Source organism: Arthrobacter sp. P1_A5, from assembly GCF_056406825.1.
Genome location: NZ_JBFTZL010000010.1, coordinates 1 through 57671, shown reverse-complemented (window position 1 = coordinate 57671; position 57671 = coordinate 1). Strand labels below are relative to the sequence as shown.

At 65.5% G+C, this 57671-nt stretch carries 51 protein-coding genes and 1 pseudogene (1 of these 52 running past the window's edge); 17 read left to right on the top strand and 35 right to left on the bottom strand.

Annotated features, from left to right (window positions below; all coding sequences use genetic code 11):
• From AC1D1S_RS04165 to AC1D1S_RS04140, 6 genes are all read right to left on the bottom strand, one after another.
• On the bottom strand, nt 1-768 hold the 5' portion of the coding sequence (locus AC1D1S_RS04165) for an SDR family NAD(P)-dependent oxidoreductase (RefSeq protein WP_476993793.1). It extends 15 nt beyond the left edge of the window; only the first 768 of its 783 coding nucleotides appear in the window; it begins with the start codon at nt 766-768; the stop codon falls past the left edge of the window.
• A 72-nt stretch (nt 769-840) separates the two neighbouring features.
• The gene (locus AC1D1S_RS04160) at nt 841-1803 is read right to left on the bottom strand and encodes a LysR family transcriptional regulator (protein ID WP_243180843.1); all 963 of its coding nucleotides are present in this window, start codon (nt 1801-1803) and stop codon (nt 841-843) included.
• Nucleotides 1804-1878: 75 nt separating this feature from the next.
• Nucleotides 1879-3456 carry a GMC oxidoreductase gene (locus AC1D1S_RS04155; RefSeq protein ID WP_243180841.1) on the bottom strand — a complete coding sequence of 526 codons (1578 nt, stop codon included), beginning with the start codon at nt 3454-3456 and terminating at the stop codon, nt 1879-1881.
• A 16-nt stretch (nt 3457-3472) separates the two neighbouring features.
• The gene (locus AC1D1S_RS04150) at nt 3473-4969 is read right to left on the bottom strand and encodes an MFS transporter (RefSeq protein ID WP_476993792.1); all 1497 of its coding nucleotides are present in this window, start codon (nt 4967-4969) and stop codon (nt 3473-3475) included.
• A gap of 171 nt (nt 4970-5140) precedes the next feature.
• Entirely contained in the window at nt 5141-5938 is a 798-nt protein-coding gene (locus AC1D1S_RS04145; RefSeq protein WP_476993791.1) for a hypothetical protein, read from the bottom strand.
• Complete coding sequence (locus AC1D1S_RS04140) at nt 5935-6975, bottom strand: Gfo/Idh/MocA family protein (RefSeq protein ID WP_476993790.1); 1041 nt, start codon at nt 6973-6975, stop codon at nt 5935-5937. Before AC1D1S_RS04140 ends, AC1D1S_RS04145 begins: the two co-directional genes overlap by 4 nt.
• 105 nt (nt 6976-7080) lie before the next feature.
• On the opposite strand from AC1D1S_RS04140, the gene AC1D1S_RS04135 reads away from it, so the two are divergent.
• Nucleotides 7081-8343 carry an ROK family protein gene (locus AC1D1S_RS04135; protein ID WP_476993789.1) on the top strand — a complete coding sequence of 421 codons (1263 nt, stop codon included), beginning with the start codon at nt 7081-7083 and terminating at the stop codon, nt 8341-8343.
• A gap of 29 nt (nt 8344-8372) precedes the next feature.
• Here AC1D1S_RS04135 and AC1D1S_RS04130 read toward each other — a convergent pair whose 3' ends face one another.
• Nucleotides 8373-8789 carry a C-glycoside deglycosidase beta subunit domain-containing protein gene (locus AC1D1S_RS04130; protein ID WP_476993788.1) on the bottom strand — a complete coding sequence of 139 codons (417 nt, stop codon included), beginning with the start codon at nt 8787-8789 and terminating at the stop codon, nt 8373-8375.
• A gap of 68 nt (nt 8790-8857) precedes the next feature.
• Between AC1D1S_RS04130 and AC1D1S_RS04125 the strand changes: the two genes are divergently transcribed.
• The gene (locus AC1D1S_RS04125; protein ID WP_476993787.1) at nt 8858-9901 is read left to right on the top strand and encodes a restriction endonuclease subunit R; all 1044 of its coding nucleotides are present in this window, start codon (nt 8858-8860) and stop codon (nt 9899-9901) included.
• 73 nt (nt 9902-9974) lie between these two features.
• Here the strand turns inward: AC1D1S_RS04125 and AC1D1S_RS04120 are convergent, their stop codons facing one another.
• The 12 genes from AC1D1S_RS04120 to AC1D1S_RS04065 all read right to left on the bottom strand — a co-directional run bounded on the left by AC1D1S_RS04120 (nt 9975) and on the right by AC1D1S_RS04065 (nt 21159).
• Nucleotides 9975-10979, bottom strand: coding sequence for a sugar phosphate isomerase/epimerase family protein (locus tag AC1D1S_RS04120; RefSeq protein WP_028275812.1), 1005 nt, complete (start codon nt 10977-10979; stop codon nt 9975-9977).
• Nucleotides 10980-10992: 13 nt separating this feature from the next.
• Nucleotides 10993-12216, bottom strand: a complete 1224-nt coding sequence (locus AC1D1S_RS04115) for a Gfo/Idh/MocA family protein (RefSeq protein ID WP_476993786.1) — start codon at nt 12214-12216, stop codon at nt 10993-10995.
• Complete coding sequence (locus tag AC1D1S_RS04110) at nt 12213-12611, bottom strand: C-glycoside deglycosidase beta subunit domain-containing protein (RefSeq protein ID WP_028275814.1); 399 nt, start codon at nt 12609-12611, stop codon at nt 12213-12215. The genes AC1D1S_RS04115 and AC1D1S_RS04110 overlap by 4 nt, the downstream gene beginning before the upstream one ends.
• Nucleotides 12612-12619: 8 nt before the next feature.
• Nucleotides 12620-13684, bottom strand: coding sequence for a sugar phosphate isomerase/epimerase family protein (locus AC1D1S_RS04105; RefSeq protein WP_243180790.1), 1065 nt, complete (start codon nt 13682-13684; stop codon nt 12620-12622).
• Between the two features lie 20 nt (nt 13685-13704).
• Complete coding sequence (locus AC1D1S_RS04100; protein ID WP_476993785.1) at nt 13705-14808, bottom strand: sugar phosphate isomerase/epimerase family protein; 1104 nt, start codon at nt 14806-14808, stop codon at nt 13705-13707.
• Nucleotides 14805-15200 (bottom strand): C-glycoside deglycosidase beta subunit domain-containing protein, encoded by a 396-nt coding sequence (locus AC1D1S_RS04095; protein ID WP_028275817.1) that lies wholly within the window; start codon nt 15198-15200, stop codon nt 14805-14807. Before AC1D1S_RS04095 ends, AC1D1S_RS04100 begins: the two co-directional genes overlap by 4 nt.
• A 73-nt stretch (nt 15201-15273) precedes the next feature.
• Nucleotides 15274-16833, bottom strand: coding sequence for a GMC oxidoreductase (locus tag AC1D1S_RS04090; RefSeq protein WP_476993784.1), 1560 nt, complete (start codon nt 16831-16833; stop codon nt 15274-15276).
• Entirely contained in the window at nt 16830-17606 is a 777-nt protein-coding gene (locus tag AC1D1S_RS04085) for a TIM barrel protein (protein ID WP_476946678.1), read from the bottom strand. The genes AC1D1S_RS04090 and AC1D1S_RS04085 overlap by 4 nt, the downstream gene beginning before the upstream one ends.
• 31 nt (nt 17607-17637) lie before the next feature.
• Nucleotides 17638-18009 (bottom strand): nuclear transport factor 2 family protein, encoded by a 372-nt coding sequence (locus AC1D1S_RS04080; RefSeq protein ID WP_476993783.1) that lies wholly within the window; start codon nt 18007-18009, stop codon nt 17638-17640.
• 6 nt (nt 18010-18015) lie between these two features.
• Nucleotides 18016-18852 carry a carbohydrate ABC transporter permease gene (locus AC1D1S_RS04075; RefSeq protein ID WP_243180782.1) on the bottom strand — a complete coding sequence of 279 codons (837 nt, stop codon included), beginning with the start codon at nt 18850-18852 and terminating at the stop codon, nt 18016-18018.
• A gap of 3 nt (nt 18853-18855) precedes the next feature.
• Complete coding sequence (locus AC1D1S_RS04070; RefSeq protein WP_439954124.1) at nt 18856-19815, bottom strand: carbohydrate ABC transporter permease; 960 nt, start codon at nt 19813-19815, stop codon at nt 18856-18858.
• Nucleotides 19816-19869: 54 nt separating this feature from the next.
• Nucleotides 19870-21159 carry an ABC transporter substrate-binding protein gene (locus AC1D1S_RS04065; RefSeq protein ID WP_028275822.1) on the bottom strand — a complete coding sequence of 430 codons (1290 nt, stop codon included), beginning with the start codon at nt 21157-21159 and terminating at the stop codon, nt 19870-19872.
• 228 nt (nt 21160-21387) lie between these two features.
• On the opposite strand from AC1D1S_RS04065, the gene AC1D1S_RS04060 reads away from it, so the two are divergent.
• Nucleotides 21388-22332: a LysR family transcriptional regulator gene (locus AC1D1S_RS04060; protein WP_243180778.1), complete on the top strand. Its 945-nt coding sequence runs from the start codon at nt 21388-21390 to the stop codon at nt 22330-22332.
• A gap of 64 nt (nt 22333-22396) precedes the next feature.
• Here the strand turns inward: AC1D1S_RS04060 and AC1D1S_RS04055 are convergent, their stop codons facing one another.
• The 9 genes and pseudogenes from AC1D1S_RS04055 to AC1D1S_RS04015 form a co-directional block, all read right to left on the bottom strand.
• Nucleotides 22397-23875 (bottom strand): sugar phosphate isomerase/epimerase family protein, encoded by a 1479-nt coding sequence (locus tag AC1D1S_RS04055; protein WP_476951407.1) that lies wholly within the window; start codon nt 23873-23875, stop codon nt 22397-22399.
• A gap of 32 nt (nt 23876-23907) precedes the next feature.
• Nucleotides 23908-25200 carry a C-glycoside deglycosidase beta subunit domain-containing protein gene (locus tag AC1D1S_RS04050; protein WP_476993798.1) on the bottom strand — a complete coding sequence of 431 codons (1293 nt, stop codon included), beginning with the start codon at nt 25198-25200 and terminating at the stop codon, nt 23908-23910.
• A gap of 122 nt (nt 25201-25322) precedes the next feature.
• On the bottom strand, nt 25323-26408 hold the full coding sequence (locus AC1D1S_RS04045) for a phosphotransferase (RefSeq protein WP_476993782.1): 1086 nt from the start codon (nt 26406-26408) through the stop codon (nt 25323-25325).
• 494 nt (nt 26409-26902) lie between these two features.
• Nucleotides 26903-28363, bottom strand: a complete 1461-nt coding sequence (locus AC1D1S_RS04040) for an HNH endonuclease signature motif containing protein (protein WP_476993797.1) — start codon at nt 28361-28363, stop codon at nt 26903-26905.
• A gap of 77 nt (nt 28364-28440) precedes the next feature.
• Complete coding sequence (locus AC1D1S_RS04035; RefSeq protein WP_476993781.1) at nt 28441-29313, bottom strand: aminoglycoside phosphotransferase family protein; 873 nt, start codon at nt 29311-29313, stop codon at nt 28441-28443.
• Nucleotides 29314-29542: 229 nt separating this feature from the next.
• Entirely contained in the window at nt 29543-29710 is a 168-nt protein-coding gene (locus AC1D1S_RS04030; RefSeq protein ID WP_476944544.1) for a hypothetical protein, read from the bottom strand.
• Nucleotides 29711-30022: 312 nt separating this feature from the next.
• Nucleotides 30023-30427 carry an SDR family NAD(P)-dependent oxidoreductase gene (locus AC1D1S_RS04025; protein WP_476993796.1) on the bottom strand — a complete coding sequence of 135 codons (405 nt, stop codon included), beginning with the start codon at nt 30425-30427 and terminating at the stop codon, nt 30023-30025.
• A gap of 40 nt (nt 30428-30467) precedes the next feature.
• On the bottom strand, nt 30468-30914 hold the full coding sequence (locus tag AC1D1S_RS04020; RefSeq protein ID WP_476993780.1) for a hypothetical protein: 447 nt from the start codon (nt 30912-30914) through the stop codon (nt 30468-30470).
• A 354-nt stretch (nt 30915-31268) separates the two neighbouring features.
• Nucleotides 31269-31433: pseudogene (locus AC1D1S_RS04015) on the bottom strand (short-chain dehydrogenase); the annotation flags it as partial.
• An 89-nt stretch (nt 31434-31522) separates the two neighbouring features.
• Between AC1D1S_RS04015 and AC1D1S_RS04010 the strand changes: the two are divergent.
• Complete coding sequence (locus AC1D1S_RS04010; RefSeq protein WP_476993779.1) at nt 31523-32614, top strand: type I restriction endonuclease; 1092 nt, start codon at nt 31523-31525, stop codon at nt 32612-32614.
• A 434-nt stretch (nt 32615-33048) separates the two neighbouring features.
• On the opposite strand, the gene AC1D1S_RS04005 is transcribed toward AC1D1S_RS04010, so the two are convergent.
• From AC1D1S_RS04005 to AC1D1S_RS03990, 4 genes are all read right to left on the bottom strand, one after another.
• Nucleotides 33049-33957, bottom strand: coding sequence for an NAD(P)-dependent oxidoreductase (locus tag AC1D1S_RS04005; protein WP_476993778.1), 909 nt, complete (start codon nt 33955-33957; stop codon nt 33049-33051).
• Nucleotides 33958-33961: 4 nt separating this feature from the next.
• Nucleotides 33962-35881: a TRAP transporter large permease gene (locus tag AC1D1S_RS04000; RefSeq protein ID WP_476993777.1), complete on the bottom strand. Its 1920-nt coding sequence runs from the start codon at nt 35879-35881 to the stop codon at nt 33962-33964.
• Between the two features lie 80 nt (nt 35882-35961).
• Nucleotides 35962-36993, bottom strand: a complete 1032-nt coding sequence (locus AC1D1S_RS03995) for a DctP family TRAP transporter solute-binding subunit (RefSeq protein ID WP_243180725.1) — start codon at nt 36991-36993, stop codon at nt 35962-35964.
• 94 nt (nt 36994-37087) lie between these two features.
• On the bottom strand, nt 37088-38440 hold the full coding sequence (locus tag AC1D1S_RS03990; RefSeq protein WP_476993776.1) for an NAD(P)H-dependent oxidoreductase: 1353 nt from the start codon (nt 38438-38440) through the stop codon (nt 37088-37090).
• Nucleotides 38441-38670: 230 nt separating this feature from the next.
• Here AC1D1S_RS03990 and AC1D1S_RS03985 point away from each other — a divergent pair, with 230 nt between their 5' ends.
• The 3 genes from AC1D1S_RS03985 to AC1D1S_RS03975 are packed head-to-tail and all read left to right on the top strand — an operon-like array spanning nt 38671 to nt 40538.
• Complete coding sequence (locus AC1D1S_RS03985; protein ID WP_476946688.1) at nt 38671-39705, top strand: LacI family DNA-binding transcriptional regulator; 1035 nt, start codon at nt 38671-38673, stop codon at nt 39703-39705.
• Between the two features lie 9 nt (nt 39706-39714).
• Nucleotides 39715-40026 carry a putative quinol monooxygenase gene (locus AC1D1S_RS03980; RefSeq protein ID WP_476946689.1) on the top strand — a complete coding sequence of 104 codons (312 nt, stop codon included), beginning with the start codon at nt 39715-39717 and terminating at the stop codon, nt 40024-40026.
• Nucleotides 40026-40538, top strand: a complete 513-nt coding sequence (locus AC1D1S_RS03975) for a gluconokinase (RefSeq protein WP_476946690.1) — start codon at nt 40026-40028, stop codon at nt 40536-40538. Before AC1D1S_RS03980 ends, AC1D1S_RS03975 begins: the two co-directional genes overlap by 1 nt.
• A gap of 244 nt (nt 40539-40782) precedes the next feature.
• Here the strand turns inward: AC1D1S_RS03975 and AC1D1S_RS03970 are convergent, their stop codons facing one another.
• Nucleotides 40783-42816 (bottom strand): ABC transporter ATP-binding protein, encoded by a 2034-nt coding sequence (locus tag AC1D1S_RS03970; protein ID WP_476946691.1) that lies wholly within the window; start codon nt 42814-42816, stop codon nt 40783-40785.
• On the bottom strand, nt 42813-44555 hold the full coding sequence (locus AC1D1S_RS03965; RefSeq protein ID WP_476993775.1) for an ABC transporter ATP-binding protein: 1743 nt from the start codon (nt 44553-44555) through the stop codon (nt 42813-42815). Before AC1D1S_RS03965 ends, AC1D1S_RS03970 begins: the two co-directional genes overlap by 4 nt.
• A 233-nt stretch (nt 44556-44788) precedes the next feature.
• Here AC1D1S_RS03965 and AC1D1S_RS03960 point away from each other — a divergent pair, with 233 nt between their 5' ends.
• Both AC1D1S_RS03960 and AC1D1S_RS03955 read left to right on the top strand, forming a co-directional pair.
• On the top strand, nt 44789-45151 hold the full coding sequence (locus AC1D1S_RS03960) for a VOC family protein (protein WP_476993774.1): 363 nt from the start codon (nt 44789-44791) through the stop codon (nt 45149-45151).
• An 89-nt stretch (nt 45152-45240) separates the two neighbouring features.
• Complete coding sequence (locus AC1D1S_RS03955; protein ID WP_476993773.1) at nt 45241-45864, top strand: dihydrofolate reductase family protein; 624 nt, start codon at nt 45241-45243, stop codon at nt 45862-45864.
• Between the two features lie 35 nt (nt 45865-45899).
• Here AC1D1S_RS03955 and AC1D1S_RS03950 read toward each other — a convergent pair whose 3' ends face one another.
• On the bottom strand, nt 45900-46820 hold the full coding sequence (locus AC1D1S_RS03950; protein WP_476993772.1) for a 2-hydroxyacid dehydrogenase: 921 nt from the start codon (nt 46818-46820) through the stop codon (nt 45900-45902).
• Between the two features lie 136 nt (nt 46821-46956).
• Here AC1D1S_RS03950 and AC1D1S_RS03945 point away from each other — a divergent pair, with 136 nt between their 5' ends.
• The 8 genes from AC1D1S_RS03945 to AC1D1S_RS03910 all read left to right on the top strand — a co-directional run.
• Nucleotides 46957-47889, top strand: a complete 933-nt coding sequence (locus tag AC1D1S_RS03945) for a serine hydrolase (RefSeq protein ID WP_243180708.1) — start codon at nt 46957-46959, stop codon at nt 47887-47889.
• Nucleotides 47890-48352: 463 nt separating this feature from the next.
• Nucleotides 48353-49018: a response regulator transcription factor gene (locus tag AC1D1S_RS03940; protein WP_223913445.1), complete on the top strand. Its 666-nt coding sequence runs from the start codon at nt 48353-48355 to the stop codon at nt 49016-49018.
• Between the two features lie 35 nt (nt 49019-49053).
• On the top strand, nt 49054-50595 hold the full coding sequence (locus AC1D1S_RS03935) for a sensor histidine kinase (RefSeq protein ID WP_476943736.1): 1542 nt from the start codon (nt 49054-49056) through the stop codon (nt 50593-50595).
• Between the two features lie 304 nt (nt 50596-50899).
• Entirely contained in the window at nt 50900-52132 is a 1233-nt protein-coding gene (locus tag AC1D1S_RS03930; RefSeq protein ID WP_476943737.1) for a glycosyltransferase family protein, read from the top strand.
• A complete protein-coding gene (locus AC1D1S_RS03925; RefSeq protein ID WP_476943738.1) occupies nt 52119-53339 on the top strand; it encodes a glycosyltransferase in 1221 nt (406 codons plus the stop codon). Before AC1D1S_RS03930 ends, AC1D1S_RS03925 begins: the two co-directional genes overlap by 14 nt.
• Nucleotides 53336-54511: a glycosyltransferase gene (locus AC1D1S_RS03920; protein WP_243180697.1), complete on the top strand. Its 1176-nt coding sequence runs from the start codon at nt 53336-53338 to the stop codon at nt 54509-54511. Before AC1D1S_RS03925 ends, AC1D1S_RS03920 begins: the two co-directional genes overlap by 4 nt.
• A 161-nt stretch (nt 54512-54672) precedes the next feature.
• Nucleotides 54673-56394, top strand: a complete 1722-nt coding sequence (locus AC1D1S_RS03915; RefSeq protein ID WP_476993771.1) for an ABC transporter ATP-binding protein — start codon at nt 54673-54675, stop codon at nt 56392-56394.
• The coding region (locus AC1D1S_RS03910) for a phosphotransferase family protein (RefSeq protein WP_476993770.1) at nt 56391-57671 on the top strand (1281 nt) is incomplete at its 3' end. The genes AC1D1S_RS03915 and AC1D1S_RS03910, both read left to right, overlap by 4 nt.

Sequence of the window (57671 nt, the reverse complement as noted above, 5' to 3'; positions counted from 1 at the left end):
GGCCGACCAGCCGCCGTCGACCATCAGGTTGGCGCCCGTCACGTATGACGCTTCGTCGGAGGCCAGGAACAGCGCGCATTTGGCCACTTCTTCCGGCGTGCCGATCCGGCCCAGCGGGATGCTGCCGGCGATGGACCGCATGGGGTGGTCGGCGGCCAGGAGGTTGCCCTCGGTGGCGGCGGTGCGGATCATTCCGGGGCTGACAGTATTGACGCGGAGTCCATGCGGAGCCCCTTCGGCCGCGAGCTGCCTGGTCATGGCCACCACGGCCCCTTTCGTGGCGGTGTGGGCCAGCCGGCCGTTGGTCATGGAACCGGTAACTCCTGCCGTGGATCCCACCAGCACGATGGCGGCGTCCCGCACCTGGATCAGTTGTGGCCAGAAGTATTTGACCGGCAGGAACACCACGTCCATCTCGTGTTCGACATTCCACTTCCAGTCGGCAAACGTGAGCTGCTCCACCGGGGCGAAGCGGGTGACCGCCGCGTTGGCATACAGGATGTGCACCTGGCCGTGGTTTGCGGCTACGTCCTGCGCCCATGCCGCCACAGCGGCCTCGTCCGTGAGGTCGACCCGGCTGCTGCTCATCCGCCCCCCGGCTGCGGTGACCTGGCGGACGGTGGCCGCGGCGCCGTCGTCGTCCATGTCACAGCCCACCACCACGGCGCCCGCCTCGGCGAAGGCGAGCGCCGCCGCCCTGCCTTGGCCGCTGGCCGTTCCGGTGATGACGGCGGTTTTGCCGGCCAGGCGCTGGCGGGAGACAGGCATGGGGGATCCCTTTCGAAGTGCGTTTCTTCGACTTTCGCAGGGATGGTCCGGATGGGGAACGGCGCTTTGGTTCTAGGTGGTATCTGCCGCGTGGATAGTTACCGGGTGGGCGGTGATGGGGAAAAGTTCGTGCAGCCGCGAACAGGCCCGCTGGACCACGGAACGCAGCCAGACGCTGGCAGGGTCCTCCGCCTGGGACGGGTGCCAGTACATCGCTTCCACGAGGGACGCTTCAGCGTCTTCGGAGAACGCCAGCACAACGATATCCGCGCCGCGCTGGGCCCGTGCTGCCAGCATCCCGGGGACGAGCGCCACGAGGTCTGTCCCTTCCACCAGGAGCGGCAGGGACAGGAACCCGGCTACCACAGCCGCCACGCGGCGCTGAATACCTCGCGATTCGAACAGCTTGTCCGCCGGGGTGCTGATCCCCTCACCGAAATAGCCGACGGCGTGGGGAACAGTGGCCAGGTCCTCCACAGTGAGCCGGGGCTGTTGGAGCAGGGGATTTCCGGTGTCAGCCACAGCAACAAAGCTGTCCCGGAACAGCTGCTTGCTGGCTCCCTGCATCTGGTACCCCGTGGGCCCGACGAGCAGGTCGATTTTTGAGTAGTCGGCCATCTGGCCCTGGATCCCGGACTTGGCTGTGGGAACGAAATCCACCGACACTCCGGGGGCCTCCTCGCGCAGGATCCCCCGTAGCGGCCCCACGATCAGGGCCGCCGCGTAGTCCGAGGCGGCGATAATGAACTCCCGCTCGCTCGTGGCGGCGTCGAAGCCGGACCGCACGCGCGTGGCCCGCTGGATGTGAAGCATGGCTTCATCAACCAGCGGGACCAGGGACTGTGCGAACGGCGTGAGGTCATAGGTGCGCCCGTTCCGCACCAGGAGTTCGTCGTCGAAATGGCGCCGGAGCCTGGCCATTGCGGCGCTGGTGGCCGGCTGGCTGAGCTGGAGCCTCTCGGCTGCCCGGGAGATGTTGCGCAGTTCCAACAGGACCTGCAGCTGGGGCAGCAGGTTGAGGTCCAGGTTCTTCATACCCACAGGTTATCCGTGCCTCGACGTCAGCCCAGCCACAGCTGGCGGGCGTCTGCGCCCCTATGAACAGTTGACCTAGGCACTCTGCGAACTAAGCTCCTCAGCAACCTTCCGGGCGCCGCGGACAGCGATGGCCACGCTCATCAGCGTGGGATTCATGGCCGTTGCCGTCGGAATGAGCGCATTTCCGCCCACCACCAGGTTGTTGTAGCCCCACACGCGTGACCACGGATCCGCCACCGAGGTGCCGTCGTCGGTTTCACCCATGCGCATGGTGCCCTGGTAGTGCAGGCTCGAGCCGTTCGGCATGAGCCTGGGCTCGGCCACGAAGGCGCCAAGGGCCTTGCCGGCACGCCGCAGCCGCTCGGTTGCCTCGGCGATTTCCGCGTTTTCCCGTTCTGTGAGCGCGTACTCGATTCTCATGTTGGGGAATCCCCGGTAGTCCGGCTCATTGTCGTCGAACGTGACGGCATCCTCGTAGCGCGGGTGCTTGCGCATGCCGTAGCCCATGTTGACGTAGCCCCAGCGGTTCTCGGAGTAGGGGGTTCCCGGCTCCATCGGGAACGGCGTGGTCTCGGTGTACATCACCTGGACGGAGAAGGGGTGTTCCGGCTCTGAGAACGGGATGCGGTTGACCGCCGCGACGGGGTCTGCCGGGTTCAGTGCGCGCCGGGCCAGCTCGGCCTTAAGGTCCTCTTCGGTGGCGTACCGCCCCATCCTTTCGGCGTCCAGCGCCACCGTGGAGATGACCACGGGATGCTCGGTCAGGTAGTGGCCGAGGGCCTGCGGCCGCACACCGGATGCCCAGAGGAGCTGCGGGGAGCGGAAGGCATCGGCGGCCACCACCACGATGTCCGCTGCCACGAATGACTTCTCCCCGGTGCGGAGGTCCTCGACGGTGACACCGGTGACCCGGTGTCCGTCCAGTTCCACGCGGCGGACCAGGGTGAGGTCACGGAGTTCGAACTGCTTCGAGAGCGGGCTGTCCTTGTCGACGAGCGGGCCGAGGACGACGTCGGCCCCCGCCCAGCGCACGGAGCCGTCGGGCTGCGGGTCCCCGGCAACCGGAAGGGTGCCCACGCCGTACCCATCCGGCAGCTCCGCGCCGAACTCTTCATCGAGGAGGGTCCGAATGGCCTCACCAACGGCGGAGTCGGCAAACGCTGCGCTGTGGACGTGCAGCAGCTGCTTCGCGTCCTCAATCAGCCCGTCCCATTCGTCGTCCGCTATGAAGGGGATTTTTTCACTGAAGGCGGGCGACGGCGTCGCGCAGGTCCAGTGCGCACCCTGGCCGCCGATGTTGGTGGCCGCAGCCGCCGCGGGAAAACTCGAGGCGTGGGCGGAGCCCGCGCCGCCGAAGTCGAGAAGGTGGGTGCCCTGGCGGGCGGTGAACATTCCCTCGGTGACTGTGGCTGCCGGGATGCCGAGCGACTCACGGTAGGCGCCGGCCTGCGGCCCCTGCGACATTTCGCGGGCACGAGCCTTTTCGCCAGGGTCGGCGATGTTGCGGACGCTTGCGCCGGGAACCTCCGTCACCTGCGGGCCGGCTTCGAACATCACCACCCGCGCGTTCGGGACCTGCTCGAGGAGCACCCGCGCATAGGTGGAGCCGATTGGCCCGCTGCCGACGATGGCGATGGTTGGGTTGGACATGATGTCTCCTTTGAAATCAGGCCGAAAGGGATTCGGAAGTTGTTTGGGGGGCGGGAACGGGTTCGTCGGAGAGGCGCCCGTGCGGAAGCAGGACCGCCGCGACTATTCCCACTGCGTACGTGGCCGCCAAGGCAATAAAGATGGGGGTGAAGACTGAGGCGTAGATCTGAGCCACGCTGGCCTGTACTGCCGGGGCGGCCCCTTTGACCAGTTGCGGGGTCAGGGTGGAAGCGTCCAGGCCCGCCGGCAAAAGGGCCGCCACGCCGAAGCCGATCACCCCGCCGATAATCGCCGTCGCCACTGTTGACCCCACCTGCCGCACCAGGTTGATCGTCGCGGTGATGGTGCCGGTCTGGCTGGCCGGAGCAGCTCCCTGGACCACAGTGACGATCAGGCTCATGAACGCGCCGGTGCCCATCCCAACAACGGCCATAACGATCATGGGAACCCACAGCGGAAGCCCGGCGGGCAGCACCGCCATCACAAATAGTCCGGCGGCCCCCAATGATGTTCCCAGGATGGGGAAGATCCGGTACCGCCCCGTCCTGCTGGCCAGCCATCCGGTGAGCAGGTTGCTGGTCAGCATGCCGAACACGGTTGCGATGGGCACGAGCCCGGACACGGTGGCGGTGGTCTGGTACGCCATTTGGACGTACGTCGGCAAATAGGCGGTGATGGAGAAGAGGCCGACGCCGATAATCGCCGAGAGTGCGGTGCCTGCCGCGATGGTCCGGTTGGCGAAGAAATGCAGGGGGACGATGGGTTCGGGTGCGTGGCGCTCAACAAAGTAGAAGGCAACGAAGCCCAGCATGCTGACCGCGAGCGCGGCAGCGGTGGCGGGGCCCGCGCTGCGTTCTGCGGCCCAGGTGGCGGCGAGGACAAGGGCCACCAGTGCAGCGGTAAATACAGCCGCCCCGGCAACATCGAAGTGGCGGGGCATGGGGCCGGGCTCCAGGTGGGGAACGGCAACCAGGGCAAGGGCCAGGGCTGCAGCGCCCACCGGGATGTTGATCCAGAAAACCCACTGCCAGCCCCAGTAATCGGTGATGGCGCCGCCGAGAACGGGGCCAACCAGGACCGCGATGGGGAAAGCTGCGCCAATGATGGCCATGTAGCGCGGACGTTCCCGCTGCGAGGTGACCCTGGCGATGATGGTCTGCGACATCAGCTGCAGGCCCGCGGAGCTCATCCCCTGCAGGACGCGCGCGGCGATAAGCCATGCCATGTCCTGCGAAAAGCCGCAGGCCAGGGAGGCCGCCAGGAACATTACTAGCGAACTGAGGAAGATCCGGCGGGCTCCCAGGACATCGCCTAGTTTGCCGAGCACCGGCAGCAGCACTGTGCTCGCGAGGGTGTATCCCACAACAACCCAGCTCATGAGCTTCAGCGCGCCCAGCTCACCCGCAACCGTGGCCAGGGATGTGGACACCACGGTGTGGTCCAGGGCCCCGAGGAACGAAACCGTGAGCAGGGAGATAACAAGGAGACGGAGTCTCAAAGGTGTAAGTGGCATAGTGATCTACCCGAACGATCGGGCCGTCGACGCGACGTGTTGTGCCTCCGGCGCACCATCACGACGGAGAACGGGTTCGGAAGGAACCCCGGCGCCGTTACTCATGCTACCTCACTTTAGTTTGAAAGCAACAAAAGAATGCGTGAATTAGACACCTGTGGCGGCCATCCCTTATGTAGCAAGCACGGCGCGCGTGAGGGACATGTCCTCGAGCAGCTCATCCAGGTCCGTTCCGGGCTGACCCGAAGACTGCGCCTCGATGGCCCGGCGCAGCGCCAGACGGGCTGATGATTCATAGCGCTCCGGAGCCCTTAGTGTCCCGTCCTCGGTGGACGTCTCCAGCCGCGTCAGCCCGGCCTGCTGGTCCACGGTGACTTCGGTTCGCACCTCGCCGAGGGCCAGCACCTGGAGCAGGTCGTCGGCGTGAAGGCCCGCTGCCGCCGTCGCCCCCAGGGTGACGGGTATTGCCCCGCCCGCGGATCCCCCTGAATCCAGCAGAGCAATCCTGGCGTGCGCCGTCGCACTGCACACCTGGAGCGTCAACGGGCCCCGGACCAGTGACCGCGCCCAGCCCAAGCCGTCGCGGATTACCGCTTCAAGACCTGTCGCGGGGGCGGCGCACTCAACGGTGACGATCCGGGCCGGCCTGCCTCGTCCTGCCCGGACCGCGTCGGCAACCACATCCGGGCGCAGCCGGGGACGCTCAACGATGACCGGGATGTCACCGGGCCATGGGTAGGCTCCGAGTCCTTTCTGCGGGAGCGCAGCAGGGTCCGCAATCACCACCGCTGCCGCTCCCCTGGCCCGGGCGTCCAGCATGCCCTGCCACCAATCGCCGGATCCAGGCACCACAGCCACCGCCCCACTGACGTCTCTGGTGAGTGCAGCACTGACGGCAAGCTCGGCGACAGCCGCGAGATAGGAAGGCAACACGGTGAAGATGCCGATCCCTGGACTTGCTGAACTCATTGCGGCACCCCTTCAAGAACCTTCGCTGCGGCAGCATCGGCCAGGTCGATTGCAAAGTGCGAGTCAGCCAGCAGTTCGTCGTACTCGACTGGGACCCCGCCTTCAAGGAGTGAGGCAAGCAGGCGCCACTGCGCCATATAGCCGTCTTCCGGATCCCGCCTGTACTCCGTCCACTGCCCGTCCGTGCTTCGCACTCGGGTGGCCGCGCTTCCGGCATGGACAAAGGCGGGCGGGAAATTCACCTCGATGCGGTCGTGGGAGGTGGCGATATTCATCCTCCAGAGGGCATCCGGTCCTTCCGGAAGCATGGTAAGCGCCAACTGGACCAGGATTCCGCCGGCCCGATACCCCACAAGGTAGCCGACTGGCGGGGCGACCCTGGCGTAGACAACCTCGTCGATGCCTGGCGCGATGTCCCTCACGGCCGGAAGATCATGGATCGCGAGCCCGGTCAGCAGCTGCCGCAGGACGCCGGCCGCAACCGCGGGACTGTCGAGGTCCAGGCGTTCCCGCCGGGCGGCCTGGAAAGGGCCGCCCTCGGCGACCAGCCGGTGGTACCTGTCATTCGGCGGAAGCGCCAGCGTCACGGAGATCGCCTGCACCCGGCCCGCGAGGGCAACGAGATGATGCCTGGCCCGCCCCCACGCGGCGTCAAACAGGTGGTTCGTCCCCACCAGAAGGACCGTTCCCGCGAGCCGGCAGGCAGAGATGACTTCGTCGGCTTCTTCCCTGCTGGTGGCCAATGGCTTCTCGCAAAAGATGGCAGGCTTCCCCGCGGCTACAGCCGCCAGGATTTGGCGGGCATGTTCAGCGGGCGGGCTGCAGATGGCCACCAGGTGGACTGCCGGGTCCGCAAGCAGGTCCGCCTCCCCCACTGACCACCGGGCACCAAGCCTTCCGGCCAGGCCCTGGGCGCGCCCACTTCCCGCATCGGCAATGTGCACCACCTTGAACAGGTCCGCCAGGCGCCCCAGCACCGGCAGATGCAGGGCCGCGACGCCCGGCCCGGCCCCAAGAACTCCTATATTCCAAGGCATCGTCGCCTCCCTCTTTTGTCCATATTATTCATAAGTACGGAAATATCCGGCTATAGTCGCGTTCAACCCCACCTTAGTTCCCTCTTATGTGTGAGAATTGTGATCATGACGACAGAGTCCACACTCCGCTTTGGAGCACAAACGGATGAAGTGACGAGCCTGCTGAGGATCGTCAACCTGGTGCGAACGGGCGAGGCAACAACGCGCCCTGAAATCGGCAAGGTCACCGGGCTGGGCAGGGGCGTTGTCAGCCAGCGTGTGGACCAGGCCATTGAGATCGGCTTTCTCGGGGATGGAGAATTCGGCGCCTCCTCCGGTGGCCGCGCGCCCCGGACCCTTCGCTTCCGCGCGGAGCAGGGAAGGATCGTCATATGTGCCCTCGGAGCCGCTCATATAAGGGTTGGCGTCACTGCCCTTGACGGCGACATCCTGGAACACACGCACCGCACCTGGGATATCGCCCAGGGCCCCGAGAAGACCATTGACGCCGTGATGGCCCTCGTTGACGACGTGCTGAAAAAGGATCACCAAGTGCCCGTCTGGGGCGTAGTGGTGGGCCTCCCCGGCCCGGTTGACTTCGCCACGGGACAACCGGTGGCACCTCCGATCATGCCCGGGTGGAATGGATTCGATGTCCGCACGCCCTTCGAGGACCGCTTCAAGGCACCGGTGTGGGTGGATAACGACGTCAACCTGCTGGCCCTTGGTGAGCGCGCCCGGCGTCGCGAATCCCTTGCGAACCTCATCTATTGCAAGATCGGTTCGGGAATCGGTGCCGGCCTGCTGTCCCAGGGCAGGATCCACCGCGGTGCCAACGGCGCGGCCGGCGACATCGGCCATGTCCGGGTTTCCGACTCCCATGCCCAATGCCGCTGCGGCAAGATCGGCTGTCTCGAAGCGGTGGCCAGCGGTTGGGCCCTGGTCAGGGACGCGGAAGAGGCTGTCAAGGAAGGAACCCGGAGCTCCCTGGCCCCGCTGGCAAAAAAGGGGACACTGACCCTCGAGGAGATCACCCTCGCGGCCCAGGCCGGGGACCCGCTGGCCATCACACTGATTCAAAAGTCGGCCCGGGTAGCGGGTGAGACCATTGCAGCCCTGGTGAATATGTTCAACCCCGGAATCATCGTCATCGGCGGGGCCATGGGATCGGCCGGCGAAGTATTCCTGGCCGAAGTGCGCCAGCGGGTCTACGAACTGTCCCTGCCGCTCGCCACCCGCGACCTCACCATCACCTTGTCCGTCAACGATGAGCGCGAACCCCTGCGAGGAGGAGCCGAGCTGGCGCGCGAGCAGCTGTTCGATGTCACCTTCCCGCGCTGGTTTGCTGACGGCAGGCCCTCACCGGAACGGCACGCTGTCCCCGCATAGGGTCCACTGCGCGGCCTGGGCATAGCCGCTCAGGCCACATCGCGGGAGACGCTGGGCACCGGTTCCCGGTCAAGCTCCAGCCGGGCCTCCAGATGGAACGGCAGGACCAGCGGAGAACCGGGACGCGCCTGAAGGTAGGGCACCAGCAGCTGGAAGTCGACGGCGATGGCGTGCACCCCGCGGGAAAGCTCGCGCCGGCCGGCCAGGACCACCCTGTCCTGCACGAACCACCACCCGGGCTCCGCCTGCAATGCGTCCGCCCGCACGCGCCGGGCCCCCAGCACCACCGTCAACTCCCCTGGCGCCACCGGGATGCCGTCGACCTCAACTGCGAGCTCAGCCACGCTGGAAAGGGGCATTGAGCGGATCCATGAAAGGCCGAGCCGGAGTTCAAAGCCTTCCGGCGTGGCCGTCAGCGCATCTTCGCGCAAAGCGGTTTGCAACATGGCTTCCATCCTTTATCCTAAAAGTGACATAAGTTTGTCATTAACAAGCATAAATGGGAAGGCATCACATGGCCCCCGCACTTCCTCACAACTGGACCCTCTGCGCCAGCTCGTTCAACTGGACTCCGGAGATCACGGCAGCCCGGCGGACAGCCACTGACGTTGTGATTGGCATCGCGGATTCCGTGGCGAAGACAATAGAACTCGAACCTGGGCTGCTGTGGCGGTCCTTCCCCGCTCCGCAGGACGCCGAGGTAGACGAACTGCGGGATTCGCTGGCGGCAAGAGGGGGCCGCGTCAGCATCGTTGGCGCCAGCCTCGACGACTTCACGTCCCCAACCGACCGCCGCTCGTTGCAGGAGCGCTTGGACTTCCTGGTCCCCCAGCTCAGCGCCGCTAGCCGAGTGGGTGCCCGCGGGATCCGGTTACCGATCGGACAGGCGGGAACGGAACTGCTCACGCTGCTGCAGCCGCTGCTGCATGAACTCGATCTGGTGCTGTACGAAGAAATCCAAGGGCAGCAGACTCCAAACAACCCTTCTGTGGCACCAGCACTGGATGCGATAGCCGGGCTGGCAGACGAGCACGTGCGGGTACTCGTCGACATCAGCATGCTCATGCCGGCCCTTCCCGTCACCTACCTTCATGAGTTGCGACAGGGCGGCGTTCCTTCCGATCTTCTGGCGCGCCTGGAGAATGACTGGCGCGATCCCGCCACCCTCGATGCCGTCATCGCCCTGCTCCGCGCAGGGAAGGTTCCGCCGCGCATCCACACCCTCTTCATGAACCTGCTCATCCGCTTCGGCCGCAGCGACGCCGCAGACCTGCAGGGCATCCTCCCCCTGGTGGGCGCCTTCCATCTGAAGTTCTGGGATCTGGACGACGACGGCGGCCGGGTTTCCCAGCCGCTGCATGACCTCGGCAGCCTGCTGCGCGGGACCGGCTTCACGGGCACGCTGACCAGCGAATGGGGCGGCCACGAGTGGCTGCAGGACGACCCAACGGAGATGACGCGGAGTCACCTGGCCCTGGCGGGGGCAGCCCTCGCGGAGCCAGCAGTGGTGGAGTCGGCAGCGGTGGAGCCGGCACCAGCGGCCCGGGCGGCCCTCTGACCGCATACAAGAAGCCCATGGCATACAAACAAGTGAGGCCGGCCCCGCGGGGCCGGCCTCACTTGTTTGCGAATTACTTCGTGCTGAATGCGGCGTCGAAAGCTGCGGCGGAGGGTTCATAGCCGGAGAGCCGGCGCACGAAAGCCAGCGCCTCGGGGGCGCCATCCAGCCGGTCCATTCCGGCGTCCTCCCACTCCACGGACAGCGGCCCGCGGTAGTCGATGGCGTTCAGCATCCGGAACGCATCCTCCCACGGCACGTCGCCGTGGCCGGTGGAGATGAAGTCCCAACCGCGGCGCGGATCAGCCCAGGGCAAATGGGAGGAGAGCCGGCCGTTGCGCCCGTTGGACAGGCGTTTCTTCGTGTCCTTGCAGTGCACATGGTAGATCCGGTCCTTGAAGTCCCACAGGAACCCCACAGGGTCGATGTCCTGCCACACCATGTGGCTCGGGTCCCAGTTCAGGCCAAAGGCCTCGCGGTGCCCGATCGCCTCGAGGGCGCGCTGCGTTGTCCAATAGTCGTAAGCGATCTCTGATGGGTGCACCTCATGGGCGAACCGGACGCCCACCTCGTCAAAGACATCGAGGATGGGATTCCACCGGTCGGCAAAGTCCTGGTAGCCGGCGTCGACCATCTTTTCGGAGGCGGGCGGGAACATCGCCACGTACTTCCAGATGGACGATCCCGTAAAGCCGGTCACCGTTTTCACGCCCAGCTTTGCGGCGAGCCGTGCAGTGTTCTTCAGTTCCTCGGCGGCACGACGGCGGACCCCTTCAGGATCGCCGTCGCCCCATACGACGTCCGGCAGGATGCCGCGGTGCCGTTCGTCGATCGGGTCGTCGCAGACGGCCTGGCCCTTGAGGTGGTTGGAGATGGTCCACACTTTGAGGCCGTGGCGTTCAAGAATGTCCAGCTTGCCCTGCACATAGGCGTCGTCGTCCCAGCGCCAGGGATCCAGGTGGTCACCCCAGCAGGCGATCTCCAGCCCGTCGTAGCCCCATTCGCCGGCGAGCCGGGCCACCTCCTCGAACGGCAGGTCGGCCCACTGGCCGGTGAACAAGGTAATTGGTCGTGCCACGTGCTTCCCCTCCTCAACTGGCCGGCACGGGAACGCCGGCAGCGACCCGTGTCCAGGCGGAATCATTTTCGGAACTGCGCTCGACAGCGTCGAGCACCCGCTGCACCCTCAGCCCGTCGGCGAACGACGAATGCGGGGCGGAGCCGCCCACGATGCCCTCCACGAGGTCCTTGACCTGGTGGGAGAACCCGTGCTCGTAACCGAGCATGTGGCCTGCCGGCCACCACGCCGAAACGTAGGGATGCTCCGCTTCCGTGACCAGGACCTTCCGGAAGCCCTGGCGGTCCGCAGGTGCCGTGCGGTCGTAGAACTGGACGCTGTTGAGGTCCTCGAGGTCGAAGGCCAGGGCGCCCTTGTCCCCGGAAACCTCAATCTGGAGCGCGTTCTTCCGGCCGGTGGCAAACCGGGTGGCCTCGAACGACGCCAGCGCGCCGGATTCGAAGCGGCCCGTGAAGATGGCGATATCGTCCACCGTCACCTGGCCGGAGCCGACGCCGGAGCCGACACCGGCAGCGCCGGAAAGCCCGGTATCGGAAGGTCCGGAGCCTGAAGTGGAGCCCTTCAAAAGAGGCCGCTCCTTCACGATGGTGTCGATAACGCCGGACACCTTCTCCAGGTTCAGGCCGGTGACGAACTGGGCCAGGTCGATGGCGTGGGCGCCGATGTCCCCCAGGGCCCCCGAGCCGGCGTGTTCCTTCTGCAGGCGCCAGGCCAGCGGCATCTCCGGGTCCACCAGCCAGTCCTGCCGGTACGAGGCACGCACCTGGTTGATCGTGCCGACGGCGCCTTCGGCGATGAGGTTGCGGAGGAAGGTGACGGCCGGAACGCGGCGGTAGGTGAAACCGACCATTGCCTGGATGCTCCGGGCAGCCGCCCGTTCGGCAGCTTCGGCCATCGCTTCGGCTTCCGCCACCGTGTTGGCGAGTGGTTTTTCGCACAAAACGTGCTTCCCGGCATCCAGCGCGGCGATCGCGATTTCGGCGTGGGAGTCGCCCGGCGTGACGATATCGACGACGTCGATATCGTCACGGGCGATCACGTCCCGCCAGTCTGTTGCTGACTCGGCCCAGCCCCACTTGCTGGCAGCGGCGGCGACCGCTTCAGCGTTACGGCCGACAATAACCGCCATTTCCGGCTCGGCAGGCAGGTCGAATACCCGCGGCGCCGTCCGCCAGCCTTGGGAGTGGGCAGCACCCATGAAGCCATAACCGATCATGGCCACGCGCAAGGTTTTCATGCGAGCACCACCGTCCGGTCAACCGCGACGCGGTTGCCCACGTAACGCATCGGCGCAATCTGCATATACAGCAGGCGCAGGGTGAGGATGACCTCGACGTCGATCTCCTCGCCGGCGTCGGGGACGCGGTCCAGCGGGATGATCACGTCGGGCTTGTCTGCGACGAACCACAGGGTTTCCCATTGCTCCGGGAGTTCAGCTATGGAGTAGGACTTGTCCTGCAGTTCGAAGCGGAGAGACTCCTTGGGAATCTCCACGCCGTTGACCGTTGCAACGACGTCGTCAACGGCGGACAGCCAGAGGCTGCGGTACCAGGGCAGCTGCACCGATACGGCAATCCCCTCGGGGTGCCTGCGGACGTCGGTGTCCTGGAACAGGGAATTGTGAGTTGCCATGGCTTTCCTTACTTAACAGTCTCGACCAGGGTCGCGTGGGAGTCGGATGCATTTGGATCAACGGCCTCTTCGATGGCATGCCGCATCAGCGTGTGCTGCTTCTTGACGAGGTCGATCGGATCGGATTCGCCCAGGTCAGCGAACGCGTGGCCCTCCCACTCGCTGGACAGGTAGCCCTGGTAGCCGCCCTTGACGAACTGGCGCACAATGCGGGGAATGTCCATCGCGGGTTCATTGCCGTGTTCGTCGATGTCGTAGAACTTCGCGTGGACATGGAAGATCTGCGGCATGATATCCAGCCACTCCTCCGGCGGAACCAGTCCATGCATGTTGAATGCCAGCCGGGTGAACGGGCCCAGGCGGGCAGGATCAAAGTTGTTGGCACTGAGGTAGTCCTCGAACTCCTGGTTGCGCTCATGCATGGGCGACGGTTTGCGCCAGATCTCCTGCATGACGGCGAAGTGCTCCTCGGGCAGCCCCATTTGCGTCAACGTGCGGAAGAGGGTCGGGGAAAGGCTGTGCATCGTCGAGCTGAAGTCTGCGGTGAAACCGAGCCGGTCGCTTCCCAGTTCCTCGTACATTTCTCGGATCTGCAGGATCTTGGGATCGTTCGGGCCCTGCGGCGCGTGAATTTCGTAGCCGAGCTTCTGGTCGTACTTCTCGGCCAGGGGAAGCAGCCGGCGGAGCAATTCCTTGCCCGCGGAGCGGATCACCACGCGGTGGAAACCAAGCTTGTTGGCCGTGTGCAGCTGCGCGGCGAAGAAGTCGTACTCCTCATCGGGTGTCATGTCCCGGTCCTTGCGGCGGCCCATGTCCAGGTTGGTGCCCACTGCGCTGGGGGTCAGGCCGTAGCGGTCCATGCTGTCGCGCCACAGGCGGACGAAGTCGTCGTCGACGTCCGGGTAGGTGCGCAGCATCTGGGCGATGTTGAACTCAACCCCCGGGCCGAGGCCTTCATCTGCAACAGCTTTGATCAGCGTCTCAGGGGTGTAGAGCCCGGCGGCGAACTCGGAGGTGAGCGAATAGAGGGTGATGCCAAGCTCGATGCCCGAGCCTGCGATGCCTTCTGACATAATTTCTGGTTCCTTCGTTGTCAGCCGCGGACGGGCTGGGCGAGATGGCTGTTGAGGATGCGGCGGGCTTCTGAAGCGTCGGTGATCATGGCCGAACCGGCGTTGGCGGCCGCTGAGCGCTGGACGGCCTGCTCGCCGCGGATGATGTCGAACGGGTCCTGCCAGTTGTTCCAGTGCCAGCCTTCGTATTCGCTGGAGATTGCGCCGGAGTAGCCGTTCTCAACCAGTTGCCGGACAAGGCTCCGGACCGGCACCGAGGGCTCTTCGCCGGTCTCGTCGATGCCGAAGAACTTGCCGTGCACGTGGCGGACCCAAGGCATGATCTCCAGCCAGGTGTCCAGCGGTGCAGGACCGAAAAGCCCTGTTCCGTTGATGGCGAAGTCAATGCCAAGGTCGGGCCGGCCGTTGCGGGCCGCCAGGCCGATGAAGGCGCCGAAGCGTTCACCGTGAACCTTTTGCGTGTTTGGCGGTCCGTCGGCGTAGAACCCATTCCACAGGTCAACCACCTGTCCGAGAAGTGCCTCCGAAGCCCCACGGCGGCGGTAGGCCTCCAGCAGGGAGGGCGCAAAGCCGGTAACGGTGGCACCCCAGTCCGCGGTGAAGCCGAGCAAGGGGGAATCGAGTTTCTCGTAGCGGTCGCGAAGGGCCAGGACACGTTCGTGGGCGCCGTGCTGGTCCGCGTGGACTTCGAGGGCCAGGGTGACGCCGTACTTCTCGGCCACGGGCAGCAGGCTTTCCATGGCGTCCGGAGTCAGCGATATCTGCACCCGGGCGATCGGGAAGCCGAGCCTGGCGGCTACGTCGATCTGCTTGCGCATGTATTCGACAAGCTCGTCATGGTTCATGAGCCGGTCGCGGCGGATACCGGTGTCAACGTTGACTGCGAGGGAGGTGGGGACCAGGTCAACCTCGGCCACAAGATCACGGAACTGGCCAACGAAGTTGTCATCGATCCGCTCCGGGAAGCCGCGCAGGCTGGAGAATCCGATGACTTCGAGCCCCGGGCCGAAGCCTTCGGCCGCCACTTTGCGGATCAGGCCATCGAGGTCGTACTGCCGGGCGTGGACGGCCCGGGTGAAGCTGTAAAGGGTGACGCCCTGGATCGGCGTGCCGAGGCTGGTCATCGCTGTGCCACCTTCATGGTCTTGGTGTCGTGCTCTTCGATGTGCAGCACGCCGTGGTCGGTGATGATGTAGGGGATGTAGAGCTTCAGGTCCACCCTGACCTCGTGCTCGGTCCGGCTGTCCGGGACGGGAAGGTCGCCCGAAAGGACTGCCGAGTCCAGCGGGAACCACCATTCGCCGGTCTCGTCCACGAGTTCCTCGAAGCTGAAAGTGCGGTTGTTCATGGTCCAGCGCAGTGAGCCCTCGGGGGCGCTGACGCCGTCCACTGTCAATGCAGCTCCAGCGATGCAGGAACCCGGCAGGGCCCGGTACCAGGGGATGCGGACTTCGACGGCGGTACGGCCGTCTTGGGTGATCAGTGTTCCCTGCTCGATTATGCGGTCGGCGATCATCGAGACCTCCTTGTCTGCGGCATGCCTTGCCTGTGATTGAACGAAATAGCAGCGGCATCGCACCACTTATTCATTATTTAGTCAGTCTATTGTCTGATTTAGACATAAGTAAAGAGCTGTTGAGTTCTTCTTTGAGTTTCCGGGCCCCGCGCACTGCGAGCGCCACAGCGGTCAGCGTGGGATTGCATGCCGTGGCGGTGGGAATGACGCCGTTGCCAGCCACGAAGAGGCCGGGGACCTGCCACACCTGGCTGTCGGGCGAACACACGCTCTGGCCGTCGTCCCTTGCGCCCATCCTGGTTGTGCCCTGGTAGTGAAGCGATGCGCCGGGCGGCATGACGAACGGACGCTCGTCGAGCGGCTCACCCACCGCCTTGCCCAGGCGGACAATTTCCTGCTTGGCGCGGTCCAGTACCTCGTGATCCCGCCGCGTGAGGCGGTAGTGGATGCGCATGGCGGGCATCCCGTACGAGTCGCGGACACCGTCGTCGAACGCCACCCGGTCCTCGCGCTGCAGATCCTTGGCGCAGAACAGCCCAAGCCCCACGATAGAGCCCGGGACAACGGGGTCATCGTCGGCCAAGGGAACCGGTGACGCATCCAGTTGCATGATCTGGCCGTGGAAGGGCGCCCCGTCCGTGTAGGGAACCCAGGCAACTCCGCTCTGCTCACTGAGCGCGCCGCTGGCGGCTGCCCGGCCCTGCGGAGCGGTGACATCGCGCAGCCGGCTCGCGAACACTACCTGCGCCTGGTCGTTGAGGTAGCGGCCCAGGGCGTCGGGCCGGATCCCGGAAGCCCACAGCAGCTGCGGCGTGCGCAGGGCATCCGCACCCACCACAACGTAGCGGGCCGCCACCTGATGGGTTTCGCCGCTGCGGCGGTCCTGGACTTCGATGCCGGCAGCAGCGCCATCCTCCAGGAGAACACGCGTTACCAGCGACTCATCATAGAGTTCGAACTGCGGATTTTCCCGGGTCACATCCCCCATCACGACGTCGGAACCTGACCAGACCAGGCCGCCGTCCTCCCGCCGGTGCACAGCAAGAGGCATGGGCTGGACGCGATAGGCGGTGTCACGGCCCGCGTCCACGGCGGCGGCGAGTCGTTCCCGGACGAGGTCAGAGAACGGAGCCCCGTCGAAGGCGCGGGTGGTCACCCCCAGCAGTCGGTCGGCGTCGTCAAGAAGCTCTTCAAGGTCCGGCAGGAACGGAATGCGCTCTTTGCCGCCCGGGCGGGGGCAGGCAGCGGTCCAGTGGGCGGCCATGCCGCCCACGTTGCTGGACATGGCGGCGACGGGCATCCCGTCCTCGCCGGGGAAGGCGTAGCCGTCCTGCAGCAGGTAGGTTCCGGGCCTGGCCCGTCGCTCCCCGCTCTTGACCGCGCCGGGTGAGTTCACCGTGTCGGCACCTGCGCCGGGGCCTTCCGATGCCCGCTGCGCGAGGCTGCGGCGTTCAGGATCCTCAATGTTCTTGACGTGCGCCCCGGGTGGATTGCTGACCGTGGGGCCCACCTCGAACATGGCGATGGTGGCACCAGGGGCTTCCTCGCTGAGGATGCGTGCGTATGCCGATGCCGTGGGGCCGCTGCCGACGATGGCGACGTCGACCGCAACGGGATACCGGTTACCGCTCACCGTCCCGCCACCAGTTCCTGGATGCGCCGGACGGACTTCGCCGAGTCGATCGTCGGGTAGTACTCCAGCCCGATGGGGCCGGCGTAGCCGCTGTTCCCCAGGTCCGTGAGCCGGGCGTGCCAGTCGATGGAACCGGAACCGGGTTCGCCGCGCCCCGGCGCATCTGCGATCTGAACATACTTGATGAGGTCGCCAGCGTTGGCGAGCTCGGCGGCCACGTCCTCGCCCTCGACCGTGGAGTGGTAGAGGTCGTAGAGAACGCCGAAGTATGGCGAGTTGACGCCCTTGGCGACATAGACGGCTTCCGAGGTCCGGTCCAGGAGGGCTCCCGGGTGGTCAACCCTGACGTTGACCGGTTCGAGAACCAGGGTGATGCCGGAACCCTCGATGTGCGCGACGCCTCGGGTGAAGATCTCAATCAGTTCGTCCAGCTGGTCCTGCCGCTTGCGGCCGCCGAATCCGGTACCGCTGCCCACTACCATCCGGGGGCAGCCGAGCTGCTGTGCCACTTCGACGCCGGCGTCCAGCCCGGTGTAGAAAGCATCGTGGTTGCGGGGCGGGATCATGAACTGCATACGCGGTTCCGCCAGTTGGGAGGTGAGCTGGACTTCGGTTTCCTCGAGTGCGTGCTTCAGGGCCGGAATGTCTTTGCCCGTTGGGCCCCACATTTCGACGGCGTCGAAGCCGGCTGCTGCCGCCGCGCGAACCCGGTCAGCAGCACTTTCGCCTGCTTCGGCGAACAAAAGGTCGATATTGGGCGAAAGTTGGAACATGGATATCTCCTAGAGAATTGGGATGGGTGGTCTAAAACATGGGGTGGTCGTGGACCGGGTCCTCGGGAACCGGCTGAAGTACGTCCCAGTGCTCAACAATCCGGCCGTTTTCGAAGCGGTAAATGTCTGCGACGGCGGCGTCGGGACGGCCGGGACCTGAAGCGCGTACATGCACCAACGCCAGGTCACCGTCCACCAGGATGCGCTGAACCTCGAACCGGGAGTCTGGCGATCCGTCAAACTTCGGCGTCAGCATTCTTACTGCCGACTCAGGCCCGTCAGGAATGGCCGGGTTGTGCTGCCGGTAGTCGTCGGCCACAAGGAAGTCGAAGGCTTCACGCACCCGTTTTTGGGTGTAGAAGATGTCCACGAAGCGCTCGAACGCTGCGCGGTTGTCAACCATCGCGGATCAGCCCTTCAGGCCGCCGGAGAAGCCCTGGATGAACCGTTTCTGCGCGAACAGGAACAGCGCCAGGATGGGAATCATGGAGACGATCACTATCGCGAAGATCGAGTTCCACTGGGAGACCAGGGAGCCGATGTAGTAGTACATGGCCACCGGCAGCGTCTGGTTGGCGGAGCCGCCCAGGAAGATCAACGACGTGAAGAAGTCGTTCCACACGATGAGCCCGGCGAAGATGGTGACCGTTCCCGTGGCTGGGGCCATCATGGGGAACACCACCTTGGAGAAAATCTGGGATTTGCTGGCGCCGTCGATGGTGGCCGCTTCTTCGTAGTCCGTGCCGAGGCCGCGGAAGAAGTTTGCGTAGAGGAAGATCGACAACGGCAGGAGCATGCCCGTGTAGAGGATGATCAGGCCCCAAGCGGATCCGGTGAGTCCAAGGGCCCGTGCACCCATGTAGAGAGGGACGGCGCCGAGCTGGCCGGGGAGGATGATGGCGATCAGGAAGAGGTAATACGCGCCCTTGCTCCAGCGTCGGGTGCTGCGGGTGATGACATATCCGGTGATGGAGCCGAGTGCGATCAGCCCCACGATGCTGCCTGCGGTGATGATGGCGCTGTTGACCAGGCCCATCACCACGTTGGAGTTGCCGGTGGCAGTGAGGACGTCGATAAAGTTGCTGAAGTCGGGGTTTGTTGGCGGAGCCAGGGCCGAGGTGGTGAACAACTCGCTGTCCGGCTTCAGGGCAGTTGTCACCAGGAAGTAGAACGGCGCGAGGAACACCAGGGCGAGCGCCCATAGGCCGACTTCGCGGAGCAGGGTGAGTTTGGTGTAGCGGAACATGGCTTAGTCCTCAGGGTTCGAACGCGTCAGCCGCTGCTGGAGAACGGCGAAGATCAGGATGATGGCGGCGAGCACCAGGGCCAGGGCGGCACCGCCCCCGAAGTTCCCGAGCGCAAAGGCCTGCTTGTAAACCAGCGTGGCCAGCGTTTCCGTCGCTCCGGCCGGTCCGCCGCCGGTGAGCGCCATGATGGGATCGAAGACGCGTAGCCCCTGGACGATTCCCAGCGTGGTGGCGATGGCGACGGCGGGGCGGATGGCGGGCAGGGTAACGTTGCGGAACCGCTGCCACAGATTGGCACCGTCAATGGCCGCCGCCTCCTCCACTTCCACGGGGACACCGGCCAGGCCGGCCATAAAAATCACCATGGCAAAGCCGGTGGAAGACCAGACCAGCACCACAAGCACGGTCCAGATGGCCCACTGCGGGTCGGCCAGCCACGGCTTGGCCTGGTCGCCGGCGCCTATTGCCGTAAGGAAGGCATTGAGCGGACCGTCGAAGTCGAAGATGTATTTCCAGATGTAGGCCGTGGCCAGCGGGCTGAGCACCACCGGCATGAAGAAGAGGGTCCGGAGGATGTAGCGCGTCTTGACGACGCGGTTCAGGCCCAGCGCAATAACCAACCCGGCGATGTTGCCCAGGAGAACCGAGCCAAAGGCCAGAAAGAGGGTATTGGAGAGGGCTCCGAGTTTCGTGGGGTCCTTGAAGATGGCCTCAAAGTTTGTCCAGCCCGTGATTTTGAACGAGCCGATGCCCGTCCAGTTGGTAAAGGCGAAGAATCCGCCGATTCCAGTTGCCACGTAGTGGATGGCAAACACCAGGGCGATCCCGGGCAGCGCCCACCACCAGTGTCCGAACTGCATGGGCCCCCGCCGGGGACGGGTGTTCTCACCCGCCCCCGGCGTCCGCTTGCCTCGCCGGGGTGCTTCAGCTGCTTCGCTTTTCGGTTGCATCGTCGCAGTCATTGGTATTCCTTGCTTGTCCCTTTGAGTCGTCGGAACGTTGATGGTCAAGAACTGCTACTGATCCCAGGCCGCGTCCATGGCCTGCAGGACCTGGTCAGGGCTCTTCTGGCCGGTGATGATGCCCTGGACCCCCGTGGCCAGTGCGTCGTAGACGGCGGAATTCGGCCACTGGATGTTGGGCAGGGGGCCGTATTTGCCGTCCTTCATCAGGCCGCCGACGTTCTTATAGGCGCCGCCGTCGAAATCGTACTTGTCGAGTCCGCTGACCGGCAGGGCACCGTCGATTTCTGCGAATGCCTTGGTCTGCTCAGGCTGGGCGGCCCAGTCGAGGAAGGCCTTGGCAGCGTCCTTGTTCTTGGAGGCCGCGTTGATGGAGAAGGCGTAGTTTGCGCTGGCAAATACGTAGCTATTACCTGAGCCCTGTTCCGCCGGGAACGGCCGAACGGCGAACTGGGAGCCCCCAGCGGCGGACTGCAGCTGCTTCCAGCTTGGAGCCGGGATGAAGCCGCTCACGGACGTTCCGCTGGCAAGCCCCTTGGTGATGGCATCGAAGCCGCCGCCGGCAGCACCCTTCTGGAAGCAGCCCGCGTCCTTCAAGGTATTAACTGCTTCGAGGGCTGACTTCCAACCGTCCGAGCCCGCGAAGGTGGCTTCCTTCGCAGCGCGCTTATCGTTCCATTTCGGGTCTTCCGCGTAGACGCGCGAGGCTGCCAGGGACATCGCCATCAGCCCTGTGTTGGGAGGGGCTGATCCGGCAAGGGCAAAGAGGGATTTACCGGAGGACTCCAGAGCCTTGCACTGCTGCTGGAGGGAGGAAAAGTCGGCAGGGAAGCCACCGGCTGCAGTTGCAGCCGTCTCATTACTCACCAAGGCAGAGATCGTAATTTCCGTGGCCTGGCCGTACACCTTGCCGTCGGTTCCAAAGGTGCTGGCGCTTCCCTCGGGGAGCAGTTGCTTCGCGGCATCGTCAAGCGGTTCAAGGAAACCTGCCTGGACGAGCGGCAGGATGCTGCGGCCGGTGCCGGAGCCGGGTGAGGTCACTACGACGTCTGAGGCGTTTCCGGCCTGGAGCTGTGTGCGCAGGGTCTGGTCGTAGGAGTCGTTCGGCTGAGGATTGAAGGTGATTTTCACGTTCGGGTGTGACTTCATGTAATTTTCTGCCAACACCTGGAAGGGGCTCTCGATGGTGTTGGATGTCGCGAAGGACAGTGAAAATTCCTGGGAACCACCCGAAGAGGAGCTGCTGCCGGTGGAGGCCGAGCAACCGGTAAGAATGAGTGCTGCGACGGTGGGGACGGCGAGGGCGCCGACCTTCAGGCCTGAATAGCGACGGTGCTGTGTCATGTCCAGCCTTTCTGACTTCATTGTCCAAAATCCGGGTGTCGTGACCCCGGTCACTCACAAGTATGCAGGAGATGTGCCTAAAAGACACATAAGTCTTTGCTATGACGGACATAAGTTTAACGGGGGTCCGCGGAAGGTCCATCCAGATCCCTGATGGCTTCGCCTACGTTATTGATCCCGCTGATAAACTCCCTTGAAACGGTTCCACTTCCAAAGGATCGCTGCGCCGTGACGAAACATGTCCTGCTTTCCCGTCTCGACCTCAACCTGCTGATCTCGCTGGATGCCCTCATTACCGAGCGAAGCGTTACCAGGGCGGCCGAGCGGCTCCACCTCAGCCAGCCGGCGCTCAGCGCCTCGCTCGCCCGGCTCCGATCCCACTTCGGTGACCCGATCCTGGCCCGCCGCGGCAATGCTTACGAGCTCACCCCCTTCGCCCTCCGGCTCGCGGAGCACACCACCACCGCACTGGAGGCCGCACGCCGCGTCTTCGAAAGCCAGGCCACCTGGGAGCCCACAGAATCCGAGCGCGAGTTCTCCATCTACGGCTCGGATTACGGCTTCACGACCATTGGCCGGGTTGTTTCCGAGCTTGCAGCCGAGCGCGCCCCAGCTGTCCGGTTCCGGTTTATGCTCCACAATCCGATGGTGGTGGAGGATGCAGCCAACCGCCTTCGGTCGGTGGACGGCATGGTGATTCCCCACGGATTCCTCACCGGGCTGCCCTACCTGGACCTGTGGAGGGACGGGTGGGTGGCCGTGGTCTCCACGTCCAATGAAGCCGTCGGCGAGCAAATCACCATGGAAAACATCGCTGAACTTCCCTGGGTGATGACCTATCAGACGCGCTCAGCCTCAACCTCGGCGGAACGGCAGATCCAGCAGCTGGGCGTTGAGCCCCGCGTGGACGTGGTTGTTGAAAGTTTCCAGTCCTTGCCGCACTTTGTGGTTGGGACCAACCGGATCGCGCTCATCCAGGCGGCCCTGGTGCCGTTCGCCCTGCGCGTGGGCGGGATTCGGATCCTGCCGCTGCCCTTCGATGCCACGCCGCTGGTTAATGCCTTGTGGTGGCACCCCGTGCACAACCGCGACTCCGAGCATGAGTGGATGCGGGGCCTCTTCAAAGAGGCTGCCGACATCGTGGCAGCCGCCGCAACCAAGGAAGCCCCTTAAACGCCTCGATGCCCGGCCGGCTCAACGGACGGGCATCGAGGCTATGGGACGTCGGTCTTTCAGGTCAGGCTGATGCCAGGGCCGTCCGCATGCTCTTGCGGATAAGGTCATGCTGCTTCCGCACCAGCAGCAGCGGATCCACCTCACCGAGCTCGGCGAAGGCATGACCTTCCCATTCGCTGGACCAGTAACCGCGGTAGCCGCCTTCGACGAATACGCGGACCAGTTCCGGATAGTCGATGGCCGGCTCGTTGCCCTGCTCATCAATGTCGTAGAACTTCGCGTGGACGTGCATGATTTGCGGCATGATGTCAGCCCACTCCTTCGGGCTGACGTGGCCGTGCATGTTGAACGCCAGGTGGGCGAAGGATCCAAGCCGGGCAGGATCGAAGTCACGTCCCCGCAGGTACGCAATGAACTCCTCCTGCCGCACCCGCATCGGTGCCTCAGTGCCCCAGATAGCCTGCAGCCTTTCCACAGCTTCATCGTCCAGCCCGGCACGGCGAACCGCGCGCAGGAGCGTGGGAGACATGCTGTGCATGGTGGAGGAGAAGTCAGCCACGAAGCCCAGCAGCGGTGAATCAAGCTCGGCGTAGACGTCGCGGACCTTCATGATCTCGGGCGAGTTGGGTCCCAGCGGTGCATGGATCTCGTAGGCAAGTTTGAGTTCGAGGTCCTCGGCGAGCGGCAGCAGCCGGCGAAGCAGCTCCGGCTTAGCGCTCTGGATGCGGACGAGCGGGAAACCGAGCTTCTTGGCGCCGTGGAAGAGTGTCTGCGTGAACTCGTACTCCTCGTCCGGGGTCATGTCGCGGTCACGGCGGCGTCCCATGTCCAGATTGGCGCCGAAGGAGCTGGCGGTGAAGCCGTGCTTGTCGAAGGCGCGCTGCCACGAGCGCACGAAGTCGTCAGTCACGTTGGGATAGGTAGGCAGGACCTGCGATGCCACAATTTCGATCCCTGGGCCGATGCCGAGCTCGGCCACACGGTTCAGCAGACCGTCGAAGTCGTACCAGCCGGCCCGGAATTCGGCGCTTGCCGAGTACAGGGTGAGCCCCAGCGAGAACGGATCTTCCTCCGCTTTCGGTGGGGGCGGCGTGACCGCCGTCGTCAGTTCCGGCGCCGCCGCAGCCCTGTCCGTGACGGTCAGCTCCAACGTCTGGTTCACGAAGTTGGGAACGTACATGCCGGGACCGCCGTCCTGGCCGGGAGCAATCTGCATGTACGGCAGGCGCAACTCACCGATGAGCCGGACGGTGTGCTGCTCGCCCAGGGCAACAGGGCTCTCCGTTGTGGCGATGAGCAAGGGATGTTCCTGGAGGTACCAGAGAGTTTCGCTTTGAGCGGGCAGGTCCGGGAGCGCATAGCGGACACCTCCCAGTTCCAGGGACAAGTTCCCGGCGGGGATATCCTGGCCGTCGACGGTGAGCCGCAGGCTGGAGACCGAGGAGAGCCACAGACTCCGGTACCACGGCAGGGTCAGGGCAAGCGCGAGACCGTCGGGATGGGTGCGGAGGCTTGCATCGTCAAGAAGTCCGTTTGGCATTGTTGCTCTCTTTACTGGGAAAAGGGGATGGGTCAGGTAAGTTCGCCGGTGATGCGGCGGATCAGGGCGTGTTGGCGCCGCACTTGCTCAATGGCACGCCATGGCGTGCGTTCGCCTTCATATTCACTGGAGAGATAACCGGTGTAGCCGGAGTCCTTGAGGGCCTTGAGCACGGGCAGCCAGGGAATCTGCTGGTCTTCCAGCTGCTCGTTGATGTCGTGGAACTTCGCCTGGACGAACACCACATACTGGGCGATATCAGCGAAGTCGGCGGGGTCGACGCCGATGCCGTCGAGGAAGGCGGGCCGGGTCTCGCGGGTCTCACCTGCGCGCAGCGGAATGGGCCGGTCCTGGAAGATTCCGGTGTCGATGAGCAGGCCGAAGTTCTTGGTTCCGGTCCGTTCGATGAGGCTGATGTAGTCCTCGACGACGGGGTGCCTGATGGGCGTCGGCGAATGAATCTCCGGGCAGATGATGACCCCCAGCTCGTGGGCCAGATCAAGGGAGCGTTCCACGGACTCGGTCCAGATGGGGTCTGGGACCAGATCGCTGGACACCACGCCGATCTTGGGGCGCACGAAGCCGAAACCCAATTGGTTGGCAAGCCGCAGGTCCCGCTGCAGGGCCTCCGCACCCTCGGCGACCGTCATAGTGCGGCCCGGGTGAAGACGGGTGTCTATCCAGGAACCGTAGTTCGTCGGCTCCAGCGAATACTTCTCCAGCAGGCCGAACCAGTTATCGATCCAGGCCGGGGACGGTTCCGGATAGTTGGGAACGTGGCCCTCGCCGAGGATCTCGACGCCGGTGGCGCCCACGTCAGCGACGGCGGCCAGCGCCGTCTCAAGGTCCATCACCGTGCCGTAATCGCCCATAAAGCTGTAGAGGGAAACGCCGTAGCGGAAGGTACCTTCGCCGCCTTCCGGCGCGAGCGTCACCTTGCGGCTGGTCCGGTGGGTGGTGGGCTGGTGTTCGACTGGTATGTAGGACATCCGCAGCCGCAGCTCGATGGAGAGCTCGTGGACGCCCTGCGGCAGGCCGCCGTCGAGGGGAACGGTGACCACTGCCGCTTCCTCAAGGGGCCAGCGCACGCCATCACTGTCCCAGAGCTGCTGCAGGGTGTAGGTCCGCCCGCCGAAGGTCCACAGCGGAACGTCAGGTCCGACGTCGACGATGCCGCCGATGCGAACGGCGATGCCATCGATGAGGGACGCGGCCATGCCCCGGTAGGAAGGCATCCGGACCCGGAACTGAAAACCGGTTACACGTCCGCCGTCCGTTACGTTGCGGAAGCCGACGGACTGGATGAGGTCTCTTTCGAGAAGCATCATTGCTCACTCTCTCTAGGTGCAGAATCCAGAGTAGCAAGCATTCTGTCGCTTTTGCACCTAAGTGAGCGCCTAACCGGCAAAACCTGCCAGGGGCTCGCCGGGCTGGCCGCTTCGGGGCCTCAGCTCCTTTCGGCCCGTTCCGCGAGGACGCCGATGGCCAGAGAGAAGCGGCCAGGTAGCGGCGAAAGTGCCAGACGGAGCCAGATGGCGTCCGAGTACGCATCGAACCGGACTGGACTGATGCGCAGTTCCTCGGCCACGGCCAGCACCTGCGTGTGAGCGGTCAGATATCGTGACGGCGTCATGCGGTTATTTCGTAGATGAAGCTCCAGATGGACGTCCAGACCGGCCAGATCCCGGGCGGCCTCGTGTCGGGCCGTACTGTCGAAGTCCAGCAGTCCGGGCGGGATGTCGCCGTCAGGAACGACGATTTGCTTGTCGTAGAGGTCTCCGTGGGCCCACACCACCGGATCCGGTGCCGTCCGTATCAGGTTCATGGCCACGTGCTCTACAGCGGCGCGCAAGACAGCGCGCTGAGACGACAATTCGGGGACGTTTTCATTGTGCTGCAACCAGTCGTCCACCCGTCGACACACCTTCGCGGCTTCCCACTCTGCTGAACGGAGCGGAAGGCTGTCGAGAACGCCTCGTGCTGCTGGGCCATGGGAGCCGTTCAGTTCCGCGACCCAGGCGCGCGACCATTTCTCCCATGCCCTGGCGAACGCTTCATCGCAGACGGCCGCTTCCACCCGGCCCAGCTCGTTCAGAGTCGGTCCCGGCATGGCGCTGAAAACGATGACGTCCGATTGGGAACTCTGACGAAGGATTCTGGGCGTTGTGAAGTTGCCGGCGTCCAGCAGGACGTCCATTTGCGCGCAGCGCTCGGCCGGTACGACGGCGCCCCCGGGTCCGAAGATCTTTATATAGCGGCCCTCCGCCCGGACGACAGCCTGGTGGTACGGCCAATACGAAATCAATTCCCCCTGCTGCGCTTCCCCCCGTAAGGCGGGAAGTCCCGGATCGTCCAAAGGGATTAGTTCGAACTGCCCGCGACGCAAATAAGCTCCCCGGACGCCGGGCACTCCCGGCGTCCGGACCTCCAGTACAAATTCTCCTGGTGTCTTCTCTGGCCACGCCCGCTGAACCAGCCAGGATGTGCCGGTATCGTCGTCGGCAGACGCCGGAATGGCGGAGGGCCAATCCATGGAATCAATTCCATGTACCGGCGGAGATACCAGCGAGTGGTGCGACGCAGTAGGGTGACGCGTTCCAGGCGTCCCGTGCCCATTAACAATAGACAGCCATGCTCCGTCCACCATTCCCCCCGTTCCCCATACGCAGGCTCTTCCGGCGCAGGCCGTTCGTGTGTCCAGCGTGAACTTCAACAATGAGGCAGGGATGAAACGGTCATGAAGAAACTTTCATCAAGGCCTTCTTCCCCGTCCATTCGGCGTCATGCGTCGCATGATCGCCGTAGCAAGCAGACCCGACGAACTCGTCCGGTGAGTCGAGATTGACCCGGACCGTGATGGGCATGGGGACAGTGGCCTGAATCGCGCTGGTCCTGGCCGGTCCGGCCTTTCAGGGTCACGGCGGAGGGTCGCGGCTCAGGGTCACGGCGGAGGCAGGGGGGCAGGCCAATAGCCGGAACATCCTTCGAACCCTTAATTGGACGGGGAGGGAAAGTGGAGCGCCGATCCTACGCCGCGATGAACAGTGCCCAGTCAGGAAAGGGATCCACCGGTAATGGCGGCCCGGTCTCTCCGGGTCCGACGGTCTCTCCGGGTCCGACGCCGCCGGCAAATACGTCCGGCCAGCCGGGCGGTTCCAACTCCCGGCCTTCACCCGCGTGGCCGAGGTGCTGCGGCCAGTGTGGCGGTTCCCAGTCTTGTTGCTCGCTTGGGTAGGAGCGTCCCGCAGGTGAGATCCAGCCGGGTGGATGGTCCCGGGTCGCGTCAACCGGCCTCCACGCTGTGGTGTGTCTGAGTCGGTGGTGCCGCCGGCATGGCTGGCCAAGGTTGGTGATGTCGGTGCCGCCTCCCTCGGACCAAGCCAACAGATGATCCGCTTCGTTATCCAGGGAATGGTTACTGCAGCCGGGAAAAGGGCACCGGCCATCCCGAAGCCGCAACCATTGGCGCATCGCCTTCGGAACCCGGTAGCTGGTCCGTCCGATCTCCAGCGGCGCTCCATTGCGCGGATCGGTCAGCACACGCAGGAACGATCCGGCGCCATCCCCTACAAGCCGGCGGGCCATGCTCGGCGGAACGGGACCATACCCGTCCAGCGTGGCCGGTTCCGACTCGGCGCCCAAAAGAGACAGCACCGGCACGGTCACCAGGACCTGCGCCTTGGGTGACGGAGTTCCTTCCGCCACCCCCGCCAGCAGCCAGTCGGCGGCGACGTCCGCACGGAGCTGGGTCAGGGTTCGGGATTCATTCGGCTCCTGCAGGGCACGGGCCGCTTCCGTGGCACGGGACCATGCAGCCACCGCCACATCCGCAGTCAGATAGGCCGAGAGCCAGGCCATGCCGTCCCGGTCCGGCACATATTCCAGCCGACGGTCCTCCACACCCTTGCGGTGGCGGGCTTCGATGCTTACGGGATGGTGCAGCTCACGCCATCTGCGCGCCTTGGCCCGGAACCTGCCCGGCACCAGCTCCCCCGCGGGGCAGCCACGCGCGGCAAAGGGAGCTTCGGGGTCCAGGAAATGAGCCTCCAAAGCAGCCGCCGCGGCGAGGTCCAGACCGGACGTTTCATCACACATCACCCGCGCGTGTTGCCATGAAATGCTCCCTGCTTGCAGCGCAGACAGCGTCAGGGGCAACTTAGTGGTCAGGGTGGCCGACTCTGCCAGGAGCGCCGCCGCCGATCTTTCACTCACGGTCAGGACACAGGCCACCTCTGCTGTCACGGCCATTTCCTGGGCGGTGCGCTCCTGCGGGGAAACGGCTGGGCCCGCCATGGCGACGGCAGCGCGGGCATATCCGGCGGCGAAGTGCACTTTCAGAGCGGCCAGCCTGGCTTCCATGCTGGCGACCTCAGCCATACCGTCCAGGCACGCGTCCGCTTCGTCCCGAAGAGGGTCGGCGCCAGTCGAGGCCGCGTTCCCGGCTCCGCGACCGGCAAATGCAGACAACCTGGCAAGGGAGGCCTCCATGGCCTCCAACGTCTCCGCAGCTGCTTTGCCTTCCACACTCCCAGCATATGAGGCGCCACTGACATTTAACGCTGGCGTCAGAGTTGCAGGCGAAGCCCGTCATCCAGGATCTGCCTGATCCCGAACTTTCCTACGCTGAACATCCGAGGATTATCGTCGGAGTTGCTCAGCATGGCGGTGGACAGGATGAGGGCCCAACCGCGGGCCCTCATCCTGGTGTCTCCATCTACTGCGGAGCCGAAGGCGCCCATGAAGCGGTGGCGGCTGCCGGCGTCGAACATCAGCCACCCCACCGCAAGATCGACAGCCGGGTCCCCTGCCCCGACGTCGCCGAAATCGATGACGCCGGCCAGGGAGCCGTCGTCCGCCAGCAGGATGTTGCCAGGGTGGAGGTCCCCGTGGAGCATCATCGCCGGACCATCCCAGGCTTTGGCGGCACAGGCCTGCGCCCACACTGCTTTCAGCGCTGCCGCCTGCGGGTAGCGTTCGTGGTCCCCGAGCCGTTCCACCAGCACAGCGTCACGGTCCGTCAGCGGCACGCCTCGGAAAGGGTTGACCGGGACTCCCGTTTCGGCGGGCACGTGAAGGGACAGCAGGAAATCGGCCAGGCCCTTAGCCGCCGGCCCGCGGCCTGCCGGCCCGACGTCGGCCGCAGCGGCTCCGGGGACCCACCGTACGATGCTCCACGGCCATGGAAAGTCCGACGTCGGCCTGCCGGCATGGACGGGGACAGGAACCGCAACCGGGGAGCGGCGAGCTATGTCGGGAAGGTAGCGCTGCTCATGCAGTATCAGCGGAACGGCCTCCGCCCTGCGCGGCAGCCGGACGGCCAGATCGTCACCGAGCCGGAAGGTCGCGTTGTCCCAGCCGTTCGCAACCCGCGCTAAAGGAAAATCGCCGAGGTCGGGCCGCTGGTCCCGGACGAGGCGCTGGACCACTGCGTCACTCACTTCCACCGTGGCTTGGGGCATTCGAGCCATTCAGAGATCCGCCTTCCTTGCGCCTGTTATGCAGCCCGGTCCTTTCCCTTGTCCGCATATAGTTCAAGACCCCCAAGAGCGGACGGGGCGCGGAATGAGGCCGTGGAATCGGACGACGGCGGGATGTCCCGCCGTCTTCCTGGGACGGCATGAAGCTGCGTCTAACTCATCCCAGCCTGGACCACCGGATTCTCAGCGGTCAGCCCGCGCCCTGTTCCTCGCGGGCCACCTCCTCCAGAATCCTGGCTGTCGGCGCTGCCATCATCAGCTGCCCGATCACCACGGGTTTGTTCCACACCTGGCTGCGCAGCTTTTCCATAAAGACCGTCGCGGCGTCCTTGGTGTCGAAGTCAAGGAGCACGGCCACGCTGTTCTGGTCCTCGGTACCCCGAACAAGCGAACAGACCGGGGGCCCGAGGCTGCGCGGGCTGCGGGTCGAAGATTTTCTTGAAAGCCTCGTTTTCCCGGACCAGATAGCTAATCTGCAGGGTGAACATCGTCGTCCCTTTCCCTCGCGCTGTGGCTGGGATCACCCTAGGCCGTCCAGCGTCGTCCCGGTGGGGCCGGAGGGTGGCCTTGGACCGAGGGGTGCTGGCCTTCTGACGCAGGGAAACGAGCGACACATACGGACGACGGCGGGACTTCCCGCCCTCGTCCTCTGGCGTTTAGTGCCGCTCCCCTACAGGGCCGACCAGCCGCCGTCGGAGGCGAGGATGGCGCCGTTGACGTTCGTGCCGTCGTCGCTGAGCAGGTAGGTGATGGAGGCGGCGAGCTGCGCCGCGGTGGCGGGCGTGGGGACGATGGCCTGCATCAGCGGGCCGAGGCGTTCGGCCGTGAGCTGGGCTCGCCAGGTGTCCACGACGTTGGTGATGGTGGGGCCGGGGGCGACGGCGTTGAAGCGCGGGCCCCGGGGCCCGTACGTCACGGCCGAGTTGTTGGTCAGGCCGACGACGGCGTGCTTGGACGCGGTGTAGGCGGCGCCGGCGGCGGACCCGCGGTGGCCGGCCTCGGAGGCGACGTTGACCACGGACCCGGTGCCGGCGTCCAGCATCAGCGGCACCACGGTGCGGGTGAGGCGCATCAGGGAGGTGACGTTGGCCCAGCGAGAAGATGCCCCGCTCGCGTTACCGCCTGTTATTAACGCTGCTGAGGCTGAACTGTATGATCCTGTCCGGGCTGTCCTCGCTGAGTTTCAGGACTCGAACCGCCACGTCATAGCCGTCAACGACAGCAGAGACAGCAGAGACAGAACACGCTTCATACATGCCCGTGACGTTTGACGGCAGCGGAGAAGTCTCGCAGTCGCCCTTCACTTTCGCACCGTTCAAAGCTTCGTCACTGATGCGTTGCACGTCAGCGGGTGCTACTTTCTGTTCCGTCCGGTAGCTGCGCCACATGCTGTCACAGTCCACGTCGTAGCGGATGCAGAACGGTCCGCCCGTAATGTTCTCCCCCTCCGCGTTCCATCCCGGATCAGGGTGCATTCGGTCTGCGATCGCAACCATCGGTGCCGTCGCAATATCGTGGGTCACCTGAAGGATTGCAGGAATGCCAAAGATGACTGCGAGCACGATGAGGACTATTTTCAGCCACGTCGGAAGCCATCGCCTCTTAGGCTGCGGTGAGCTGTCAGAACGAGTCTGCATGCCTTATTGTCGCCTCTGTTCGTGTTTCGCAGGATCTTCCATTCCCGTCTTTGTTACAGCGAGAAACTCCGAATCATCCGGGAACGGACTGCGAATCCCGACAGTTGGGAAAGCGACACGATCATGGCCGGCTATCTCTGACCACCATCGCTCTGTCCCGAGTTTACGGTCAGGAACTATTGGCGTGGATGACTAAGTAAGACGCATCTTTCGCGCTCCACACCAGCGGAGGACGGCGGCCCTCCCGCCGTCGTCCGCTTGCGTTTGGGTGCCGCTCCCCTACAGCGCCGACCAGCCGCCGTCGGAGGCGAGGACGGCGCCGTTGATGTTGGTGCCGTCGTCGCTAAGCAGGAACGTGATGGACGCGGCAAGCTGCGCCGCGGTGGCGGGAATGGGGACGGTGGCCTGCATCAGCGGGCCGAGGCGTTCGGCCGCGAGCTGGGAACCGCAGTTGGCCCCTAAGACTCAACTTTCATCAAATTGGCAGAGGGCTGCGCTACGGTTGGCAGCACTATCAATTCGTAGGGGGACAAATGGAGTTTGCAGAAAAACTTTCGGCTTTGGCAGCAAAGGTGCGCCAGCAGCGAGGTGTGATCCAGACGGAAGAGGCGACGAAGAATGCCTTTGTCATGCCTTTCATTTCCACCATCCTTGGCTATGACGTCTTCAATCCCATGGAAGTGGTTCCGGAGTTCATCGCGGATGTGGGTCTTAAGAAGGGCGAGAAGATCGACTACGCGATCGTCAAGGACGGCGAGGTGCAGATCCTGATCGAGTGCAAGAAGTCCTCGGAACCCGTGAAGATCGAGCACGCATCTCAGCTTTTCCGGTACTTTGCCGTCACCAACGCCAGAATCGCCATCCTCACCAACGGCGAGGTGTACCAATTCTTCACGGACCTCGATGCCCCGAACCGCATGGATGCCAAACCATTCTTGGTGCTCGACTTGAACGACATCGACGAATCCCTGATTCCGGAACTGCAGAAACTGTCCAAGGACGTCTTTGATCTCGACTCGATCATCAGCGCGGCCGGTGAACTGAAATACATCGGCGAACTCAAGAGGACTCTGGCGGCACAATTCAGGGAGCCTGAGGACGAGTGGATCAAGTTCCTCACGGGTCGCGTGTATACGGGCGCCTACACCCAGAAGGTGCGTGAGCAGTTCACCGCGTTGGTGACCAAAGCGTCCAAGCAGTTCCTGAACGATCAGGTGAACGAGCGGCTGAAGAAGGCCCTCGGCGCCCCGGCCTTTCCCCAAAATGACGACGCAACGGTGGCTGCCAGCGTCACCAGCGCACCCGTCGCCGAAGCGGACCTGGCCGAGGCTGACGGCCTGGAAACAACGCTGGAGGAAATCGAGGGGTACCAGATCGTGCGCGCCATCGTCTGCAGCGAAGTCAAGCCCGCTCGCGTAGCGCAGAGGGATGCCAAATCGTATTTCGCGGTGCTGCTGGACGACAACAACCGCAAACCGATCGCGCGCCTGCATTTCAACCGCACTCAGAAGTACATCGGCATATTCGACGACAACAGGGAAGAGACGCGGGTGCCCATTAGCTCGCTGGAAGAGATCTACGAGCACACTGAAGCACTCCGCGCAAGCGTAAAGAGCTACCTGTAAGCGCCGAAACTGGCGTGCCAGTCCAGGCCATTAGATCTCGCAGTAGAGATAAGCGGGCGACGGCGGGCCCTCCCACCGTCGCCCGCTTACCTTAATTGCGACTCCCTGAGGTTCACATGGTTTCGGTCACCGAATAGTTCGAAACCACTAACAAGCGTTAGGCATTAGGTTGCCTAAGGCAACAGAAACGACCCGCTGATGAGTGCCTGCGCCTGATGGGATGCCGCCGGTCCGGTGACGAATAAACAGCCGGAAATTGCTCCCAATGATGGGTACGGAATTGAAGAGCGCAGCCAGGAAGTCCGAGGCTTAAGACTAGTGCTCGGTCACTATCAGGGTCCATGAGTTCTTTCCTCGAAGCCGGTGGTGATCCATGACGCGCTGGCGTCCGAAAAGGGGCCAAGTAAGCGATCTTCACTGGAACGTGTAGCAGACTAAGGGAGGATGGTCCGGTATATCCCCGTGTGGTCCAAGTCGCCGTAGCCCTCCTCGATCATGAGTTCGAAGGCGTCTCGGAGGGTGTTAGCGAGCGGCAGGTTTAGCCCGCATGCCGTGGCGATCTCGTCTATGAAGTTCAGGTCTTTGAGCTGGTTTTTCGCTGACCCGCCACCTTCGAAGTCTTGGTCGATCCAGCGTCGTCCCTTCTGGCGAAGGACTTCTGAGTTGGCAAGACCGCCCGCCAGAACAGTTTGCACTTTCTCAAGGTCGAGTCCGGCAATGCTTGCAAGGGCCATCGCTTCGGCCAGGGCGGTTACCGCGGCGGCGACGACGATCTGGTTGCACGCCTTCACCGTTGATCCCGCGCCAGTTTTGCCAAAATGGAGGACTGTCGAGCTGTATAGCCTGAAGAGAGGGGTTAGTCGCTCCACGACTTCGGGCGGCCCCCCAACCATGATGCTCAGCCGCCCCTCTTCGGCACCGATGGTTCCGCCGCTAAGGGGTGCGTCCACGACTGTCACCCCCCAGTTGCGCAGGCAGTCATCGGCGAACTCTGCGACTGCCACCGGTGACACTGTTCCGTGAATCACGAGGACGGGGTGTTCGATGCCTGCGGTTTTCCATCCTTTCAATAGGCCGTCTTCACCGGGGAGTAGAGCTGCAACCTGGGGGAGGTCGGGCAATACAGTCAGCACGACTTCACTCGCGGCGGCGGCCGGGGCGGCTACGACGGTGCCCCCCTCAATCCCACGGGCTTTTTCTGGTGTGCGGTTCCAGAGAGTAAGGGGAACCTGGCCGGAGAGGATATTTCGGGCGATCGGAGCTCCCATTGGTCCCGTGCCAATGAGGGCCACGGAGGCGTGGAAACCAGACGTTTTGTTCTCACTTATTGTCGGTGTTGTCATGTGCTTAGAAAGGGATCAGTCCGGCGAGGGCGGGAAGGAAGGTGCTGAACCAGGGGACCGCCGCCAGCACGAGGAGTCCGAGGAACACGGCGATGAGGTACGGCCAGAAGTGTTTGAGGCTCTTCTCGACGGTTTCGCGGGCGGTTGCGCAGGCGACGTAGAAGCCGACACCTGCCGGTGGCGCGAAGGAGCCGATGCCCATGGCGATGATGAGCACCATGGCGTACTGCACGGGGTTGACGCCGAAGTCGGTGGCGATCGGCAGCAGCAGCGGGGCAAAGATGAGGACAGCCGGCAGGCCCTCCAGCAGCTGGCCCATGATGATGAGCAGGATGATCGTGAAGAACATGAACAGGAGCGGAGAATCGCCGAGTCCAGACATGAGGTCGTGGATCTGCTGCGAGACGCCGGCGAGGGCGAGGGTCTGGGCCAGCGGCGACGCCGCGGCGATGATGAAGAGCACCATGCCCGCCGTCGTCGTCGTTTCGCGCAGGGTGTCGCCGAGGAGTTTCTTGCTGCCCCGCCGGTATGCGGCGGCCAGCACGAAGGCGTAGGCCACGGCGACCGAGGAGACTTCCGTCGGCGTTGCGAAGCCGCTCATGATGCCTACCACCATGCCCACGGGCAGGAGGAGGGTGGGCAGGGCGAAGAATGATGCTGAACCGCGTGCACGCCAGGTCGCCTTGGGGCTGGCGACGCCGCCCTGCTTGCGGGCCCGGAAGAAGACGAGCGCCATGACGACCAGCGCAAGGAACGCCGCGGGAACTAATCCGGCCAAAAACAGCGTGGTTGTGGAGATCGTCGTGATGGAGCCGAGGATCAGCAGCACGATGCTCGGCGGGATGGTTTCACCCATGATGGCCGAGGCCGACAGGACCGCCACCACCTCGCCGCGCGGGTATTTGCGCTCTTCGAGCATGCCTCGCATGGTGGTGCCCACGGCCGCGACGTCGGCAACCTTGGATCCGGAAATGCCGGAGAAGATGTACATGGTGACCACCACCACCTGCAGAAGACCGCCGCGCAGGTGGCCGATGAGGGCGTCGACGAGCTTGGCCAGCGGCAGGGTGAGTCCGGCGGAGTTCATGACCGTGCCGGCCAGGATGAAGAACGGGATGGCCAGCAGCACGAACCCCTTGGCGCCCGAGGCCATCCCGATCGGAATGGCGCTGACATCGGAAATGCCGCCGAGGTAGAGGTAGATCCCCGAGGCCAGGGCCAGGACAAAGGCGATGGGGAGGCCAAGGAAGAGCAACAGGAACAGCACCGCGAGCACCACGCCCAGGAGGACGTTAGGGGACGCGTAGTAGAACAGGGGCGGGGCAAGCATGACGACGGCGACCATCGCCGCGGCGATGCCGGCGGCGGTCAGGACGGGCCGGCGTTCCTGCCGCCGGAGTTTGACGAGGGCGAACCATGCGATGAGCACCATGCCGACGGAGAATGGCATCGAGACCCAGAAGACGGGCAGTTGCAGGATGGGCGTCTTTTCTTCGATCTGCTGGGCCAGGGTCGGCACGAAGAGAGCAAATGCGCCTGCGCTCATGACAAAGACGAGCCAGTCGACCAGGGCGGCCAGGTAGGGCTTCCATGTTGCGGGCAGGCGCATGATGAGGGCCTGGACCGACATGTGCGCACCCTTGGGGTAGGCGATGGCTCCGCCGATGAAGGCGATGGTCAGGAGCGCGATTTCTGACACTTCCTGGGTCCAGAGCACTGAATCACCGGTGGCGACCCTGACCGCAATGTTCAGCAGGATGACGACGAGTTCGGCGAGGATCGCCGCGCCCACGGTCCATTCGAGGACCTTGTCGAGCCAGACGGCGCCGCTCCAGCCTGGCGGGACGTGACCGTGGTGCAGGATTTCTTCCGCGTCGGACGGAATGACCTCCTCGAGTTCCTCGGGAGCGAGCGTGTGTTTCATGTTCTTCCAGACTGTCGACGTTGAGAGCGGGACGTGGTGGGAGGGCCGGGGCGCCGCTGGCGCCCCGGCCCCGTGCGGGGTTACTTGGACGCCGTGAAAGCGATGGCCTCGTCGAAGAACTCCTTGCCAATCAGCTGGGAGAACTGCGGGTAGAGGCTCTTGGACGTGGCCTTGAATTCCTCCAGGCCGGCGGCGCTGAGCTCGTTGACCGCCATGCCCTTGGCAGCGAGTTCATCCAGCTGCTTCTTGGACTGCTCTTCGTCGTAGCCGGTCTTGAACGTTGCCGTTTCGGCCGACGCGTCGGTGAGGGCTTTCTTCTGGGCCTCGGAAAGTCCTTCCCACTTCTTCGACGACAGGGCGAGCACCCATGCGTCGTTGATGTGGTTGGTCAGTGACACATATTTCTGCACCTCGGAGAACTTATTGGTCCACGGCACCTCGATCGGGTTTTCCTGGCCGTTAATCGTTCCGGTCTGCAGGCCCGTGAAGACCTCGGAGAAGGCCATGGTGGTCGGGCTTGCTCCCAGCTTCCCGAAGAAGTCGGTCCAGAGCGGGTTGCCGGGGACACGGATCTTGAGGCCCTTGAGGTCCGCAGGCTCCTCTATGGGGCGCACCGAGTTGGTGATCTCGCGGCCGGTCCGGGTGAGGAAGGACAACGCTACGGTGTCCTTGGATGCGAGCTTTTCCTTCAGCACCTGGCCCGGCTTTCCTGCCAGGAACGCAGCTTCCTCGGTGGTGTCCTTGAAGAGGTAGGGGATGCTGATGCCGTTCATTTCCGGCACCACGGAGGCGTACACGGAGGTCGAGAGGATGAGGGCATCGAGTGAGCCGCCCTGCAGACGGGTGACGGCGGCGTTCTGGTCCCCGCTGAAGCTCGTTCCGTTCGGAACCACCGTGACAATCACCGACCCGTTGGAGGATTTCTTGACTTCATCGGCGAAGTGTTGGGCGGAAACGCCCACGGACGAGGTGAGCGGATCCGGAATGGAAAGCTGGATTTTCGCCGGTGCGCCGCCGGAGGAGCCGGGCGCTCCGGAGGCGCAACCGGCGAGGAGCGTGGCGGCCAGGGTGCAGGCCAGCACACCGGTGAGGGCGCGGGTTTTGGATTTCATGTGATGCCTTTCTTCGTTGGAAGGAGTCTGGTTCCGGAGGCGTGAACGACATCGAATGAAGTTCATGGCCGCGCCCGGTTTAGTGCGGGGAGCGTTAGGCGCTGAGGGCGGGTTCCGTCACGAGTGCTTCGGTTTCGCGGCGCAGTTCAAGGGCCTGGGCCAGGGAGTCGTCAATAATGACGTCGTCCCAGCCGACGATCTCGCCCTTGGCGACGTCGTTGCGCAGTTCCACGTGGTGGGCCAGCGCCACCGGGAGGGCCCCGGTTGCGACTGAGTGCCTGGCCGACACGAGCTTGCCCCAGACCGTGTATCCGCCTTCGCCGTCGAGGAATTCACCGGCTTTGAGGTCCTTCTTGGCCGTCGCGACGACGTCACCGAAGAAACCGACGGGCGAGCCGGTGGAGATCCCCCGGAGGGCGGCGTTGGCGATGGAGACGTTCAGCTCCAGGCCCACGTAGTGGTACGGGCGGTACAGGGCGGCGTACTGGCCGGTGGGGTCCGGGTGCCACGGGTACTCGTTGAAGCAGCCGGAAACGTAGTCGTTCGTGGCCTTGACGACGACGAAGACGCCTTCCTGGGTGTTGTGAGGGATCCAGGAACCGTCGCGGTTGACGCTGGACATGACGTCGACCGTGCCTTCGTGGGCGAGGGCTCCCCCGACGTCGGCGGGCCGGCAGATCGTGGCGATTTCCTCGACATCCCCCGGTGTGAACGACAGCCCGGCGTCAGAAGGTACCAGTCCGGCGCCGTTGGCGACGGCGGCCATCTCGATGGAAGCCTTCGTGCCGTCACGGAACGAGGTGTGCATGTTGGGGTTCAGCTGCCCCGAGTCGGTGAGTTCCTTGGAGAACTCCCAGTTCTCCCAGACGTTGTCCGGGTTCATCTCGTGATAGTGCTCAAGGTACTTCGCGCCCTTGCCGGCACAGACAACGTCGAAACCACTGGTGCGTGCCCAGTCCACGAGTTCCATGATGAGGGCCGGCTGGTCGCCATAAGCCATCGAGTAGACAACACCGGCGGCTTCCGCACGCTTGGCCAGGGCGGGACCTGCCAGGGCGTCGGCCTCAACGGTGACCATGATGATGTGCTTCTTCGTTTCAATGGCACGCAGTGCATGCTTCACACCCACAATGGGGTTGCCCGTCGCTTCCACGATGACGTCGATGTCGACGTCGAAGAGCTCGTCCGCGTTGGCCACGATCGTCGTGGAGCGGTCCCGGAGGGCGGTGGCGATGTCCGGCGCGATCTGGTCTTTGGGCCACCCGACGAGGTCGAAGGCGCCTTCTGCGCGCTTGACGTTGATGTCTGCGATGGCGACGACGTGGACGCCCGGGATGTTGTTCGCCTGCGCCAGGTACATGGTGCCATAACGGCCGGCTCCGATCAGGCCAACCCGGATGGGGCGGCCTTCCTGCTCGCGGTCGCTGAGGAGTTTGTGAAGATTCATGGGGATCTCTCTGGTTGACGTTCGCGTCGGAGCCCCCCGCCTGAAGGCGGAGCAACGTCGTCGTCGCGAATGGAGTTGAGGACCGGAGTGGAACCGGTTCCACATTTGTACCAGTGCGTGCTAGTCTGTGTCAACAGTCACAATCGAACGCAGTCGAACGGGCAAGGATCACAGGGCGGATAGACAGCCCGCGGTCATCAGCCGCCGATCGCGGACCTCAAGGAGGAGCAGTGAAGAAGGCCCCAACCATTCGCGATGTCGCGGCGGCTGCGGGAGTCTCGGTCTCTGTCGTGTCCCGGGTCCTGAACCCGGACTCCGGACCCGTCGCGCCGGCAAAACGGCAGGAAGTTCTCAGGATCATCGACGAACTCGGCTACCGTCCGCGCGCGGCCGCCCGGGAACTCAGCGCAGGCCATGCACTCACGATCGGGCTCGTGGTCACAGACCTCTCCAACCCGTTCTTCGCGCGGCTGGCTGACCGCATCGTGTGGGAGGCCCGCAGCCACGGCGTGCAGGTTGTCCTGATGACCACCCAGGAGGATCCGCACCTGGAAGCGGAATCGCTGGATACGCTGTTGGACCGGTCCGTGAGCGGTGTCATCGCTACCCCCACGGGCGGGAACGTTGAGAAATGGGCACGCCTGCAGGACCTCGGCGTGAATGTTGTCTTCGTTGACCGCACCATCGAGGAACTCGGCGAGGCCGACGTCGTCAGCATTGAAAACTATGACTCCGCCCAGCGCTCAACGGAGTACCTGATCGGCCTCGGCCACACCAGGATCGCCCTTATTACCGGGCCCCGGAGCACCTCAACGGGAAGGGCCAGGATCAGCGGCTACACCGCGGCGCACGACAGCGCGTCCCTTCCGGTCGACCCCCTGCTCATCCGCGATGTGCCTTTTCGCGGCGACGCTGGCGGCGACGCCGTCGGCTCCCTCCTTGCCATGCCACAGCCGCCCACCGCCCTGGTTGTGGCCAACACCGCACAGGTACAGAGCTCGGTCCGGCGGCTTGTTCAGAGGGGGGTACGCATCCCGGACGACCTCTCCGTGATCGTCTTCGATGACAATCCCTGGACAGAACTCATGTCCCCGCCGCTGAGCGTGATCCGCCAGCCGCTGGACATGCTCGCCGTCCATGCGCTCGAACTCGTGCTTGGACGGATGCAGGGAAGGTTGCCCGAAGGCCCGCGGCTCATCGAGGTCAAAGCCGAGTTCCTGCCCCGCAATAGCTGTGCCCCCCTCGCCCTAGCCCCTACCCACTAAGGAAAAACCATGCCCGTCGTCGTCACCGCAAAGTTCACCCCCAAAGAGGGATCCTTCGACCAGGTCGTCGCGGCCCTGTCCCCGGCCATTGCCGAGGTCCATGGGGAACCCGGCTGCCTCCTCTACGCCATCCACGAGACTCCCGAGGGCCACATCCTCATGATCGAGAAATGGGAATCCGCCGAACTGCTCGACGCCCACGGCGCCGGCGAACCGGTCAAGCGGCTCAACGCCTCCCTCGACGGGCTGCTCCAGCGTCCGGTCGAGGTGGCACGTCACGAGCCGATCCCGGCCGGGACCCCCGTCCAGGGCATTCTCTGATGAAACCTGTCCTTGTCGTAATGGGCGTCTGCGGGGCCGGAAAATCAACCGTAGGTGCTGCGCTTGCACAACGCATGGGTGCCACTTTTGTCGACTCAGACTCGCTGCATCCTCAAGCCAACGTCGAAAAAATGGCTGCAGGCATCCCACTCACAGACGAGGACCGGTGGCCCTGGCTCGGACTCGTAGGTGCCGAGCTGACCTCAAACCATCCGAAGGGAATCATCGTTGCCTGCTCGGCGCTAAAACGCGCCTACAGGGATGCAATCAGGGCCCAAGCACCCGCGGCAGCCTTCGTCCAACTCAAGGTCGAGCTGCCGCTTCTGCAAAGCCGGGTAGCGCAGCGTCCCGGACACTTCATGCCCCCTTCTCTTCTCAACTCTCAGCTGGAGACACTCGAACCCCTTCAGTCGGACGAAGCAGGACTGACAGTGCCCACCCAGGAAGGCATCGAGGCAACTACGAACGAAATACTCTCTCAACTCGACAACCTGCAAGCCATTCGCAGTTGACCCGCGAAGTGGGCTGCTACAAATAACATCCTGATATTCGGAGGACTCGTAATTGACCTGCGCTGGGATACCGACGACGAGCTTGAGGATCTCGATTTGCTGGGTGCCAGCACATTATAGTCAGCTGCCACACAGGCGCGACTGAGCTACTACGGGGCAGCCATCGATAGTGGATATTACGTAGAATTGATCCGCACTGAGAACTACCCGTCTCGAGTCCGACGGAAGAATGTTTCTGTTCCCGCTAAACCTCCGCCACCGGAGCCGCGAACTGCGCCGCATACAGCGCCGCGTACGCGCCGCCCGCCTCCAGCAACGAAGCATGCGTGCCCTGCTCCACGATCTGCCCCGCCTCCATCACCAGGATGAGGTCGGCGTCGCGGATGGTGGACAGCCGGTGGGCAATGACAAACGAAGTCCGGTCGCTCCTCAAAGCACTCATCGCCTTCTGCACCAGCACCTCGGTCCGCGTATCCACGGAAGAAGTCGCCTCGTCCAGGATCAGCACGGACGGCCGGGCCAGGAACGCCCGGGCGATGGTGAGCAGCTGCTTCTCGCCGGCGGACACATTGCCGCCTTCGTCGTCGAGCACGGTGTCGTAGCCCTCAGGTAGGGACCGGACGAACCGGTCCACGTACGTCGCCTTCGCGGCCTCCAGGATTTCGTCCTCCGAAGCGCCGGGCCGGCCGTAGGCGATGTTGTCCCGGATGGTCCCGCCGAACAGCCAGGTGTCCTGCAGCACCATGCCCATCCGCGAGCGCAGCTCATCCCGGGTCATCGCGGTGACGTCCACGCCGTCCAGCGTGATCCGGCCGGCGTCGAGCTCGTAGAAGCGCATCATCAGGTTCACCAGGGTGGTCTTGCCCGCACCCGTCGGGCCCACAATGGCCACCGTCTGCCCCGGCTCCGCCACCAGGCTGAGGGAGGAAATCAGCGGCTTGTCCGGCGAATAGGAGAAGGACACGTCCTCGAACACCAGCCGCCCCCGGCCACCAGTAGGCGCCTCGGACGGCGAAGGATCGGGCGACTGCTCGTCCGTGTCCAGCAGCTCGAACACCCGCTCGGCCGAGGCCACGCCGGACTGCAGCAGGTTCGCCATGGACCCCAACTGGGCCAGCGGCTGGGTGAACTGCCGTGAGTACTGGATGAACGCCTGCACATCGCCCAGCTGCATCGCCCCGGAGGCCACCTGCAGGCCGCCCACCACGGCGATCCCCACGTAGACCAGGTTTCCGATGAACGTCATGGCCGGCATGATCAAGCCGGAAATGAACTGCGCGCCGAAGCTCGCCTGGTACAGCTCCGCGTTCTTCTGCCGGAACCGCTCCTCCACCTCGCGCTGCCGGCCGAACACCTTCACCAGGGCGTGCCCGGTGTAGGTCTCCTCAATCTGCCCGTTCAGCTCCCCGGTGTGCCGCCACTGCGCGACGAACAGCTTCTGGGAGCGCTTGGCGATCACCGCCGTCGTCACGAGGGTCAGCGGAATGGTCACCAGCGCGATCAGCGCCAGCGTGGGCGAGAGCAGGACCATCATCACCAGCACCCCGGCCACGGTCAGCACCGAGGTCACGGCCTGGCTGATGGACTGCTGCAGGCTCTGGGAGATGTTGTCGACGTCGTTGGTCACCCGGCTGAGCAGCTCGCCGCGCTGCACCGAGTCGAAGTAGCGCAGCGGCAGCTTATTGATCTTCGCCTCGATCCGCTCGCGGAGCCGGAAGACCGTGCGCTGCACGACGCCGTTGAGGATGTACGCCTGCATCCAGCCGAACACCGATGCCAGCACGTACAACACCAGCGCCCACAGCAGCACGGTGGCCAGCGCGGTGAAGTCGATCCCGGCGCCCGGGGTCAGCGTCATGGCGCCGAGCATGTCCGCCTGCTGGGTCTGCCCGGCGGCGCGCATCTGGGCGAGCACCTGGTCCTGGGTCTCCCCGGGCGGCAGCTGCTTGGACACGACGCCGGCGAAGATCAGGTTAGTGCCCTCGCCCAGGAGCCGGGGTCCGATCACCGAGAACGTCACCCCGACGACGGCGAGCACCAGGACCAGCGTCAGCCACAGCCGTTCGGGCCGCAGCTCCCCCAGCAGCCGCCGGGCAGACGGTCCGAAGTTCATGGCCTTCTCGGCCGGGATGTTCATCCCGGCAAACGGGCCGCCGCGGCCGGGTCCGCCCGCCGGGCGCGGAATCCGCATCGGGGTTTGCGCCGCAGGAGCCCCGGGGGCCCCGGCGGCAGGAGCGGCGGCGGGGGCCGGCGTCGGCGCCTTGTCGGTGCGGCTCATGCTGCCTCCTCCGCTGCGAGCTGGGAGTTCACAATCTCCTGGTACGTCTCCGACGCCTCCAGCAGTTCCTCGTGTGTGCCGTGCGCGACGATCCTGCCGCGTTCGAGCACCAGGATCTGGTCCGCGTCCACAATGCTGGAGACCCGCTGGGCGATGATCACCATGGTGGCCCCGGCGGTGTGCTGCTTGAGTGCCTGCCGCAGCCGGGCGTCCGTGGCGGTGTCCAGCGAGGAGAAGGAGTCGTCAAAGATGTACAGCTCGGGCTGTTTCACCAGCGCCCGGGCGATCGCGAGCCGCTGCCGCTGGCCGCCGGAGACGTTGGTGCCGCCCTGCGAGATCGGTGCATCCAGCCCGCCCTCCAGATCCTCCACAAAATCCTGCGCCTGGGCAATCCTCAGGGCCCGCCAGAGCTCGTCCTCGGTGGCGTCCGGCTTGCCGTAGAGCAGGTTGCTGCGCACCGTGCCGGAGAACAGGTAGGGCTTTTGCGGGACCAGGCCGATGTGCCCCCACAGCAGGTCCGGGTGCAGCTCGCGGACGTCCACGCCGTCAATCCGGACCGAACCGGAGGTCGCGTCGAAGAGCCGCGGCATCAGGTTCACCAGGGTGGTCTTGCCGGAGCCGGTGCTGCCGATGATCGCCGTCGTCTGCCCCGCGCGGGCGGTGAAGTTCACGTCCGACAGCACCGGCTGCTCGGCACCCGGGTAGGCGAACCCGACGTCGCGCATCTCCAGCTCGCCACGGGCTGCCCGCCCGGCCGCGCGCGAAACCGGGCGCAGCGGCGGCCGGACGCTGGATTCGGTCCCGAGGACCTCGCCGATCCGGTCCCCCGAGACGGCGGCGCGCGGGATCATGATCGCCATGAACGTGGCCATCATTACGGACATCAGGATCTGCATCAGGTAGCTCAGGAACGCGATCATGGTGCCCACCTGCATGGAGCCGTCCTCGATCCGGAACGCGCCGAACCAGATCACGGCTGTGCTGGAGACGTTGAGGACCAACATCACGGTGGGGAACGCGAGAGCCATGAGCCTGCCGGCGCGCAGCGCAGTGTCCGTGACGTCCTCGTTGGCGCGGGCAAAGCGGGCCGTCTCCACGTCCTCCCGGACGAAGGCCCGCACCACGCGGATGCCGGTGAGCTGTTCGCGCAGCACCCGGTTGACGGTGTCGATCCGGGCCTGCATCACCCGGAACAGCGGCACCATCCGCAAGATGATCGAACCCACCGCGGCCAGCAGCACGGGGACGCTGACGGCGATCAGCCAGGACAGCTGCAGGTCCTGCCGGATGGCCATGATCACCCCGCCGATGCAGAGCATGGGCGCCGTAACCATGAGCGTGGCGGACATCAGAACCAGCTGCTGGACCTGCTGGACGTCGTTGGTGGAGCGGGTGATGAGGCTGGGCGGGCCGAACCGGGTGACTTCCTGCTCGGAAAACGCGGCGACCCGGCTGAAGATGGCGCCCCGGACGTCCCGGCCCAGCGCCATCGCGGCCTTCGCCCCGAAGTACACGGCCACGACGGTGCAGATGACCTGCAGCAGCGTGACCGCCAGCATCAGGCCGCCGACGCGCAGGATGTAGTCCGTGTCCCCCGTCGCCACGCCCTGATCGATGATGTCCGCGTTCAAGGTGGGCAGGTACAGCGAGGCAATGGACGCCGCCAGCTGGAAGACGACGACGGCGAGCAACAGCCGCCGCTGCGGCCTCAGGTATTCGACGAGCAGTTTCCAGAGCATCCGGTCTCCACTTCACGCGTCACAGGCACTTGTGTGGGTCAGTTTACGTCCGGCCGCCGGGAGATAGCTGGGTTCCTCTCAGGGCGAATCGGGGGCGGGCCTGCGGCGATGTTCAAATGCGCGGTTTGCTTGCCGGGCTGGACTGCTTGCCGGGCTGGACTGCTTGCCGGGCTGGACTGCTTGCCGGGCTGGACTGCTTGCCGGGCCTGCGGCCCGGGTGTAGCTTGAGGCGAATGCTGCGCATTGGCTCAATCGTCATCCGGGTGGACAACCTCGAACGCCAGATGAATTTCTGGCAGGCAGCCCTGGGTTACGAGCCGCGGTACGAGCCCGACGGCGACTTCGTGATCCTGCAGCCGCCGGGCGGCGTGGGCACCTGTGTCTCCCTGGACCGCGTCCCCGCGGCCGTCCAGATTCCCCCGCGACTGCACCTGGACCTCTACACGGACACCCAGGACGCCGAGGTGCAGCGCCTCCTGGCCCTGGGCGCCACCCGGGTCGAATGGAGCAAGCAGCCCGCGGACGCCGACTACGTGATCCTTGCCGATCCGGAGGGCAACAGGTTCTGCGTCGTGGACACCGCCGGGAGCCGCTGAAAACCTGTTGCTTCGCAGGGGACCGGTGTGCCAGCCTCGAAGTGATCCTGTCGCCGCGGCGACGACGGGCGACGGAGAAGGAGCACGGCATGGGACTCATCCATATCGACCTGTTCACCACTCTCGACGGCGTTGCGCAGGCGCCCGGCGGGCCCGACGAGGACCCTGCCGACGGCTTCGCGTTTGGCGGCTGGCAGGCACCCCTCATAGACGAGGTCGTCGGCGAGCAGGTCGTCTCCGGGATGGAAGGGATGGACGCGCTTCTGCTCGGACGCCGGACCTACGACATTTTCGCCGCCTACTGGCCGCACGCCAACGGTGACATCGCACGGCTGTTCAACCGCATCCCGAAATATGTGGCCTCGCGCCAGTCGCCGGCCCTCGAATGGGCAGACTCCACGCTCCTCGGTCCTGATACCGTCGCTGCCGTACGCGAACTGCGCGACCGGCACGAGCACATCCACGTGATCGGCAGCCTCGACTTCGTGCAGACCCTGTTCGCCGAGCGGCTCTTCGACCGACTCACGCTCTGGGTGTATCCGATCCTCCTCGGCGGCGGAAAGAAGGTCTTCGCGGACGGGGTGGTTCCGACGAACCTCAGGCTCATCGAGCCGGTCGTCGCCTCGTCGAAGGGCGCGGTGCAGCAGCGCTACGCGCTCGCCGACGGCACACCTGGCGTCGGAGATATGTCGGCAGTGACCCAGGAGGGCTAAAGCGACACGCCCGGGCTGTGGGCCGTGCCGCCCAACTAGCCGTTCAACACCACGTTCACCGGCGGCTCGCCCGCCAGCATGATCTCGATCTGCCGCTGCAGCAGCCGGCCCATCCGCGGGCGCATCGCCGAGCTCGCGCCGCCCACGTGCGGGCTGATGATGACGCCCGGGGTCCGCCAGAGCGGGTGGTCCTGCGGCAGGGGTTCGGGATCAGTGACGTCCAGCGCGGCGCGGATCCGGCCGGAGGCGGTGTGCCGGACCACGGCCTCCGTGTCCGCCACCGGGCCGCGGGCCACGTTCACCACCAGGGCGCCGTCCGGCATGGCCGCGAGGAAGGCGTCATCAATCAGGTGCCGGGTGGAGTCGCTGAGCGGAACCCCCACCACCACGATGTCGTGCTCCGGCAGGAGCGTGTGCAGCTCCGCGATGCCGTGGATCCGGCCGCGGCCATCCGTCCGTTCGGTGCTGGCCACCCGGGTCACGGTGGTCTCGAATGGAAGCAGCCGGTCCTCGATCGCCTTGCCCACCCCGCCGTAGCCAACAATCAGGACACGGCGGTCGGCCAGGCTGGCCGTGGGCCGGGCATCCCACCGGCCGTCCTGCTGGTTCTGGATCAGGCGGGGCAGCTCGCGCTGGCTGGCGAGGATCAGGGCGAGCGCCAGCTCCGCGGTGGAGGTCTCGTGCACGCCGGACGCGTTGGCGAAGACCCGCCCGGCCGGCAGGAACTCCGCCACGCCGTCGTACCCGATCGATTGGCTCTGCACCAGGGCCGTGTCCACCGCTGCCAGGCTCCGCAGGACCGCCGGCCCGCCCATGTACGGCGGGACCACGATGTCGATCCGCGGCAGGGGCGGCTCACCGGCGAGGTCCCACTCCAGGACAGTGACGTCCGGGTGCGGCTGAAGGTACTCACGCAACGCGGCGTCCGGCAGGCTGACAGTAATTTTCCGGGTCATGAATGCCAGCGTAGTGGACCCGCATCTGGGATTTTTGTCCCACTTGGGCCGCGCCCCGCGCGCTCCGTGGACTTCACCCCCGGCCCGGCCTAACGTCGGAGGCACCACCCAGTCGAGTCCGGAAAGGCCCACGCACATGACGAATCCGGGCCCCCGGCCGGCCGCTCCCACCCACCGCAGGAACGTGGTGCTCGTCTGGGCCGCCGCTGTGCTGGTGCTGGCCGCCGTCGTGGTCCTCGGCGCGATCCGCACCGCACCCGGCAGTGATTCCCACACCCGTGACTTCCTGACCCGCGACTTCCTGACCGGTGACGTCCTGACCGTCGCCCAGCAGCAGGAGCCGGGCCCGGCGGAGACCGCACCGGCAGCCCCCGCCGCCGCCGTCGACCTTCCCGCCGAGATGCAGCGGATCATCGGCGCGCACCCCGATCACCGGATCGGCGTCGCCGTGCTGGACACCCGCGACGGCCAGCTGCAGAGCTACGGCGACGTGGCACCGTACACCGCAGCGAGCACCGCGAAGGTCCTGACGGCCGCCGCCTACTACCACCTCGTGGAAACCGGCGATAAGTCACTCGATGCTCCCCTGGGTGCGTTTAATGCCGCGTTCCAGCTCAAAGCCATGATCAATACCAGCAGCGACGACTCATGGCTCCTGCTGATGCGGGACATCGGCTACCCCAACCTCACCGCCTACGCCGCCACCCTCGGCATCACCTACGATCCCGAGCAAAACCTGGTGGCCCCGCCGGACATGGCGCGGCTCCTGGCGCAGCTCACCACGGGCAAGCTGCTCAACGCCGATCACACCGCGGAGCTGCTCGGCTACATGCAGCACACCAATGACGAGGACCTCGTCCCGGCCGCCGTTGCGCCCGGCATCACGGTCCACCACAAGTACGGCGTGGTGCAGGGCTACGTCCACGACGCCGCCCTGCTCAGCGCCGGGGACCGCTCCTACGCGGTGGTCATCTATACGTGGGGCCCGGACGACGCCGACAGTGCGGACCGCCTGGACCTCATCCACGACCTGACTCGCCAGCTCACCGGCGCGCTTTTTGGGCGGTGATGGTGAGGTCCCTGTTAATAGCCTGAAAATCAACCGATCAAAGGTGGCGCAGGCTCCATTACGGGGGCAGGATGAAAGAAGCGGGAATAGTCTCAGCCGCAGCTGCCCGATGGAACCCCACGCCGTGGGGCCGTCCTCTGGAGGAGCACCAGATGTCCATTCCTTCTGAATCAAGAACGTTCAGTCGCCCCGACGCAGGGGCCTCTTGTCCAGCGCGCGGTCCAGCACGTCCCGCCGCGCCGCCCTGACGGGTCCGCACCAGCTCAACCGCCGGCCCCACACAGCGGGGCACGGGTCCGGCCCGCACTCCGGGCTGATCGAGGCTGCTGGGGCCCCGGAATTCCTCCCAGTCACATGTAGGAGACGCCGCAGTATTGGAGCAGGCCTAGGATCCCGCGAAGAGGACCGTGCAGATGCGCGGCTAGGGGGGCCTTCCGGATCCGGGCTTTTCCAGGGAGTCACCTTGACCCGCATCCTTATTGCAGAAGACGAAGAACGCATCTCCCGCTTCATCGAAAAGGGCCTGCGCGCGGCTGGCTACGTGCCCACAGTGGTCGCCGACGGCGTCACGGCCGTGGACTACGCCTCCAGCGGCGAATTCGATCTCCTGCTTTTGGACATCGGGCTCCCCCGCCTGGACGGGTACGCCGTCCTCGCGGCACTGCGCCGCGGCCAGGTGGGCATCCCGGTCATCTTCCTCACGGCCCGCGGATCATCCAGCGACACCGTCGCAGCGCTGGAGGGCGGCGCCGACGACTACATCGTCAAGCCTTTCCACTTCGAGGAACTCGTGGCCCGCATCAAGGCCCGGATCCGCAAGTCGGACACCGGCGATGTGCTGGCGGGAAGCGTCATGCGCTACGGGCACCTGGAGCTGAACCTGCTCACCCACTCGGTCAGCGTCGACGGCAGGATGGTGGAACTCTCCGCCCGCGAATTCGCGTTGGTGGAAATGTTCCTGCTCCACCCCGGGCAGGTTCTGAGCCGGCAGCAGCTGCTCAGCCATGTCTGGGGCTACGACTTCGACGGCACGTCCAACGTGGTGGATGTGTACGTGCGTCAGTTGCGGATGAAACTCGGCGCGGACCGAATCCTCACCACCCGCGGCGCCGGGTACCGCCTCAGCTAGGCACAGCAAGCTGATCCGCGCAGGAAGGGAACAGAGTGGCCACCTCGGATGAACATCCCAGTGAAGACGGCCAGGCCGCGCCGGCGGTTGCCTTCCCTGAGGCGGAAACCCAGGACCCGTCCGGCTGGGGCGCAAAGTTCCACTCGGTGCGTTTCCGGGTGGTGGCCGCCATGCTGGGCATGATGCTCGCCGGAGTGGTCACGGCCGGGGTGGTCACGTTCGTGGTGCAGTTCCAGGAGGCTGACGCCAGGACAGACCAGGCGGTTCTGGACAAGGCCAACGCCGTGGTCAAGCTCGTCCAGACCAACAAAAAAACGTCCGGAGACTACGCTAACAGGAAGTACATCAGCGCACTTCACGAGGCCGCGGAGGATATCGAGCCGCGCAGCAACGAGGTCATGGCAGGGATAGTGGATGGGCATGTGGCATGGACCGTTGAGGGCAACGGGGACAGCAACCTCCTGAACAACAGCATGTTGGCCGATGCCGCCCAGCTCAGTAACCAGGCCGGCGCGTCCTTCGGCGAGCTGAACTCGGACGGCCGTCCGCTCAGAACAGTGGTGGTGCCCATGAAAGGCGCCCCCGGGACATTCTTCCTGGTCGGCCGGGACGCGGGCGACCAGCGCGAGCACAACGCCAGCTCGGTCCGGACGTATTCGCTGGTGGCCCTCGGCATGCTCCTGGCTGCCGCGGTGATTGGCAGCGTGGTTGCCGGCCGGCTGCTCGATCCGCTCCGCCGTATGCGCGAGACTTCCCGGGCGGTGGGTCCGGAGGACCTCACGCAGCGGGTCCAGGTGCGCAAGGGCGAGGACGACGTCACCCTGCTTGCCAAGACCTTCAACACCATGCTGGAAAGACTCGATGAGGGCGCCCAGCAACAGCAGCAGTTCCTGGACGACGCCGGCCATGAACTGCGGACCCCGCTGACCATTCTCCGCGGGCACCTCGAGCTCGTGACGGTCGATGATCCGGACGATGTCATTGCCACCAGGGACGTGCTGCTGGACGAGGTGGACCGGATGCAGCGCCTGGTGGACGACCTCCTGCTGCTCGCCAACTCCGGCGAGATCGGCTTCATCCAGCGTGAACCCGTCCGGGTCCCGGAACTCCTGGATCAGGTCATGGAGAAAGTGCACGTCCTGGCCGACCGGCACTGGCAGATCGATGAAAGAGCCGACTACGTGGTGGAGGCGGATCCGCAGCGCCTCACCCAGGCACTGGTCCAGCTCGCCGCGAACGCCGTCAAGTACACCGGTCCGTCCTCCACCATCGCGCTCGGCTCCCGGATTGAGCGCCCGACGGCGAACGACGGCACCTCGCTGCCCCCGCAGGACACCCTCGTGCTGTGGGTGCGCGATGACGGGATCGGCATCGCCACCGAGGACCAGAGGCGGATCTTCGAACGGTTCGGCCGGGCGCACACGGGCCGCGGCGTGGAGGGCTCGGGACTAGGCCTTGCCATTGTCGCGGCCATCGCCCAGGCGCATGGGGGCGTGGCCACGGTGGAATCCGAATTCGGCCACGGGGCCACTTTCCTGATCCGGATCCCCCTGCAGTCCTCCGGCGTCCGCGTCTGACCTGGCCCGCCGTCTTACCTTGCCCGCCGCCTTACCTTGCCCGCCGTCTGGCCTGGCCCGCACCTGCCGGTGTACGTGCCTAAGCGCGGCGCCGCAAACGCGGGCCCTTGGATGAGGAATCCTTAATCATCCCCTCATCCCATCCTCACTCTCGGGGCGCACGCTGGTGCATAACATCAGACAGCACCTGCCCGTACACAGTCGCGTTGGCGACCGTGTCCGGGGGCACCGGGGGCGGGGGAGGATTGTTGTGGAGCCATTGCGGATAGTGCTGTACTCGCATGATTCAGTGGGCCTGGGACATGTGCGTCGGAATCTAGCACTGGCCCACGCGCTGAACAATCAGCTTCCCGGCCTGATCGGCCGCCCCGTCACCGGAATCCTCATCACCGGCACAGCCCTCGCACCGGCGTTCCGGCTGCCCGAGGGCTGGGACTGGGTACTCCTTCCCGGTGTGGCGAAGGGTTCCGCGGGCTACCTGCCGCGGAATCTGACGTTGCCCATGGGGGAGCTCGTGCCATTGCGGGCCAGGCTGCTGCAGGCAACGCTGGCCGGTTTCTCCCCCCACCTCGTGGTGGTGGACCGGCACGCCACGGGCGTTCATGGCGAACTCGAAACAGCCTTGCGCCACGCCCGCACCGCCGGGCCCGTGCGCGTGGTGCTGGGCCTCCGAGAGGTCCTTGACTCGCCCGCCGCGGCCCTCGCCGAATGGGCCAGGGTGGGCGGTCCCCGCGTGGTGAAGGACCTGTTCGACGCCATTTGGGTCTACGGCGATCCCGCGGTCCATGATCCCGTAGCAGCCGGCGAAATACCGTTCGCCCTCCGAAAGCTCATCCGGTACACGGGCTACCTCGCCGAGGGGCGCCCTTCGGCCTCCGGCACCAGCTGCATGCCCGGGCGGTACTGCATGACGACGGTCGGCGGCGGTTCGGACGGCTATGCCCTGGCCCGCGTCGCCGTCGCCACGCCGGTCCCGGACGGGCTGGGACACCTCGTGGTCGCCGGGCCGCAGATGCCCGCCGAGCAGCTCAACGACCTCCGGCAGCGGGCCCGCCCCGGCGTCAAAGTGGTCGCCGCAGTCGATGACATCGTGTTCCACATCCGGCACGCCGGCGCAGTCGTGGCCATGGGCGGCTACAACACGGTGTGCGAAATCATGAGCACGCCTGTCCCGGCCCTGATCGTGCCCCGCACGCAGTCGCGCGCCGAGCAGCGGATCCGGGCCGCCTCCCTCGCCGCGGCCGGGTACCTGGAGCAACACGAGATTGGCACGCTGACGCCGGAGATCCTGGCGGCCTGGCTGGCCGCCCGGTTCGGCACCACCGTGGACCGCCGTCGTGCCGTGCTGGACGGCCTGATCCGGGTTCCGCAGCTGGCCGCCGAGCTGCTGCGGCCGCTGGCCACCACCGGGCTGGCCGATACCGAGCGGGACAGTGCCGATCAGGTCACCGCCGAACGGGCCAGTGCCGAACAATTCAACGCGGACGAAAGCGATGCCGCCGTGAGCGTGAAAGGTGCCAGCCGTGTCGCCGTTTGAACCGGGGACGGCGTACGTCCTGAAGATGTACCCGCGGTTCTCCGAAACGTTCATCGTTTCGGAGATCCTGGCCCGCGAGGCCGCCGGGGACCGGATCGAAATCTTCTCGCTCCGGCCCACCGACGACCCCCGGTTCCACCCCGAGCTCGCCCGGGTCCAGGCACCGGTGACGTACATTGACCGCCCCATCAAGACTGTGGCCCTGTGGGAGAGCCTCCGGATGGCCGACGCGGCCGGGCTCACAGCCGCCGTCGGCCGGAATTTGGGCGAACTCGCCGCCGCCTCGGCAGACGACGCCGTGCAGGCCATCAACCTGGCCACCGCGCTGCAGAACCGCAACATCCGGCACATGCACGTCCACTTCGCCTCGGGATCAACCACCGTGGCCCGGCTGACGTCCCTCATCACCGGCATCCCGTTCTCGTTCACCGCGCACGCGGTGGATATCTTCCATGAATCGGTCCAGGACGAGGACCTGCGGCTCAAGCTCGAGCAGGCCCACCACGCCGTGACCATCAGCCGGTACAACATGCGCTACCTGTGCCGCCGCTTCCCGTCCTCGACCGCCCGGCTCCATCTGGTGCGCAACGGCCTGGAGCTGGAGCGCTTCCCGTACCGGGAGCCCCGGCCGCTAGGAGCCACCCTCCGGATCGCCGCCGTCGGGCGCCTGGTGGAGAAAAAAGGCTTCCAGTATCTGTTGCCCGCGGCCGCCGAACTGCTGGACCAAGGGGTCAAACTGGACCTCCGGATCGCCGGGACCGGGCTCATGGCCGAGGAACTGGAGGCCGGCATCGGCGAGCTCCGGCTCGGCGGGTACGTCCGCCTCCTCGGCCCGCAGACCCAGGACCAGGTCCACGAGCTGCTCCACTCCTCCGATGTCTTCGTGGCACCCTGCGTGGTCGGCGCCGACGGCAACGCGGACGGCATGCCCACGGTCCTGCTCGAGGCCATGGCCACGGGCGTCCCCTGCGTCAGCACGTCCGTCACCGGGATCCCCGAAGTAGTCCGGAACGGCTCCACCGGGATCCTGGTCCGGCCGGGCAACCCGCACGCCCTGGCCCGCGGCATCTGCACGCTCGGCTCCCCGGCCACGGACAGGCTTGCCATGTCCCGCAACGCCCGCGCCCTGATCGAGGAGGACTACGACGTCCACCGCCAGGCCGAGCTCCTGAGGTCCCTCTCCCGTTCTGAAAGGAGAGTCGCATGACACGCGTGGCCTATCTCTGCGCCGACCCCGGCGTTCCTGTCTTCGGCACCAAGGGCTCCTCCGTCCATGTCCAGGAAATCGTCCGGGCGTGGCGTGGCACCGGCGCCGTCGTCACCGTCTACTGCACCCTGCTCGGCACCGAGCGGCCCAGCGATCTTGCCGATCTCGACGTCGTCGAAGTCAAGCCGGAATCCGTCCCCGCCTCGGCGCGGGAACGGGCGGTCCAGGACGCCGCGCTGGGCCTGGCGGACGAGGTCCTGCGCAACGGTTGCGGGCTGTTCTACGAGCGGTATTCGCTGTTTAGCCCGGCACTGTCGGTGGTGGCCCGCATCCTGGACGTGCCGTCCGTTCTTGAGGTCAATGCTCCGCTGATCGAGGAGCAGCAGCGGTACCGCCAGCTGCTCGATGTGAAGAAGGCTGAGACGGTGTTCCGCCGCAACGCCGCGACGGCCGACGTCGTGGCCTGCGTCTCGGATCCCGTGGTCCGCTGGGTGCGGGCGCGGGTGCCGACCGCCAGGACTGTGCTGGCGCCGAACGGAGTGAACGTCGAACGGATCACGGCCCGCCGCCCCGGCCGACGGAATCCGGACCACCTCACCGTCGGGTTCGTCGGAACCTTGAAGCCCTGGCACGGTGTCCCCGGCCTGCTGCACGGTGTCGCCCTGGCCAACCAGCAGACCGCCGACCCGGGCCTGCGCTGGCAGCTCCATGTGGTGGGTGACGGCCCCGGCCGGCAGGACCTCGAACGCCTCGCCGAATCCCTCGGCGTGCCGACGGTATTCTCAGGCGCCGTCGCGCCGGCTGCGGTGCCCGGCCTCCTGGCAGAATTCGACGCCGCCGCCGCTCCCTATCCCCCGGACGGACCTGGCCAGGACGATTACTTCTCGCCACTGAAGGTTTTTGAGTACATGGCGGCCGGGTTGCCTGTGATCGCGAGCGCCGTGGGCCAGATTCCGTCCATCATCCAGGACGGCCGCACCGGGATCCTCGTCCCGCCGGGGGACCCTGCCGCGCTCGCGGACGCCCTCCTCCGGCTCGGCCAAGACCCGAATTTGCGGGAAAGGCTGGGGCTCGAGGCCCGCAACGACGCCGTGCAGCGGTTCAGCTGGAGCGGGGTGCTGTCCCGGATCACCGGGGCGCTGCCGCCTGCACGCAGACTGGCCAGGCAATGACCACCACTGCCAGACATTCGCACCCCCGCAGCTGGCGGACCTTGTGGCGACGGACCCGCACCAGCGCACCGGCTGAACTCTCACCGCTGCGGCGGACCTTGCGGTGCGTCCGCCCGCATTTGCGCGGGCACAGGCTGCTCATCACTTGGGGATTCATTGCCATGGCCGTGGACATCCTCTTCCGGCTTCTTGAGCCGTGGCCGGTGAAAATCGTCCTCGACTCCGTCTCACACTCACTCGGCGCCACTCTGCGCAGGTCCCCGCTCAGCGTGGAGGCGAGCGCGGAGGTGTTGCTCCTCTGCGCCGGTGCGGTGGTTGTCATCTGCCTGATCCGGGCCGTGGCCGGCTACGTGTCCGCGATTTCGTTTGCCCTGGTGGGTACCCGGATTTCCTCCGAATTGCGCGCCCGAACCTTCCGCCACCTCCAGGGCCTGTCGATGCGCCACCACAGCCGCGCCTCCACCGGCGACACTGTCCAGCGGCTCGTCGGAGACGTGTCCCGGCTGCAGGATGTGGCCGTCACGGCGGGGCTCCCCCTCATCGGCAATTTCGTGTCGCTGATAGCAATGATGATCATCATGCTCTGGCTCGATCCTTTGATCGCACTGGTGACGTTCGTGTCCATCGGGATATTCGTGTTGGTGTCCCGCAAGAACTCGGGATCGATTACTACGGCGGCCCGCAAGTCACGCAAGGGTGAAAGCGCCCTGGCCACCACCGCCGCCCAGACGTTGGGCGCAATGCGCGAAGTCCAGGCGTACGGACTCGAAGACACCCTCAGCTCGGGCTTCAGCAAGAGCAACCAGTCGGCACTTGGCTCAGGGGTGGTCACGCTGCGGCTGGCCGCCAGCCTGCAACGGAAGACCGACGTCCTGACGGGAATCGCGACGGCGGTGGTCCTGGCTGCCGGTGGATGGAGGGTGATGCACCACGCGATGACACCCGGAGATCTGGTCGTTTTCCTGACTTACCTGAAAACCGGGCTGAGGCCACTCAAGGACGTGGCCAGGTACACCAGCCGTATCGCACGCGCGACGGCCTCCGGGGAACGGGTTGCGGACCTGCTTGAGGCCCAGAGTGACGTGCCCGAGTCACCGCACGCCGTCGCCCTCAAGAACCCGCACCCGGACATTGTGTTCGAGGACGTCTGGGCCGGCCACTTCGAGGAAACCGCGGTGCTCAAGGGAATCACCCTGACCATACCGGCGGGTCAGCACTGCGCCGTGCTGGGGCCTTCCGGGGCCGGGAAGTCCACGCTGGCAAGCATGATCCTCCGGATGGTGGACCCGTGGAAGGGAAGTGTCAGCCTCGGCGGCGAGGACCTGCGGGCCCTGAAGATCGCTTCCGTGCGTTCCCATGTCTCAATCCTGCTCCAGGACTCCGTGCTGTTCGGAACCTCCGTCCGGGAGAACATCAGGTTCGGCCGCCTCGATGCCACCGATGAGGAGATCGAAGCCGTGGCGGCCCTCGCCCAGGCCGACGGTTTCATCCGCGCACTGCCCCAGGGCTATGAAACCGTCCTTGGCGAGGCGGCCAACGATCTTTCCGGGGGCCAGCGTCAACGGCTGGCCGTCGCCCGTGCCATGCTCCGCAAGGCCCCGATCGTGATCCTGGACGAGGCGACCGCCGGCCTCGATCCGGCATCCCGGGATTCGGTCCTCAGCGCCCTGGACACACTCACCGAGGGCCGGACCTCCATCACGATCACCCACGACGTCAACTCGGCCCAATCGTGCGACCGGGTGATCTGGCTCGAAGACGGCCAAATCCTGGAAGACGGGCCGCCGCAGTCATTGCTGGCCGATCCGGATTCCCGCTTTGCCGGCTGGGTCCACCGGCAGCAGACCCCCGAGCCGGGTGAACTGTTCAAGGTGCCGACGTGAGCACCCCGCAGGGACAGCGGCTGCAGGGACGATGGCTGCAGGGACAGTGGCTGCAGGCGCAGCGGCGCGACGCTGACCGTGCCCTGGCGGCGCGTGACGCCCGGATCCCTGGCCTGAACTGGGTGCTCGACGACGAGCTGCTCTCCGAGCTCCTGGGCGAAAGTGTGCAGATCGTCAGGACCCGCTACAAACCGCACACCTCCGCCCTCGTCGCCTTCCGCCGGACCGGCTATGGGGCCGGCAGCGGAAGTGACGCGAGCGGTGCCGGCAGCTACGGCTGGGCACTGACAACAACACCGGAGCACGTCGGGAAACTGCAGCAGCGGGCAGACAGTTCGCAAAAGCGCGGCGGCGGCATCCGGCTTATCCAGCCCGATCATCTCAACCCCGACGTCGCCGTGGCGGCCGGTCCCATCGAGGAGGACTGGCCGCTTCGCCCCAACCTGCGCTGGCTCCGGGACCACGGACTCCGTCGGCTCGGAGCGCTCCCCGCGGCAGGGCGCTTCCTGGACCCCCCGGTCAGCGTGCTGAGATACAACCCGGAGCGCAGGCTCGTTGCCAGGGTCCCCACGGAGACGGTCCCCGTCGTCGTCAAGACCGCCGTCCAAGCTGACGAGGCTGCCGCGGGACTCCGCCTGCGGCAGCGGCTTCAGAGCCACGGCATCCCGGTCCTGCCCGAACTCGCGGACCCGGAATGCGCCGCGCACGGCATCAGTGCCTCCCCGGGCTGGGGCCAGGGAGACCTGGGCGGCGGCGCCAACGATCCGGCCGCCTACCGGGCCGGCCAAGCCCTGGCGGCGATCCATGGCATGGACGCGGGCGCCGGGGCGGACCCGATGGCGGATATGGAAGACCTTGTACGCCAGCTCATGGCCACGCGGTCCATGATCACCTGCCTGCTCCCCGGGCTCGAGGCTCCGGTGGACGCGCTCACCGGCCGGCTCCTGGCAGCTGTCGGCGCCGCCGGACCCCGAAGACAACAGCCGGTGATGGTCCATGGTGACTTTTCGGCGGACCAAGTCCTGGTGGACGGCCCGGCCATCCGCATTATCGATTTCGACCGCGTGACGACCTCCGACCCGGCGAGGGACCTTGGGTCCTTTGCCGCGGTGGAGGACATCGCAGACCCCGCTGGCGTCGGGCCCGTCGCCGGCGGCCGCAAGACGACCCAGCTGATCGACGGTTACCGCGAGGCTGGCGGGCACGTATCGCAGGCCAGGGTGGAGACCTGGGCGGCCTTCCGGTTGTTCCTGAACAGCGTCGACCCGTTCAGGAAC

Coding starts and splice junctions, on each gene's coding strand:
- AC1D1S_RS04160 (WP_243180843.1), bottom strand. CDS start 1,803: ATGAAGAACCTGGACCTCAACCTGCTGCCCCAGCTGCAGGTCCTGTTG.
- AC1D1S_RS04155 (WP_243180841.1), bottom strand. CDS start 3,456: ATGTCCAACCCAACCATCGCCATCGTCGGCAGCGGGCCAATCGGCTCC.
- AC1D1S_RS04150 (WP_476993792.1), bottom strand. CDS start 4,969: ATGCCACTTACACCTTTGAGACTCCGTCTCCTTGTTATCTCCCTGCTC.
- AC1D1S_RS04145 (WP_476993791.1), bottom strand. CDS start 5,938: ATGAGTTCAGCAAGTCCAGGGATCGGCATCTTCACCGTGTTGCCTTCC.
- AC1D1S_RS04140 (WP_476993790.1), bottom strand. CDS start 6,975: ATGCCTTGGAATATAGGAGTTCTTGGGGCCGGGCCGGGCGTCGCGGCC.
- AC1D1S_RS04135 (WP_476993789.1), top strand. CDS start 7,081: ATGACGACAGAGTCCACACTCCGCTTTGGAGCACAAACGGATGAAGTG.
- AC1D1S_RS04130 (WP_476993788.1), bottom strand. CDS start 8,789: ATGTTGCAAACCGCTTTGCGCGAAGATGCGCTGACGGCCACGCCGGAA.
- AC1D1S_RS04125 (WP_476993787.1), top strand. CDS start 8,858: ATGGCCCCCGCACTTCCTCACAACTGGACCCTCTGCGCCAGCTCGTTC.
- AC1D1S_RS04115 (WP_476993786.1), bottom strand. CDS start 12,216: ATGAAAACCTTGCGCGTGGCCATGATCGGTTATGGCTTCATGGGTGCT.
- AC1D1S_RS04110 (WP_028275814.1), bottom strand. CDS start 12,611: ATGGCAACTCACAATTCCCTGTTCCAGGACACCGACGTCCGCAGGCAC.
- AC1D1S_RS04105 (WP_243180790.1), bottom strand. CDS start 13,684: ATGTCAGAAGGCATCGCAGGCTCGGGCATCGAGCTTGGCATCACCCTC.
- AC1D1S_RS04100 (WP_476993785.1), bottom strand. CDS start 14,808: ATGACCAGCCTCGGCACGCCGATCCAGGGCGTCACCCTTTACAGCTTC.
- AC1D1S_RS04095 (WP_028275817.1), bottom strand. CDS start 15,200: ATGATCGCCGACCGCATAATCGAGCAGGGAACACTGATCACCCAAGAC.
- AC1D1S_RS04085 (WP_476946678.1), bottom strand. CDS start 17,606: ATGTTCCAACTTTCGCCCAATATCGACCTTTTGTTCGCCGAAGCAGGC.
- AC1D1S_RS04080 (WP_476993783.1), bottom strand. CDS start 18,009: ATGGTTGACAACCGCGCAGCGTTCGAGCGCTTCGTGGACATCTTCTAC.
- AC1D1S_RS04075 (WP_243180782.1), bottom strand. CDS start 18,852: ATGTTCCGCTACACCAAACTCACCCTGCTCCGCGAAGTCGGCCTATGG.
- AC1D1S_RS04070 (WP_439954124.1), bottom strand. CDS start 19,815: ATGACTGCGACGATGCAACCGAAAAGCGAAGCAGCTGAAGCACCCCGG.
- AC1D1S_RS04065 (WP_028275822.1), bottom strand. CDS start 21,159: ATGACACAGCACCGTCGCTATTCAGGCCTGAAGGTCGGCGCCCTCGCC.
- AC1D1S_RS04055 (WP_476951407.1), bottom strand. CDS start 23,875: ATGCCAAACGGACTTCTTGACGATGCAAGCCTCCGCACCCATCCCGAC.
- AC1D1S_RS04050 (WP_476993798.1), bottom strand. CDS start 25,200: ATGCTTCTCGAAAGAGACCTCATCCAGTCCGTCGGCTTCCGCAACGTA.
- AC1D1S_RS04045 (WP_476993782.1), bottom strand. CDS start 26,408: ATGGATTGGCCCTCCGCCATTCCGGCGTCTGCCGACGACGATACCGGC.
- AC1D1S_RS04040 (WP_476993797.1), bottom strand. CDS start 28,363: ATGGAGGCCTCCCTTGCCAGGTTGTCTGCATTTGCCGGTCGCGGAGCC.
- AC1D1S_RS04010 (WP_476993779.1), top strand. CDS start 31,523: ATGGAGTTTGCAGAAAAACTTTCGGCTTTGGCAGCAAAGGTGCGCCAG.
- AC1D1S_RS04005 (WP_476993778.1), bottom strand. CDS start 33,957: ATGACAACACCGACAATAAGTGAGAACAAAACGTCTGGTTTCCACGCC.
- AC1D1S_RS04000 (WP_476993777.1), bottom strand. CDS start 35,881: ATGAAACACACGCTCGCTCCCGAGGAACTCGAGGAGGTCATTCCGTCC.
- AC1D1S_RS03995 (WP_243180725.1), bottom strand. CDS start 36,993: ATGAAATCCAAAACCCGCGCCCTCACCGGTGTGCTGGCCTGCACCCTG.
- AC1D1S_RS03990 (WP_476993776.1), bottom strand. CDS start 38,440: ATGAATCTTCACAAACTCCTCAGCGACCGCGAGCAGGAAGGCCGCCCC.
- AC1D1S_RS03980 (WP_476946689.1), top strand. CDS start 39,715: ATGCCCGTCGTCGTCACCGCAAAGTTCACCCCCAAAGAGGGATCCTTC.
- AC1D1S_RS03975 (WP_476946690.1), top strand. CDS start 40,026: ATGAAACCTGTCCTTGTCGTAATGGGCGTCTGCGGGGCCGGAAAATCA.
- AC1D1S_RS03970 (WP_476946691.1), bottom strand. CDS start 42,816: ATGAGCCGCACCGACAAGGCGCCGACGCCGGCCCCCGCCGCCGCTCCT.
- AC1D1S_RS03965 (WP_476993775.1), bottom strand. CDS start 44,555: ATGCTCTGGAAACTGCTCGTCGAATACCTGAGGCCGCAGCGGCGGCTG.
- AC1D1S_RS03960 (WP_476993774.1), top strand. CDS start 44,789: ATGCTGCGCATTGGCTCAATCGTCATCCGGGTGGACAACCTCGAACGC.
- AC1D1S_RS03955 (WP_476993773.1), top strand. CDS start 45,241: ATGGGACTCATCCATATCGACCTGTTCACCACTCTCGACGGCGTTGCG.
- AC1D1S_RS03950 (WP_476993772.1), bottom strand. CDS start 46,820: ATGACCCGGAAAATTACTGTCAGCCTGCCGGACGCCGCGTTGCGTGAG.
- AC1D1S_RS03945 (WP_243180708.1), top strand. CDS start 46,957: ATGACGAATCCGGGCCCCCGGCCGGCCGCTCCCACCCACCGCAGGAAC.
- AC1D1S_RS03920 (WP_243180697.1), top strand. CDS start 53,336: ATGACACGCGTGGCCTATCTCTGCGCCGACCCCGGCGTTCCTGTCTTC.
- AC1D1S_RS03915 (WP_476993771.1), top strand. CDS start 54,673: ATGGCCGTGGACATCCTCTTCCGGCTTCTTGAGCCGTGGCCGGTGAAA.